Origin of the sequence: Xenorhabdus vietnamensis, from assembly GCF_002127535.1 — a bacterium.
Lineage (GTDB): Bacteria > Pseudomonadota > Gammaproteobacteria > Enterobacterales > Enterobacteriaceae > Xenorhabdus > Xenorhabdus vietnamensis.
Genome location: NZ_MUBJ01000016.1, coordinates 1 through 57671 on the forward strand (window position 1 = coordinate 1; position 57671 = coordinate 57671).

A 57671-nucleotide genomic window follows, 5' to 3' on the forward strand; every position below is an offset into this window, starting at 1 on the left:
TCTTGTTCCCAGATTTTGGCAGGGGATGGCATGTGACACCGCCTTTTATTTAAGGAAGAAGAGCCCCATCATGGCACAATAGGGATTACGGCTGTAGTATTAGAGAATGTGACCATGCGAGCGACTGTACGTCATTTATTGATTTTATGCTGGAAAAATGAGTCACAGCACTTAAGGAAAGTATTCATACGGAAAAGCCGAATACTACTGCGATGTCGGTAGAAATGTCGGTGCAAATGTCGGAAGAAAATTCACAGCCACTTAATGCGACTTCGCAAAAAATCTTATCTCTTATTGCCAATCAGCCATCTATAACAATATCTCAATTAGCCGATGATTTGAGCGTTAATCCTCGAACCATAGAACGCAATATCAAAGTATTGCAGGAAAATGGACTCTTAATTCAGGTTGGTGCGAAAAAAGGGGGATATTGGCGGATTAGATAATATGTTGAGAAAATCTAAGATTGGGAATATAGCGGCTTAGCTGTCTCTCACTGTGATACTCCCCCCACATAAATGCAAATGGTTGCCCCTGCAAATAAAAAATAATATGACAGGTTGAATAAGGCACTTATCTGATTAAAAAGCATTTTTGCGGGAGGGTTAATATGGAAAACCATTATGATATTTTGATCATAGGCGCTGGCGTTGCCGGCATTGGTATGGCGTGTCATTTGGAAAGAGAATGCCCTAACAAGAAAGTGGGGATCTTAGAACGCCGTCAGGCAATAGGTGGAACTTGGGATTTATTTCGCTATCCGGGTATTCGTACAGATTCAGATATGATGAGCTACGGCTATAAATTTCGTCCTTGGACAGATACCAGCATTTTTGCTGATGGCCTTTCAATTAGACATTATCTTCATTCAGCGGCGGAAGAGTATGGCGTTGATAAGAAAATACAGTTTGGATTGAAGATCACTCAAACTGATTGGTCAAATAAAACACATCAATGGACTGTTACTGCAATTGATGAAACCAGTGGAGAAATACGGCAATTTACCTGTAATTTTCTTGTTTCTGCGACAGGTTACTACAACTATGATCAACCATATTTACCTCAATTTCCCGGCCTAAAAGATTTCAAAGGCTCAATAGTTCATCCACAACATTGGCCTGAAACATTGGATTACAAAGGAAAGCGAGTTGTTGTGATTGGAAGTGGTGCAACAGCAGTGACTTTACTTCCAGCTATGGCCAATGATACTGAGCACATTACTATGTTACAGCGCTCCCCTAGCTATATTTTTTCGATACCAGGTAGGGATAAGATCGCTGAGTTTTTAAAAGGCATTATTCCGCAACGTTGGATTTATGCATTGAGCAGAAGTCGTAATATTTTCTTTTTTAGCTTGTTGTATAAAACAAGCCGATATTTTCCTAACCTATTGAAATCATTCTTACTGGGGTTAGCTCGCAGAAAGGTTGGCCCTACTTTTGAAATGAAACACCTTACGCCAAAGTACATGCCATGGGATGAACGGTTGTGCTTTGTCCCCGACAGCAATCTATTTAAGGCATTGAGAGAAGGCAAAGCGTCTATCGTTACGGATCAGATTGAACGTATTACTGAAAACAGTATCTTGTTGCAGTCTGGTAAGGAATTACCTGCGGATATCATAGTGACAGCGACAGGGTTGCAATTACAACTTATGGGGGGAATTAAGCTCTCTATTGATGGACAGCCACTAAAAAGTAATAACCTAATGTTTTATAAGGGGACATTGTTACAAGGGGTTCCTAATTTTGCCTATTTGTTTGGTTATATTAATAATGCCTGGACATTAAAAGTTGATCTATCAGCAGACTATATTTGTCGTTTGTTAAATGAGATGGATCGTCGTCATGCCACAATGGTAACACCACATGCTCCATCGGATGAGATAGTCGCTGATGAACATATTTTTGGTGCCTTGCGCTCGGGTTATGTGAAGCGTGGTGATAGAGGTCTTCCCCGTCAGGGGAGAAGTCCAAATTGGCATGTTCCACATGATTATAAAAAAGATAAAGAAGTATTGGGACAGCCAGTAGATGATGTGGCACTGAAGTGGAAATAATTATTTAATTTCCATATGAATATTTAAAATATACGGCTAAAAACCGTATATTTTAAATTAACGATTCGTGATGATCCATTTCTTGGTCAGCCAAGAAAAAACCAGCCCTGCGATGGCACCAAAAATATGTCCTTCTGTTGAAATATATTCTTGTAATGGTAATAGACCGAAAGCAATTCCACCGTAGTAAATAAACACCAGAATGGCAAAGAATAAATCCTTGGCTCTTCTCAGGAAGTAGGCATTAGCCAACAATAATCCCCATAAACCAAAAATCCAGCCGCTGGCACCGACATGAATGGCGGTACGGCCAAATAACCAGACCAGAGTTCCTTCCATAAAGATAATAAACAGACTGGCGAATACATAATAACGAATAGAGTGAGTCATCAGTAATGCACTCAATACTAATAATGCAGGAAGATTACTGAATAAGTGCTCCCAGCTACTGTGCAGGAAAGGGGATAAAGGGATTCCGATCAACCCGCTGGCATGGCGGGGAATAATACCCAGATAGCTTAATGCGCCACTTGTTAAGGTATCAAGCAATTGGATAATAATAAAAATTGATGCTAACCCTATTAGAATATGAAGACGTTGCCTAAACCATATTGCCATCATTATCTTCCTGTTAAAAATAACAAATCTATTAGAAATGAGAATGCCAGGATATTTTTTGTTCTATCATAACAGGGAATATTTTTATTAGCTGGCATATCTTGTCCCACGTGGCGAGGGATTGATATTACTTTTGTCGTTGTAAAGAAATTGATTAATTCTTCTATTTAGTTCAATTGACAGCCAGAAATATAGTTATAGACTCGATTTGCTGAAAAAATCTTTATCTAAAGATTATGCATAACTTCTGGGGAATAAACCGATAGGAGGAATGTGTGAAATCAGTGAATTTGTATATGTCTTAAGCAAGCTCGTAACTATTCGATAGGAGAAGGTAATATGGCTGTAACTGAGAGTCTCATAACCACCTATACCGAGTCGGATGCGCTGGGTTTAGCTAAGCTAGTGCATCAGGGTGAGGTTACCCCTTTGGAATTGGTAGAAGCGGCTATTACATGTATTGAACGGCTTAATCCTGAACTTAACGCTGTAGTTCACAAACTCTATGATATTGGTCGAGAGGCAGCGGCTTCTGTTGATCATAGTGCCCCCTTTGCTGGCGTACCGTTTTTGCTTAAAGAACTTATCTCTCAATGGAAAGGTGCGCCTCTCACCAATAGCTCCCGTTATCTGAAAGATATGATTGCGCCGATTGACTCAGAGATGACAAAACGTATTAAACGTGCGGGATTAATATTGGTCGGGAAGTCAAATTCGCCAGAGAATGGCTGGTCGATCAGCACTGAGCCGAAGCTCTATGGCATCACGAAAAACCCCTGGAAAGAAGGGATTAGCGCCGGAGGTTCAAGTGGTGGCACAGCAGCGGCAGTGGCTGCACGCATTGTACCCATCGGCGAAGCCAGTGATGGCGCCGGTTCTATCCGTATTCCTGCGTCCTGCTGCGGCATCGTAGGGCTGAAACCATCGAGAGGACGTGTGACGCTAGCGCCTGTCGGTGATTATTGGTATGGCGGTACTTATTTTCTCTGTTGTTCACGCACCATAAGAGACACTGCCGCTTATCTGGACGCTGTGGCCGGCGCACTTCCGGGCGATCTCTATACGCCTCCAGCCCCGGATTTACCTTGGTTGGAACTGTTGGCACAGGAACCCAGAAAATTACTTGTCGGATTTACTGTTACTCCCCCCAATGGCACTCCAATTGATGCTCAGGTGAAAAGGGCAGTTCTGGCAACGGTACGTACGCTGGAAGGACTTGGACACATAGTGGAAGAGCACGACATGGTGTTTGACACCACTGTTGCCTGGAGGACTTACACAGACATGATTTTCGTACAGGCGGCGTCAGGTTTAAATGATCTATCTAGTATCGTTGGACGGCCAGTGACACCGGATGATGTCGAGCCAATTACTTGGGCAATTATCGAACGTGGTCGTTCAATCGGTGGTATAACGCATGCCAGAGACATAGAGCAGATCCGCTTGCTTGGACGAGAGCTAACTAATGACCTTTTACCTTACGATATTTTCATTACGCCAACGTTGACACAATTACCACGCCCCATTGGTTACTATGATATGTCGGAGACTGACATTAACCGTTATCATGACAAATGGACAGATTCAGTATTCGCCTTTCCTTTCAATATTACTGGTCAACCGGCGATTTCACTGCCGCTTGGTTGGAGCGATGATGGTATTCCCATCGGTGTACAACTTGTCGGTCGCTATGGCGACGAAACTACTGTGCTCCAGGTTTCCGCTCAACTAGAGCAAGCGATGGCCTGGAAAGACCGTCGGCCATTGATAACAATCTGAAGAATGGTGCTGAAGGATGGCGTAGCAGCAACGTAATAAAATATGTACAGGGCAAGTGTATGAGATACGTCTGAAATTGGGATAGGGTTTGATCTCGTGACCAACCTCCATTCGTACATTGCTCGTACATTTCTCTTACATTGTATGCTGGATAATTATCTTTAGCAGGACAGGAACAGAAGGATGTTCGGATTATCCTTCTGGCCTGAATTATATTTAAAAAAACCTGTAACTATCAGTTCTTCAATGCCTGAACACTTTCAACCAAGTCAGCCAGCTGAGCAACCACGCGATCACCCACATCGGCATTATCACCACCCAGAGCTTTATTCCGTATAAAGTCACGTTTGATTTGCGGCCAGCGTTGCGCCTCTTCCGGCGTCATTGTGCCGCGAATCTCTGCCAGTTTGAGTAGGTTCTCTTCGGCACCGCTTGTCAGTAATTGGGCTTCACCTAAATAGTGATCATCTATAATGCGGCGTATTTCTTCAGCATTCATAACCGCTGAAACTTTTTCGCTGAGTTTATTCATGTTGCGATAGCTGCCCTGCAACTTGAACGGTGGCTCTGTCCGGTATTTGTCGGATTGCGCGGCACTGGCAATGTATTGTTGGTTTACCTTGAAGACGATATCCCGCATCATCAGCAGACGCTCAATAATGGCGACGATTTCGGTGATCTCTGCTTCGCTGTAGGGGTAACTCAGATTATTGTTGGAGAACGGTTTGCCCATTGCTTTATCGATAAACAGATAGAGATCATTCATATCGCGCAATGCCAGCGGAGCCAGTACCGGATTTGATGTCAGGCTGTTTTCGATATAGCTCAGCGTAAATGATTCTTCCATACCCCCCAATACTTCACCGAGGTTATAAATATCGGCACGGTTTGCCAGCATATCCGGAACTTTGAACAGCTCGCCGGATTCGGTATAAGGGTTACCTGACATAACAACACAGAATTTTTTGCCGCGCATGTCATAGGTTTTGGTCTGGTTTTTCCAAACCCCTTCGATACGCCGTGTGCCGTCACACAAGGAAATAAATTTTTGCAGGAATTCAGGGTTGGTGTGCTGGATATCATCTATATACAACATCACATTATTGCCCATTTCCAGCGCCAGATTCAGCTTTTCCAATTCCTGACGGGCAGTGGCATTCGGTGCCTGAGCGGGATCGAGTGACAAAACACTGTGCCCCAATGCGGGTGCGTTGATCTTCATGAAGATCAATCCAAGACGATTGGCGATATATTCCATCAAGGTCGTTTTGCCATAACCCGGCGGGGAAATCATCAATAGCATCCCCATCAAATCGGTGCGCTTGCCTTCCCCAATGGCTCCGATCTGTTTGGCAAGGTTATCGCCAATGAGTGGCAGATAAACGTCGTTGATTAATTTGTTACGTACAAATGAACTGAGTGGCCGAGCCTTGAATTCATGTAGCCGCAGTGCTTTTCTCTGCTGGTTCAGTACGTTTTGGCGCAATTCCTGATAATGATGATAGGCAGGAATAAAGACCTTACGCTGGTTGCGCATCCGGCAGAAATAATCATCAAGGCTCAGAGTCAGTGTTTGATTGACGATAGAAGGGTGCTCGCCGATCAAATCCGTGACGGTGAAATGCAGATCTACTTCACTGAAACGGGCATTAAGCGCTTTTTCCAATAAAATCAGTGCTACAGCCTCTGAAATATAGCCTTTCAGTGGGGCAAATTTTTGCAGGGAACAGAGACCATTCAGCCAGTTTTCCACCAACATCCAGCGTTGGGCGAAGCGTTGGCTGAGATTTTGTTGTGAGTGGTTGAAATCTCCCCACATATGGGCTTTTTCCAGTTCAGATTGCAGCCCTTCCAGTAGAGTGCGGGCATATTTACTGAAATTGAATTCCACGGTTGTCCGGCTTAATGCCAAACTCAAGTATTCTGCGGCCTGTGTTTGTTGGTAAGGTTCACATTTGATTGGATGACGCTCAAGGAACAGACTGATTTCTGCTTCAATTTCTGCCTGTAGATCCCGCAAACCGGCATCATTCCGGAAAAGTTGATAAATATTGGTGCAGGTACGGGCACGCTCAGGCCACAATGCTGGCTGTTCTTCGTGTTGGATCTGTTCCCAAAACAGAACGGCAATCGCTCTGGCATGAGGGTTGAATCGTAAAAGATCGGCACTTTCCCCGACAGGGATTAATTTGCGCAGGATCGCGACGGCATCATGATCATGAATACCTTTTTCATAACCTTCTTTATAGCGAGGCGCCGCAAATTCACGTACGTTTTTTGCCAGCATATCAGACTGGTTTAACAGGGATTTCAGTTCGTCCAGTGTTAAGCCATTGTATTCTTTACTTGCTGCGTAGATCAGTGAATAAGCCAAATACTCTGCGCGATAAACTTGTGGTGATTCTGATTCAAGCGCAATCTGCCAATAAGGTTTCAGGGATTCGAGTTCTGGGCTGTCAATTGGCTCCTGATAATCCGTTCCTGTCAGATGTAGGTGGAGACGATCACCCCGTGGCAAAATAGTGAGATCCAGCTCTTGGGTATTAACGCTGAAACGGTGGCGCGGGCCAAGTTTGATAATGTTACCGCCATCTTCATAGATTTCGGTTTTATCCCGTAAGCTGCGAATGGCTTGATCTCGCGCTGCCTTGAATTTGGCATCAATATCATCCGCTTTTACGCTGTCTTTCAGTTCTCGTAAACGTTCAATGATTTCGCGGGTTTTCAGCGATAGGGTATCGGAAGCAAAGAAGGCATTCAGTTCATCAAGTGAGGAAAATTTTGCAGTCCGGCGGCTAATGCTGTCCAGAAGGCGCTCTGCGGCAACCTGCAAATTCTGGGTTTTTCGCTGGCGCTCATCCAGCAGTGACTGTTTGTGAGTTTCAAATGTTTCCAGCAACTCTTCACGTTTGTCCAGAATGTCATTCAAGAACTCATCGTGATCACTGAATTGGGTTTCCAGCTCTTCGAGTTGTACCAGCAGGCGGGAGAGTTGTTCGTCACAACGCTCTGGATTGGTAGAAAGCGCCAGCGCGTTAGTAATTCCCTGACTGAACAGTTTAAATTGTGCTCCGAACTGAGCAACAGACTCAACAGAACCTTGTTCTTTGCGGCGTTGTTGCAGTCTGGCACGAGCTTGATTCAGCAGAGCATAAATTTCAGAAACTGACTCAATGATATGGGTTTGCTGAGTGGTGTCTTCGAATTTCAGCGAAGCCATCAAGTTTGACAGCATATCCAAATCGGCGGACATTTTCTCCATGTTCGCCAGTGGCTCGTTAAGCTGGGCGTTGTTAGCGGCGGACTGAACCTGTTTTTCCAGTTCTTGTAATTGCTGGGTAAATGGCTGTAATGCCTTTTCGCCGGCAAGGAATTCGGCTGTTGCCAGCGAAATGCGTTGCTGGCTATCAGACAGTTGAGCTTCCATTTCATCAAGGCGGGACAGATCGATATAACGGTGATCGCGCAAAGTGATCAAGTGACCACGCTGGATGCCCAATTTGTTTAAGGCTTCAATGAATTGTTGAGTCTCTGTCCAGCTTTCTGGCAGCATCGCAGACAATAAATCTTTCTGATACGACGTCGCTTCATTCATATACCGAACAGACTGGCGGCGGATGCTTTCTACTTTTTCGTATTCATCCAATACCTTTTCACCTGTATTGGCGATCTCTTTCAGCAACCCAGAGATATTCAGGCTCTGTTCACCATTAAACCAATAGTAGATATCCGCCAGACGGCGGGTGTCCTGACAAAGTTTTTCGTAGAGCAGGGAAGACACCTGCTGTTGTTCTATTTCTTTGGCGATATGATAAAGATCTGAAATACCACGTACCAGTTCAGCATTACCGATTCTGCCTAAAAAACTGTTTCTGGCTGGCTGGCGAGCGGCATATTCATCAGAATAAAATGGGGTTTGCCAGATTTGCATCGGGTGGATACGGGTCGGCTCTTCTGATTGCCCTTCAAACAGCACCATCTGACCATCTTCCAACATGGCATAACCGTGACCAAACAACGGGTTTTGTAGCTTGCGTTCGATCAGGTTGTAATTGAACAGTGCCAGACGACCAAGCTTTGGTTCGTAGAAGATGTACATGACATCTTCCCCATTTGGAGAACGGCGGACACGGCGGAAACGCATTCCATCCATCGATTGATCGAAAGTTTTGTATTCCCCACTTTGCAGGTAATAACCGCCGGGGAAAATAACACCGTGATCTTCCGGTAACTGAATGCAGGCTAAGCCGATGGCATCAATGCGCTGTACACTTTGGGTCAGGGTGTTGTAGACCAGATAACGCCAAGATTCTTCACGATAAGGCAGGATTTTCAGCAGGATCAGGCTACCTGTCTGAGCATATTCAATTTGTGCATCATCCAGTGACTGGGTTTTATCCAGCACGGCTTCTCGGTAGATCCCCAGGCCATCTTCGGTGTTGTTTTCACATTTTATGGTCAGATCGCCACCAATGGTTTCGACAAACACCGTATCCAGAATGTTCATATGTGGATAACGACCATTAACGGCATTTTCCCGCGTGGTTCTCTGCCATTCAAAGTCATAGGCGGGGGGCAGGGCGATATCCCGTTCACCGCGATTATCAATATAGGTTATTTCAGTTTTGTCGCTGGAAATAGCCCAGCGAAATACGCGAATATCCGTGATTCGTTCACCAATCTGGAAACTGGCGAGAAGTTTGCCATCGCGCTCGACCAGTCCCAGCAATTGGGTGTTTTTATAGTAAGTGTAGAGTTCACTGAAATCCTGTACAAAACTGGTGATATTGAGAAATGTGCCTGTCAGTGGAACGGATTCCACATCATATTCGTCATTTTCTTTCTTGAGCTTATACAGGGAGAAGACATCTTCAATTCGTGTTTCTTTTTTCAAGCCGAGGAATACGTTATAGCCAAACAGTAGCCAATCACCGACCCGGACGATATCGCGGGCAACGCAGTTGTTTTCTGTGCGAATGCGGATACGCCCGATAATATCAGTCTGGTTTTTGCCGAACTCTTCCAGACGGCGGGTGTTCAACAAGCTGGCTTTTTCATGTAGCTGCTGGCCTTGTTCAGACAGACGATTGCGTAAGATATCGTAGGCTCCGCCTTCCGCGACAGCGTTATCCAATAATTCCTGTTCACGATTATTCAATTGGCTATCTGACATGGCGTATCACGTTTCCTTGCTCAAGATTGATTTTAATGATGTTAATTCTGGTTTGGGGCTTGTATTGATATGCATGGTTTAGTGCAGGAAAAAATCCGTCACAGTTGCCTGTGACGGATGAATATTATTGATTATTCTTCAGTATTATCTTTGTTCGGACGCTTTTTACTTGAGCTGAACATGTTAACCAAAGACTGCACTTCAGGGTTTTGCAGGAGTGAATCAAGGTCCAGCTTTTGCTCCCCGTTGATTTTTTCACCTTTGCCTGTCAGCAATTTCTGTACGGCCTCTTTTACCAGAGGACTTTTGTCTACTACACCATTGATGGCTTTGCCCACACTGAGTGCTTTGGAGAAGGTATTGAAAAAACTGCCATCACCACCCACGATATCAATGTTGGTTTTGCTGAGTGCCGCAGCCAGCACTTCTGCTTGCTCTTTGGCGATCTCTTTGTTGGCGGCGATAGAAGCCATTGCCTGTTCGAAGTTCTTCTCAAGCTGCATACGGAACTCTTCGTGATCGCGAGCCGTATCGTTGAGATTGCCCATGGCGGTGAATTTGTCGGTCAGGCCGTCTGCTTCTGCTTTCAGGCGTTGGCGGATAACTTCAGCTTGAGCTGTCCCCAATTGGCCTTCACCACGGGCTTGTGCCACCAGTTTTTCTTCCAGCACTTTGGCATCTGCCAGACCCAATTTTTCTTTGGCATTGGCTTGCTGTTCATCACCACGTGCCTGAGCAGCCAATTTCTCTTGCAGTACTTTCGCTTCGGCAAGGCCCTGTTTTTCAGATGCATTGGCTTGGGCTTCCATAACCCGTGCTTCCGCCAAACCTTTTTCTTGTGTACCGCGGGCTTCTGCCAGCAGTTTTTCTGCAATCACATTCGCCTGTACCAGACCTTCTTTCTCTTCGGCTTCGGCTTTAGCTTGGCGGATACGGGCTTCGGCCAGACCTAATGCGGCTTCTTCTGCCTCGATACCTTCGGCCATGCGTTTTTTCGCTTCTGACTGTTTGGAGGCTGCTTCCAGCTCAGCTTGTGCCATGGTACTGATTTCCAGTGCCTTGAATTTGGAGCTGTTTTCATCCGCTTCGGCTTGTTTCACCTGACGAACCAATTCTTGTTCTGCTTTAGCCTGAGCATCAATAATTGTGATTTGCTTCTTGCGGTCAGCTTCAGAAATCATGCGCACTTCTTTGATTCGTTCTTCTTCCTGCGCAACGGTTTTTTCTACTGCAACACGTTCGCGAATCACGTTGGAGATGTTTTTACGTTCTTCTTCCAGTGCTTTTTCTTTCTCTATGCGTTGTAGTTCTACTTCACGCTCACGAGAAACAATTTCTAATTCTTGTGCACGAATGACTTTTTCCATCTCAATGGTGACGGCACGGGAGCGGTTTTGTTGTGCTACTTCCACTTCACGTAGGCGATTTTCTTCGCGAATTTCAATTTCCTGCTGGGTCTGGATTCGGGCCTGTTCTGCTTTCAGACGTTCTTCCTCTTGTACACGCAGAGTTTCAGCAGATTCACGGGCGCGGATACTTTCTATTTCACGCTTTTGCCGGGCTTCCGCATCCGCTTGCTGGCGCTCCAAGGCCAGACTGGCTTCACGGGTTTCGACGTTTTTCTTTTGGATAGCCAATTCTTGGTCGCGTTCTTTCTGGTTGGTTTCAATATTGTGGATCGCGGTAATTTCGGTAATTTTACGGATACCTTCCGCATCAAAGATATTGTTTGGGTCCAGCGAGTTTTTCGGTGTTTGTTCCAGATAGTCGATGGCGACATCTTCCAGTGCATAGCCGTTCAGATCTTTACCGATGACATCAACAATGCGATCACGGAAGTTTTGGCGATCTTCAAACAGTTTTGACAGTTCGAATTGCTTACCTACGGTTTTCAGGGCTTCTGAGAATTTGGCGCTGAACAGGGCATTGACGGCATTATGGTCAGAAGCGCGTTCTACACCGATGGATTTTGCCACTTTCAGCACGTCTTCGGTGGTTTCATTGACCCGCAGGTAGAATGCAACGGTAATATCCGCGCGCAGGTTGTCTTTACAGATCAGACCATCTTTACCACGGCGATCGACTTCCAGTGTCAGCAAGGAGATGCGCATGAATTCCTTTTTGTAAATAACCGGATAGACCAGCGCACCAGTAAAATGTACTTTCGGCTGGGCAGACATATCGTTGACTATCAGCGCCGTCCCCTGTGGGACTTTGATATAAAACGCTTTAAAAAGCCCAAAGAAACCCAGAATGACGATAATTATCGTCGCAACGATGACCAGAAAAGGCATGAAATCTGCCAAGGCAATATCTGACATGTATTTCTCCATTTTATTTTGGGGCTAACGGGAAAGGCATCAGTGACCCATAATTTAAGCAGCTATTCATCCATGACCGAAATGTTGAGTGAGACATGTCAGATAGCAAGGTTTAGATAGTGATTTAATGTTAAGTGGCGGCAAGCCAGCCGTTACCGCTTAAATTCGTCTTCGCTGACCACGGTGTAACTGTGGGTTTCGGTTTCGTAACTGATTAGTACAACACTGTCACCGCGGGTAATACCGTCACTTTCTGGAGCCCGTACTTGTAAAATAAGGCTGGCTCCGTGGTTTTCCATCAGGGCTTCACCACGCTGTTCTGTGACAATGGGAGAACGAACTTCAGCAACTTTTCCTATCAGATTATCGACGCTGTTGGAGCGGCTGAGTTTGGCCAGTTTCGGTTGTAATGGGCGCAATAACATTGCTGTCAGTAATAAGGCAATGAAACTCACAGCAAAAAAAGTGATGGTTCCGAGCAAATAACGGAGTACATCGGTTTCAATGAAGCGAAGCATTAAATGCATGCTGAAATAACTTAAAGGCCAGCCCACCAATGTAATCAGCGTAATAATGATAGTGACAGGAATTCCTGTGAGCCCGAGTTTTGTTAACCAACCCGCCAGAGAGGATGCATCGAAACCATCTACATCCATATTCAGGATATCAATATCAAGTAAACCAAAAGCAGCACAGATCCAATAAAACAAAATAATGAATAATAATCCGCTGAAAATAACAACCGGAAAAGCCAAACAATTTTGTAGGAAAAGATCCATCAGAATGGTGTCTCAAGACGATAATACTTATTAAGTAATACTTAATTAAAACAGTTTTCAAAATAACTTAATAGGGGAAAAGGGGGCTTTTTTGAGTCTTATCGCAATAATTAGATAAGACTGATTTATTGATGCTGCTCATAGATATTGAGTTTTCAATATATCAATGTTGGGGTTTTATTTTGGAAGGAAATGGTGATAGCTAAAATGACCGAGAAATATAAATTAATTTTCTCATCAAGTGAAAATTATTAGATGAAAAATCTAAATACGCCATTTAAGTAAGGAATAAGAATAAAACAGTTTATTAACTATGATCTGATAAATTGTTCATAAATAGTATTATTTAATTGTAAATATTATTTATTGTTAATATTTGGCCGTTTTTTGAATATTAAATAAGGGAAAGTGTTTATGCAGGTATTAAGTTCGCTGAAAACAGCAAAGCAACGACATTCTGATTGCAAGGTCGTTCGTCGTCGTGGTCGGTTGTATGTCATCTGTAAATCTAACCCGCGTTTTAAGGCTGTTCAGGGCAAGAAAAAGAAACGCTGATTTTTCTAAATGGCAGGCGCATCCATGCAGAAATACTAGTGCTGTAGCTTATAAATATACTTGCACCTTTCGCTATATTTTGTCAGCTTTAATGGAATCAGTATGTCTGATTAACTTCTCTCAAGACAGGGTATCCATGATGAAAAGTGTAGGTTTTATCGGCTGGCGTGGTATGGTCGGCTCAGTATTGATGCAGCGGATGTTGGAAGAGCGGGATTTTGATGAGATCAATCCAGTTTTTTTCACTACTTCCCAGCATGGGCTTCCTGCCCCACAGTTTGCAATAAATAGCGCAGGCAAATCAGGTGTATTACAAGATGCTTTTGATATCGAGGCCTTGCATGCACTGGATATCATCATTAGTTGTCAGGGTGGGGATTATACCAATGAAATTTATCCCAAACTGAAGGCAACAGGCTGGCAGGGATATTGGATCGATGCCGCTTCTGCGCTGCGCATGAATGATGATGCAGTCATTATTCTTGATCCTGTTAACCATCAGCATATTCAGAATAGCCTGAATAAAGGTATCAAAACCTTTGTTGGTGGTAACTGTACTGTTAGTTTGATGTTGATGTCGTTGGGCGGATTGTTTGCCAATGATTTGATTGAATGGGCATCGGTATCGACCTATCAGGCAGCTTCTGGTGGGGGTGCTCGTCATATGCGTGAGTTGTTGGTGCAAATGGGGATGCTGCATAATCAGGTTTCTGGGGAGTTACAGAACCCTGCTTCTGCGATTTTGGATATTGAAAAGCGTGTAACGGATTTTACCCGCAGCAGTGCATTGCCGATGGATCAATTTGGTGTTCCTTTGGCGGGAAGTTTGATCCCGTGGATTGATAAGCAACTGGATAATGGGCAGAGCCGTGAGGAGTGGAAAGGTCAGGCAGAAACCAACAAGATCTTGAACACGGGCAGTAATGTTATTCCGATTGATGGCCTGTGTGTCCGTATTGGGGCATTGCGCTGCCATAGTCAGGCATTTACTCTGAAATTGAAAAAAGACATTCCGATTCATGAAATTGAAACGTTGTTGGCTTCCCATAATGATTGGGTTCGCGTTATCCCTAATGATCGTGAATTGACGATGCGTGAGTTAACACCGGCAGCGGTTACCGGAACATTGAATACACCAGTTGGTCGCCTGCGTAAGCTGAATATGGGGCCGGAATATCTATCCGCCTTTACTGTTGGTGATCAGCTATTGTGGGGAGCGGCTGAGCCATTGCGCCGGATGTTGCGTATTTTGCTGTAGTAAAGCATTTAATAGACCGCCATTATTGAATAAATATTGGCGGTTTTCATTTTTTTATATTATTTTTTCTAATTATGGTAAGAATTAGGTGATATTGTCATTCGTGATATAAAACTGTTAGAAAGAATATTTCAAATTAATATGTGATCTGACATGAGCGTATAAAAATCTAAAATAGAAAACTTTGCAGGATTTTATCCATACAGAATGATAAAAATAATTTATTTTTTTATTATCAATATCCTTTATATTTCAAGTTTTTTTTGTTGGTTTCGCTAACTTACCCCTGTCATATCATGACCTAATGATTCTGAGGATTTGATTTCTTGCCATTGCGATGTAATTGGAAATCTATTAAGTATGTCTTATCTTGCCAAATAGTTTATTATTAGGGATGTTCACTAACATTTTTTCATAAATTTGATTTTATTTTTTGATGGATTTTAAATTTTGATATATGATCACAAATCTTATTTTTTCAATGGGTTGATTGGGTTAAATTTAGTTCACTAGTTTAAAGTGATTAACCATTTTTATGTCACTTATTGCAATATTATCTATTGGAGAAGATATGCAAAGTGAGAGTCTTTTTACCGCTTGTCCATCTTGTGGGAAGTCTGTCAGTAAATCAGCTAAAGTTTGTCTGAATTGTGGACACAAAGTGAAGAAGAATCGTTTAATTAAACTTATTATTGTTTTGGTAGTGATTTTTTTACTTTTCATTTTCATTGGAAGTAGTGGGAAAGAAATGTCATCTTCACCGGCTAAAGCTGACAGTAGTCCGAAAACAAGCAGTACTCCGAAAGCAGCAGCATTGCCAGAATTCCAAGCTCAGTTTATTCAGGTTGTTTCATCGTTTTTCGATCGGTATGTTCAGGCAAGCAATGAGTTACAGAAATCTTCACTTAGAGTTGAAAGAAAAGAACAGATTTCAAAGATCTTTCCGGGATATTCGGTAACTTCCTGGGTTGGCAAGATAAAAGAGTTGGATACTAACAGCGATGGAAAAGCTATTTTGTCTGTTCAGATTGCGTCTAATATTACGATACAAACTTGGAATAATGAACTCTCCGATATTGGAAATAATACATTAATTGAAAAAGGTACATCTGTTTACAAGAGCCTTTTTCCTTTAAAAGTTGGACAGAAAATTGAGTTTTCTGGATCTTTCTTTCCATCACCTGAAGATTCTTTCAAAGAAACAAGCCTGACGAGTGATGGTTCTATGAAAGAACCGGAGTTTTTGTTTAAATTTTTATCAGTAAAACCTATTGACTAAGGATGATATATGGCACTTATTAATTGCCCAGAATGTTCTAACAGTGTAAGCGATAACTCACTGAAATGCCCAAGTTGTGGTGTTCAATTGAGAAAACCTAAGAGAAGTTTTTTTGGGAAAATTATCAAATGGGGATTTATTCTATTTAATGTCATTATGGCCTTCTGGTTGATTGGTGGAATGAATGTTGCCTCTGAAGCTGTAAACACAGGAACAACAGCAGAACAGATAGGGGGAGCGATTGGCTCAGGTTTGGGAATAGCGATGATTCTGTCAATGTGGGTCATTGGCGATATTATTTTAGGTCTGTTTGTTCTGCTAACTCGCCCTAAATCTTAATATCATATTGAGTAAGTAACCCAGATAACAACCGTTATCTGGGTTACTGAATGAATATCAGATATCAATATTCGCTGCTTTCAGTGCATTCTCTTCAATAAAGGCACGGCGAGGTTCAACGGCATCCCCCATCAACGTTGTGAACAGTTGGTCAGTTGCAATCGCATCTTTTACTGTTACACGCATCATACGACGCGTGTCTGGGTTCATGGTGGTTTCCCACAACTGGTCAGGGTTCATTTCTCCCAGACCTTTATAACGTTGGATGGAAAGACCACGGCGCGACTCTTTGGTCAGCCATTCCAGAGCCTGTTCAAAGCTGCTTACCGTCTGACGACGCTCACCCCGTTCGATATATGCATCTTCTTCGATCAAGTTTGCGAGCAATTCACCCAGTTTGGTGATACGACGATATTCGCCGCCGTGGATGAAGTCGAAATCCAGATTGTAGTTGGTATCAACGCCATGTGTACGAATGCATAAAACCGGTTCGAAAATCTGGCGTTCGCGGTTCTCATGGATTTGATAGCTGTAAGTGCTGCCATGCTGCTCTTTGTCATTCAGACGAATAACCAGAGCACTTACCCATTCTTCCACTTTTGCCTGATTGTTCAGGGCATCTTCAGTCAGTTTTGGATGGTAAATCAGGCTGTTCAGCAGAGCCAGCGGATACATACGCTCCATGCGACGGATGATTTTCTGGGTAGCATTGAATTCAGTTACCAAGTTTTCCAGTGCTTCACCTTTCAGGGCTGGTGCATGTGGGTTGGTATACAATGCAGCACCATCCAACGCGATGGACATCTGGTAGGCTTCCATTGCATCGTCATCTTTGATGTATTGCTCTTGTTTGCCTTTCTTCACTTTATACAGTGGTGGCTGGGCAATGTAGACATAACCACGCTCAATGATTTCCGGCATCTGGCGATAGAAGAATGTCAGCAACAGGGTGCGGATGTGTGAACCATCAACGTCGGCGTCGGTCATGATGATTATGCTGTGATAACGCAGTTTATCCGGGTTATATTCATCACGGCCAATCCCGCAGCCCAGAGCGGTGATCAAAGTTGCGACTTCCTGTGAAGAGAGCATTTTATCAAAGCGTGCTTTTTCAACGTTCAGGATCTTACCTTTCAATGGCAGGATAGCCTGATTTTTGCGGTTGCGTCCCTGTTTTGCTGAACCACCCGCAGAATCACCCTCCACCAAGTAGAGTTCGGACAGAGCTGGGTCACGTTCCTGACAGTCTGCCAGCTTGCCCGGCAATCCAGCCAGATCCAGTGCACCTTTACGGCGGGTCATTTCACGGGCTTTACGTGCTGCTTCACGGGCACGGGCTGCATCAATGATTTTGCCGACGACGGTTTTGGCATCGTTCGGGTTTTCCAGCAGGTATTCCACCAGTTTCTCATTCATCAGAGTTTCGACTGCGGTCTTCACTTCGGAAGAAACCAGCTTGTCTTTGGTCTGGGAAGAGAATTTAGGATCAGGTACTTTAACGGAGATCACTGCAATCAGGCCTTCACGGGCATCGTCACCAGTGGCGCTGACTTTTGATTTTTTGTTGTAACCCTCTTTATCCATATAGCTATTGAGGGTACGGGTCATCGCGGTACGGAAACCAACTAAGTGGGTTCCTCCATCGCGCTGAGGAATGTTGTTGGTGAAGCAGTAAATATTTTCCTGAAAACCATCGTTCCATTGCATGGAAATTTCAACGCCAATACCGTCTTTTTCTGTGGAGAAATAGAAGACATTTGGGTGAATTGGGTTTTTATTGCGGCTCAGGAACTCAACAAACGCTTTGATCCCGCCTTTATAGTGGAAAATATCTTCTGCATTTGTACGTTTGTCGACTAAACGAATGGAAACACCGGAATTCAGAAATGACAATTCACGCAGGCGCTTTGCCAGAATATCGTATTCGAATTCAGTGTTAATCTTGAACGTATCCATACTTGGCCAGAAACGGACAGTGGTTCCTGTATGTTCGGTATCGCCAACGATGTTCAGCGGAGACTGTGGAACACCATGGTGGTAGGTCTGTTCGTGGACTTTCCCGTCACGACGGATAGTCAGTTCCAGTTTTTCCGATAAGGCGTTAACAACAGAAACCCCTACGCCATGCAGACCGCCGGAAACTTTATAGGAGTTGTCATCGAATTTACCCCCCGCATGCAGCACGGTCATGATAACTTCTGCTGCTGAAACACCTTCTTCTTCGTGTATGCCGGTAGGAATACCGCGGCCATCATCCTGCACAGAAACCGAGTTATCTGCATGGATAGTGACAAGTATCTTGTCACAATGGCCTGCGAGGGCTTCGTCGATAGCGTTGTCAACAACCTCGAAGACCATGTGGTGCAGGCCAGTACCGTCATCGGTATCACCGATATACATGCCTGGACGTTTACGGACAGCATCCAGCCCTTTTAATACCTTGATACTTGAGGAGTCATATGTATTCGACATCAACGTTTCTCGCTCATCTTAATCCTGTGGTTGAACCTCGATTTTGCCATGTTCTACGCGAAACATCCTGCTATTTACATCAATCATGTCTGTAACTTGCCCAGGTGTGATTGCACTGACAAACACTTGGGCTTGCGTAGATTTTAGACGCTCGGCTAATAGCTGACGACGGCCGGCATCCAGTTCTGAAGCAAAATCATCAAGCAGATACAGGCATTTTTGCCCGCTCTGTCGGGTGAAATATTCACCCTGTGCTAACCTCAACGCGCACATCAGTAACTTCAACTGACCACGGGACAGCATATCTTCTACTGGTGTACCATCTGCCCTAATCCGCAGATCGGCTTTATGCGGGCCAGAAGCCGTGTAGGTTAGCGATCTGTCGCGCTCAAATTGCCGCGCGAGCAGCTCCGCATATTCACTCTCTTTGTCCCAGCCTTGTTGAAAACTGATACTAAGGGTGAATTCAGGTAAAAATTGTTTGCAGGTTTTTTCCATATCCTCGGAAATTCCTGCAATATATTCAGCCCGCCATTGACTGATTTCGGTTGCCAGCGGAGCAAGTTCCCGATCCCAATGCTGAATTTGGTTGTAGCGGGTGACTTGTCGCAACGCCGCATTCCGCTGTTTGAGCAGCCTTTTCAGGTTGGCCCAAGCAGTAAAAAAGCGTGGTTCATTGTGAAAGCATCCCCAATCAATAAAGGCCCGACGATATTTCGGGCCACCATTTAACAAAGTGAAACCTTCTGGTGTGATGAGTTGCATGGGCAGCATTTTTGCCAATTCCGCAATTTTATGCCCATCACTGCCATCTATCCTGACTTTGCTATCGCCTTGACGGTTTTTGCTTAAGCCCACCGACAAGATACGCTCATGGAATTGTTGATCAAGTCGCCCATGAAGAATGAACTCTTCGCAATCATGGCGAATTACTCTTCCTGCCTGAATACTGCGAAAAGCCCGACCATGGCCTAATGTATAAATGGCTTCCAGTATACTTGTTTTGCCACTACCGTTTGGCCCAACCAGAAAATTAAAACCGGTTGCCAATGACAGATCAGCATCCGCGATATTACGGAAATCGCGGATTAACAAACGCGAGAGAATCATATTTATGAGTTAATTCTGTTACAGGCGCATTCTTTACAGACGCATCGGCATTACGACATAAGTCGCTGCTTGACTGGCTGAATTCTCAATTTTTACGCTGGATGTGGCATCTGTTAGCAGGAGGCTCACCTGCTCGCATTTCAATGCGTTGAGAACATCCAATACGTAGCTGACATTGAAGCCAATTTCCATCTCAGTACCCTGATAACTGACATCAACTATCTCTTCTGCTTCTTCCTGCTCCGGATTATTGGCGGTAATTCTAAGCTGGTTCTCACTCAAATAGATGCGAACGCCACGGAATTTTTCGTTGGACAAAATTGCTGCCCGTGAAAATGCCTGCTTAAGCATGTCACAATTAGCTTCCAACGTTTTGTCAGGATTTTTTGGCAGTACGCGGCGGTAATCAGGAAAGCGACCATCAACCAACTTCGATGTGAAGATAAAATCACCAACATGAGCACGGATGTTGTTGCTGCCAATCTGTAATTGCAGTAGGTTGTCACCGCCATCCAGCAGACGCATTAATTCAATGACTCCTTTGCGAGGCACTATCACTGAATGGGACGGCAGGTTTTGCCCGATGTGCATGGAACAAACCGCCAAACGGTGACCATCGGTGGCAACGGTACGCAGTTCTTCTCCCTCAGTTTCAAACAACATACCATTCAAGTAATAGCGAACATCCTGATGCGCCATGGAAAATTGAGTAGATTCAATCAGACGTTTCAGTGTGGCCTGAGGTAAAGAGAATTCGACTTCGCTCTGCCAGTCATCAAGATTGGGAAAATCTGAAGCGGGTAGAGTAGAGAGCGAAAAACGGCTGCGGCCAGAACGGACGAGAATGCGGTCGCCATCCAGTTCTACGCTGATTTCCGCTCCGTCAGGCAACCCGCGCCAGATATCAAAAAATTTACGCGCGGGGACAGTCGTTGCACCTTGTTCATGTGGCTGGGTAAGCGTAACCCTAGCCTTCATTTCCATTTCCAAATCGGTGCCCGTCAGCAGCAGGGAACCTGCTGTTACCTGCAATAATAAGTTGCCTAAAATGGGCAGAGTAGGGCGGCCTCCCAAGGGGCTGCTCACCTGCTGCAAAGGTTTTAATAATTGCTCACGTTCAATGATGAATTTCATAGCGCTAGGAAGATAATGTTCTGATTAAGTTAGAGAAATCTTCTTTGATGTCATGACTCTCTTCTCGCAGTTGTTCGATTTTTCGACAGGCATGAAGTACAGTTGTATGGTCACGTCCACCAAAGACATTCCCGATTTCAGGCAAGCTGTGATTCGTCAGCTCTTTTGCCAGCGCCATTGCCATTTGCCTCGGGCGGGCAACGGAGCGAGAACGGCGCTTGGAAAGTAGATCCGAAACCTTGATTTTGTAATATTCAGCCACTGTTTTCTGAATATTATCAATGGTTACCAGCTTTTCCTGTAGAGCTAATAAGTCACGTAATGCTTCGCGTACAAAATCAATAGTAATCGCACGACCGGTAAAATTGGAGTTGGCGATGACTCGATTCAAAGCGCCTTCGAGTTCACGAACGTTAGATCGCAGGCGCTTGGCAATAAAGAAAGCCACTTCCCCCGGCAATTGGATTTGATTCTCGTCAGCTTTCTTCATCAGAATGGCAACGCGAGTCTCCAGCTCCGGTGGTTCGATGGAAACGGTTAATCCCCAGCCAAAACGGGATTTTAACCGATCTTCGACACCATTGATCTCTTTCGGATAGCGGTCGGAAGTCAGAATAATCTGTTGATTACCTTCCAACAGGGCATTGAACGTATGAAAGAATTCTTCTTGGGATCGCTCTTTATTTGCAAAAAACTGAATATCATCGATCAATAGGGCATCCACTGAACGATAATAACGTTTAAATTCTTCTATAGCATTGTTCTGTAATGCTTTTACCATGTCCTGAACGAAACGTTCAGAGTGCATGTAAACTACTTTTGCATTGGCCTTGCGTGCCATGATGCTATTACCGACAGCATGCAAAAGGTGGGTTTTGCCCAATCCGGTTCCGCCATAGAGGAACAGGGGATTATATGCGCCCCCCGGATTATCAGCTACTTGTCTGGCAGCAGCTCTGGCGAGCTGGTTGGATTTACCTTCAACAAAGTTATCGAATGTATGCTTGGGGTTAACATTGGAACGATAGGATAATTCTGGCTGAGCTTTTACGTTGTCCCAGCTTGGGCGAACTGAGGAACTGGATGGCACAGCAGCTACCGGCATATTGGTAATGATTTTCTGAGCTGCAGACTGGTTTGGTGAAACAGGCTTATTCCCTACTTCAAAACGCAGTAACGGTACTTCAGGACCACAGAAATCATTTAATAACAAATTGATATTATTGATATATTTCTCCCTTACCCAATCCAGCACAAAACGGTTGGGGGCATAGAGAGCCAAAGTGTTATCATTCAGTTCTGCCTGAAGGGGTCGTATCCACATACTGAATTCTGTGGCAGGTAACTCATCCTGCAATCGGGCAAGACATTGCTGCCAAAGCGAAAGTGACACGGCGAACTCCCCTAAAACAAGACTAATAAAAGAAACCGAAATAAAAGATTCGTTATACAGGGCACAAGGCATCATTCCTCGGTGGAGAGGAAGGTAGCATGTAGCATGTACCTTGTGGCGATTTTTAACATCATCGCTCCCCCAACGATCCACATAATCCGTATATCCATATATTAAGAGAAATCGGGATCGTAATTCACGATCATAACGCAAAAGACGACATAAATCCTCATTCTTTTACACAGCTTTGACGCTTTTTATCCACAGGGAGATCACCACGCTTTGGCACTTGCAGAATATAAAGGCCCGCAAAAGATACTGTAGTGGAATCATGGCATATAGCAAACATCATTTAGCTACCGTTTAAAATTCAATGTGAAAACAATGCTGTGATCACTCATTTTAGATGCAGTGATCTATGCATGATCCTTGCGATTTATTGCACAGTCCGTATAATCTTGCACCCTGCGTGTTATACCAACGATTTTTTCCGGTTATGTCTGGTGAGGATTTGGGGTAAGCACTTCGGGTAGCAAAAAGTCTGACCATGTCTGGTAAACGTCTGATTAAAAAAATCCGACAGGAAGATGGTTAGGCTCGCGTCATCTTGGATTGACTAAGGGTAGTACATTTTATTACAATCCTGCCTCTTTCTATATATTGATGTTGCGACTGAGGCATTGGTGTCTACTTATTTCTCACTGGTCGCCAACGCATTTGCTGAATCAGTAACAAATTTTAAGCTAGGTAGAAATCGCTATGAAACGCACTTTTCAACCGTCCGTACTGAAGCGTAACCGTACTCACGGCTTTCGTTCTCGTATGGCCACTAAAAATGGTCGTCAGGTTCTGGCTCGCCGTCGTGCGAAAGGCCGTACTCGTTTGACCGTTTCTAAGTAATAAAGCTAACCATACCAAGTGGTTAAGCTCGCTTTTCCGAGGGAGTTACGTTTGTTAACTCCCGAGCATTTCACATATGTTTTCCAGCAGCCACAACGGGCAAGCTCCGCAGAAATAACTGTTCTCGGGCGCTTGAATGAGCTGGGGCATCCCCGCATCGGTCTAACCGTCGCCAAAAAAAATGTTAAACGCGCCCATGAGCGTAATCGTATCAAGCGACTGGCTCGTGAAAGTTTTCGTTTAAACCAGCATAAATTGCCTTCAATGGATTTTGTGATTTTGGTGAGGAAAGGGATCGCTGAGCTTGATAACCGTCAGCTAACGGAAGCTTTGGGCAAATTATGGCGTCGTCACTGTCGCTTGGCTCGCGGCTCTTGATTGCTTTGATCCGGGGCTACCAGTTAGTGATTAGTCCACTGCTGGGGCCTCGTTGTCGTTTCAATCCTACCTGTTCCCACTATGGTATAGAGGCATTGCGCAGGTTTGGAATGATAAAAGGCAGTTGGTTAACAGTGAAACGCATATTAAAATGCCACCCTTTACACGAAGGTGGTGATGATCCTGTCCCACCTAAAAGAAACGACGATAACAGAGAACATTAACGATGGATTCGCAACGCAATCTTCTTCTCATCGCTTTGCTGTTTGTTTCGTTCTTGGTCTGGCAGGCGTGGGAAAATGACAAGAACCCACAACCAACGGCCCAGATCACGCAGCAAGCAAATACTACGCTGAGTAGCGAAATAAGCAGTGGGCAAGGTAAACTTATCACCGTCAAAACGGATGTGCTTTCATTGCATATCAATATCCGTGGTGGTGATATCGAGGAGGCTGATCTGCTGGCCTATCCTGATACCCTGGGTTCCAAAGCACCATTCAAACTGCTGGAAACAATGCCTGAGTTCACTTATCAGGCTCAAAGTGGGCTGACTGGTATCAACGGTCTGGATAATCAAGCTGAACGCCCACTTTATCAAGTCAGTCAGAATAGCTTTGTTCTGGCTGATGGTCAGAATGAATTACGCATTCCGATGACTTATACTGCATTGGATGGCGTTGTTTATGTCAAGACCTTCGTTTTAAAACGCGGAGACTATACTGTTTCTGTTGATTACAGCATTGATAACGTTACTGACAAACCATTGCAAATGGCGTTTTTCGGTCAGTTGAAGCAAAGCGTTAATCTGCCAAAACATCGTGATACTGGCAGCAGCAACTTTGCTCTGCATACTTATCGTGGTGCTGCTTACTCTTCTGATGATACAAAATACGAAAAATATAAATTTGATGATATTGAAAGCAAAGCGCTTTCCGTCACTACGAAAGGTGGCTGGGTAGCGATGCTCCAGCAATATTTCGCCACAGCTTGGGTTCCGGGAGAAAGTAAAACCAGTACTTTCTATACCATTGACCGGAAAGACCAGAAAATGGCGATCATCGGGTACAAGGGTGAAAATGTCACTATAGCCCCTAACAGCAAGCAGAATATTTCTTCTACCCTGTGGGTTGGCCCTGAAATTCAGGACAAAATGGCGGCAGTTGCACCACATCTGGATCTGACCGTAGATTACGGCTGGTTGTGGTTTATTTCCCAGCCGTTATTCAAGTTATTGAAATTCCTGCATGAATACATCGGTAACTGGGGTTTTTCCATTATTGCGATCACCTTTATCGTGCGCGGTATCATGTATCCGCTGACTAAAGCGCAATACACTTCAATGGCGAAAATGCGCCTGTTGCAGCCGAAAATCACGGCGATGCGTGAGCGCTTTGGTGATGATCGTCAGCGCATGAGCCAAGAAATGATGGCGCTGTACAAAACAGAGAAAGTAAACCCGCTGGGCGGATGTTTGCCTCTGGTGATTCAGATGCCAATCTTCCTTGCGTTATACTACATGCTGATGGGTTCTGTTGAGCTGCGTCATGCACCGTTCATTGGTTGGATTAAGGATTTGTCTGCACAAGATCCTTACTACATCCTGCCATTGCTGATGGGTGTGACCATGTTTGTTATCCAGAAACTGTCACCAACTACTGTGACTGACCCAATGCAGCAGAAGATCATGACTTACATGCCTGTCGTGTTCACAGTCTTCTTCTTGTGGTTCCCATCTGGTCTGGTTCTGTACTATATCGTCAGTAACTTGGTTACCATTATCCAGCAGCAGGTTATTTTCCGCAGTCTGGAGAAACGCGGCTTGCATACCCGCGAAAAAAAGTAGAGCTTTTTAAAAGCTAGTTTTTAAAATACTGGCTTTAAAATATAAATAGAAGGCGGTCATTGGCCGCCTTTATTATTGCAGTTCATATGCCCAATAGATTTCAGCTTACAGTCAACAAAGCAGTAGTTTGCTTGAAAGATGACGGATATAGGTTAAGAGAGAGAATTTCATGAATACCACCGATACAATAGTCGCTCAGGCCACTCCTCCGGGACGAGGCGGTGTAGGCATCCTGCGTATTTCTGGCCGTAAGGCAGCGGAAGTCGCTCAGGTGGTATTGGGGAAACTCCCAAAACCCCGTTATGCTGACTACCTGCCCTTCCGTGATGTAGATGGTTCTGTGCTTGATCAGGGGATAGCACTTTACTTTCCCGGCCCGAACTCATTTACGGGAGAAGATGTGCTGGAGCTTCAAGGGCACGGCGGACCAGTTATTCTGGATTTGCTGTTAAAGCGTATTCTGGCTATTTCCGGCGTGCGTATTGCGAATCCGGGAGAGTTTTCTGAACGGGCTTTTTTGAACGATAAACTCGATTTGGCACAAGCAGAAGCCATTGCGGATTTGATCGACGCCAGTTCCGAACAAGCGGCACGCTCCGCGATGAACTCTCTACAAGGAACGTTCTCTAACCAAGTTCACCAAATGGTAGAAGCACTGACTAACTTGCGGATCTACGTTGAAGCAGCGATTGATTTTCCTGATGAAGAGATTGATTTCCTTTCCGATGGCAAGATAGAAGCCAAGCTGGATGAAGTGATCACAGAATTGGATCAGGTCTGTTCACAGGCGCGTCAGGGCAGCTTGTTGCGAGAAGGCATGAAAGTCGTGATTGCAGGGCGTCCGAATGCAGGTAAATCCAGTCTGCTGAATGCGCTGGCAGGACGTGAAGCAGCGATTGTGACTGATATTGCAGGTACAACGCGTGATGTTTTGCGTGAACACATTCATATTGATGGAATGCCGCTGCATGTGATTGATACGGCGGGACTGCGCGAAGCGAGCGATGAAGTGGAACGTATCGGCATCGAGCGGGCATGGCAGGAAATCGAGCAGGCCGATCGGGTGCTGTTTATGGTAGATAGTACGACTACGGATGCTGTTGAGCCGGCACAAATCTGGCCTGAATTTATGACTAAGCTGCCTGAATCTCTGCCTATTACGGTCATTCGTAATAAGACAGATATGACCGGGGAAGAAATCGGCGTTTCAGAAATCAACGGTTATACATTCATTCGCCTCTCTGCCCGTGATGGGGAAGGTGTTGATTTGCTGCGGGATCACTTAAAAGAGACAATGGGTTTCAACAGTAATACTGAGGGCGGTTTCCTTGCCCGTCGTCGTCACTTGCAGGCATTGAATACGGCGGCAGAACATTTGCAGGAAGGTCATCAGCAACTGGTTTTTGCCCGTTCAGGGGAACTACTGGCAGAAGAACTACGTTTGGCGCAGCAAGCATTGAGTGAAATCACCGGCGAATTTACTTCCGATGACTTGTTGGGGCGGATTTTCTCAAGCTTTTGTATTGGTAAGTGAAAACGGGGGTTAACTCGTTTTATCCAACATAAAGTCGAGTTCCAGTGTGACCACTGGCGCCATATCAGCCGGTTTAGGGCCAACTGAACTGGCGCGATTGACGGCATCAAGTGCGGCATTATCCAATGTAGTGTTGCCTGAGGAATTAACCACTTTGACAGCGGTTAATGTACCGTCGCCCTGCAGGGTAAAGTTAACGATGACCGAGCCTTCTTGTTTCATCCTTTTTGCCTTGCGGGGATAGCGTTTATGGCGCTCAATTTCCTGTCGCAATCTGGCGTGGTAATTATCCATCTCACTATTTCCCTGTCCTACCAAAGGCTGTGACGTTACAGCCCGGCTCATACTGCTTTCTGAATTAATCTGAGCACTACCGCTGGTTGCCTGCTCTGCATTACTGTTTTCTTGCACCTGCGGTGATGGAGCGGTTTTTTTTTCCGTTACTTCTTGTGGTTTTTCTTTCTGCTGTTTTTTAAGTTTCTTTGGTTTGTTGGTGTCTAGCGGTTTTGCCACTTTGTTTTCGGTTTGGATCGCTTTATCCAACACAATTTCAGGCTTTGTCGGTGATTCCGGTGCAGTTAAAAGCGGGGATGGCGGAGAAATAGGTTCCGGTTTATCCTTCCACGATGAGGCGGCAACCATCGTAATCGATAGCCCCGTAGTAGAAGAATTGTTGTTGATATGATGGGCTGTGTCATCATATGAAGCATGTCGATTGAACAGCCATATCAGACTGATATGCAATAAAATGGCAATCAGGATACCAACCAGCAATCCCTTTCTGGGCATCAATGGAGAATAAGTGGCTGGATTATCTAATATGGCTGCACTGGTCATACTATCCTCTAATAAAACAAGCCTCTAATAAAACAAGCCTCTAATATAAAGAAGCCTCTAAAACTGGCTGGTCAAACTGAGCTTAAAGGTTCTGCCCGGTGCCGGTATCATTGAACGGGTCAAAGGATCAAGATAATAGCGATTGGTCAGGTTTGCGCCTGTCAGTTCTACCGATATGGCTGGGGTGACTTGATAGCTGATATAGGCATCAACCGTAAACACCGGATTCCAGCGCATAGGGTTGTTGGACTGCCCTTGATAGATATCTGGTAGTGTACCCATCAGCCATTTTTCATCTTTGTTTTCCGCTTTGCTGTGGTAGAGCATTCGGCTGCCCAGTTCCAGTTTTTCATCAAGCAGGCGTCCGCCGACGGTCAGGTTAGCTGAGTATTTAGGTTGGATAGAGGTGCGTAAATAACCACCGGGGAAGCCGCCATCAATACATTCTGGGATGCCATAGCGATTTTGAGAGTCCGTTCTCATGACAGAGTTATGGTCACACACCTTGTTTTTCATGTTATAGACCAACCCCATATCGGCAAAGAAACTGCCATTATCGTAACGCGCCTGTAATTCCAGACCTGCCAGTTTCTGTTTGTCTAATTGGGAAAATTTATAGGTATTATCCCTATCAAATACATTTTCGATCACAGTATTGTAATAAGAGAGTTTGATATCGGCATGACGTTCAGCATCAACCAACTGGCTGAAATCATAGACGAAACCCACTTCTGCGGTTTTGGCGCGTTCAGGTTTGAACTGTTGGCCTACGCGGTTAGTTTTGGCGCCTGAAAAACCGACGGTATCTTCAAAAATACTGGGCATTCTGACCGCTTCGGCATAACGGGTATAGATACGGAAATCGTCGGTGACATAAGCGGTAGCAGAGAAGGTCGGAGCCCAAGCGTGATCCTTACGTTTTGCAGGTGTTTCCCAAGGATCGTCAACTTCAGGGCTTTGTATACCATTTGCATCAACGCTTGTGCCGTATTCATATTTATAGACTTCTTTACCGCTCATTGGGTCGATAACCTTTTCATTCATATTCAGTTGACCATTGAAATAGGGGTTATCGTTTTTATTGAGCTGGCCGTTGTTGGGAGCGTAATTCCAAGTGAATTCTTCCTTAGCCATATAGCGTTCTTGCCCACTACGTTCTGGTTTAAGGGATATGTCCTTGACTTTATTACGTACTTCTCTTTTTTCTTGCCTGCTGAGTTTGGAATAGTAGTCGTCATCCCACCATTTCTTGAGATAATCAGCTTCTTCTGTTGTCAGTGTTCGCAAGTAACTCATTTTATGTCCAATGATTTCCTTCTGTTTTTCGTAACGTCCATCTCTTGCGGCGCGTCGTTCAGTGAGAAAATCATCTTTAGACCAATAGGAAACGCGTTTGGCTCCAGCGCTCAATGCCAGCCATGAAGTAGGACGCCAGTCAAAATTAAAGGCAAGATTGATTTCCTGACGTTGCCCTTTTCTAGCAGGTGACTGGAAGAAATACATATTATAGGGATTGTAGCCATCACTAGAGTTAAGGCGCTCACGTTGGAAATTCCCCATTAAAGTCAAATCCAGATTACGGGTGAGTTCAAATTTATTTGAGATATCCAGCCCCCAACGATTATTTTGAGAATTGGTGGCAGAGGTATTTATTAATGTGCCATCAATATTGAGGTTCCTGCCTTCGGTGCCTCGTTCCCATTGATAATCTCTGTCAATCGGGCTACGGGGATATCCACCTGCGGTGTTGGTGTTGCTTGTAGTGCGGGTTGTCCATAAATTCATATCGAAATCGATATAGGGATTATTGGCAGGATGCCATTTATAGGTCAGGTTGGCAGCTTGTTGATGGACATTGGCGAGTGGCCATTGGGGAACCACATTGTCTTCAGCAAGTACCATTGCCAGCCTAGAAGGCATAATATCGCCGAACTCCATACGCGTATTGCGAAAACCCAGTTGCAGGGCTTGGTCATCGGTAAAGTGCCAGGTATTTTTTATTAATATTGAGCGCATTTCACTGGAAGTATTGGGAACTTCATTGCCGGGGCGATAAATACGGGCGGCAAATGGCAGATAAGGATCTAAACTGTTTAATGCGCCTGTCATGAGTTTTTCATCAGCGTCTGTGATTGGTTCATCATAACGATGAGCACCTCCCTTGCCGGCAAAATAGTTACCCTGACGGCGGTAAGCATAAGCCATCATCAAATCAAAATATTCCTGCCGTGTACCGACTGCGATGCGGAACGCATTATCTTTGAAGCCAAACAACTTATTGTCTTTTGACGAATGTGGGGTGATTTTTAATGCAGGATCGGTTTCAACATCGTTTTGGATAAAGTCGGGAATATCACGGTAGTCCTGCCCCAATGACAGGGCAGGCATACGTTCTCTCACGGAGTTGCTGCTGGTTTCCAGTTTGGTATTGATGCCGAAAGTTTCCCCTTCCGGAACGACATCATCTATGGTCAATGTCTTGATGGATACTGCGCCGCCAATTGAACCTTTAGTTCTACGGTTCAGAGAAGGGCCTTTTTCGATTTCGATGCTACTGATCAGGTTTGGATCGATGTAGTTGCGGTTATTGGCCCCATGATAACCACGCCCAACGGTAATGGCCTGTTCTGTGCCATCAATAGTGACGGGAATACGCCCCTGTCCCTGAATTCCACGGATGTTGATATCCAGAGCGCCACCATTACGGGCATCGCCGCTGTATACGCCAACCGCGCCTTTAATTAAATCGGCAGGAGAAGTCCCCTTATAGCGTTCTATTTCCTTTTTGCCGATATAAATATTGGCGATATCTTTGTCATAGACTGCGTCATAACCCGCTTTATCTTTATCACTGTTATCTTTGACACGGATCTTGCCCAGATCCGTCTTGCCGCTTGACGCTGTGACAGCAGGCTTGGATTCGGCAAACAGGGGTGGTGCAGCCAGTGAAAATGCCAGTGACAATGCAATTGTGATGGGGGTGAACTGTGTTTTAACTCGGTATGCCATTGATGTCCCTGCCTCAATTTATCGATTATCATCACGCAAATAAAAAACATAAGGTTTTGATTAAAAATATTTTTCCAGCTTTACCAGCACTTCATTTTTGTTATAGCTGTACAGCCAATTGACATTGCTGTGATTGCGTCGGTGGCGGAAAGTAACAGAAGGTGTCATTCCCCATATTTCAGCGGCAGGGACTTTAATGACTGCGGTATAAATCTGCTCATTATCTTGGCGTCTGGCATTTATCATTGGGCTGTAAGCACCAAAATGGCGCTTTTTCAACATAGCAAACAGTGAGCCATTAATACCGGGATAGATCTGTCCGGCAATCCCTGCCCGAATTCCCCATTGCTGATAACGATCGATGGGATGCTGTTCGTTATCCCGATATAGCCAATCGCCACCGCCAAACAGGACAAAATCTTTGCTGATGGCATGGGAGAGAGTGAGATAAGTTGAGGAAAGAGCACCATCTTTCCGACGGAGATTCTGCTGATGGCGTAGTTTTTTATGTTCAAGTTCAACATTCAGAGCGGTTTGGGGAGTGAATATCCATCGCCATTCTGTTTTGGCACCGGTGGCGTGGTAGTAGGTATCACCTGCGCGTTGTTTATATTCAAACAGAGGGCCAAAGGAGAAATCGTGACTTCTGCTTTTATAGCTGTATCCGCCGACCATCAGGAACGTATTTTCGTTCTCATCATGGTGATCACGATAATTTTCGCCATAAATCAGGCTGCGGCCAAAAATGCCATGATGACCAACAAGCTGGTAGCGTCGGCTTAATGTTGCATCATAAGACATGCCCCATGCTTTTATGGCTTTGGGTACGTTCCGGGACTCGAAGCATTTTTCCCCTATGTATTTCTGACAACTGGGCTCCTGATTGGGAGACATATTCACATTATCGTTATAGGCATAACCCGCCGAAAAAGAGCCGCGCCAACCATTTCTCAGTTCTATCGCTTCCAGGTAGCTGTTAATGTTTCTCAAAACGGCTTCGGGTAACTGCTTTTCTTCATTCAATCCAGCAAAGAGTTGCTTAGCTTCCCGATTCTTATGATCCTCAAAATAAACACGGGCCAGTTCCAATTTAATACGGGGAAAATCGGATTGTTGATTCAGAATCTGTTGATAATGATAGGCAGCGAGATCTAAGTCTCCCTCAAGACGTGCCAATCCGCCTTGGGCAAAATTGACCAACATAACATCATGCCCCGGCAGTTTCTGGTAAGCCGCCAGAAAGCGTTTGACGTCCGGCCACTGCTGGTGGTTAATGGCAAGGAATAAAGCCTGACCGATATCATCAATATTATTTTCAACCTGAAATGTTTGCCCATTAATCACAATCAGTGAAGCGTCATTTCCAATGAAAACAGGATCTGGTGTAATCAGATTGGTTTCATTTTCCTGTTGGTTATGTTGTGCTTCCTGCCAGATTTTTCGTGGAGTATCTTCATCGGCATAAACGGGCAGAGAGAGGCTTAGAGCCATCAGTGCCGCTGATAATATTGGCGTTGTTCTATTGTCAGACATCGGGAAACCAGATCAAAAAGCTCACGTTATTGGAAATAAATAAAAAACAGAGAACAGTGCCAAAAATGGCACTGTTCTCTGAAAAATTAATGATTACTGTTTAGAACCACCAAAAGCGGTATCTTTGGAGTGGTCACCATCAAATGTGGCATATCCAGCCAGACTGGCGGCACTATCACCAAAGAAATGACCTTGAGTTGCCCCCTTAAGATCACCGATCTTGGCGTCTCCCTCAAACTTGGCATCAGAATAGATATCAGCATCAATATTTATCGTCATCGCCGCATTTGCCAGTGAACCAACCAGCGTTTTCTCACCAAAATCTGCGGTAAATGTACCGGACAGCGCATTGTCACCGCTGTATTGGTTAATACCTGCCACCGTATAAGTTGCTGTACCGTCGGTTGGAATATTGGTGGTAACATCCTTGCCTGCATAATAAGCGGTGTGAGTGCTATCCGATGCTTTACCCGTTTGAGACCATTCACCAAAGTAAACATCTGCATTGGCAACTTTGCTGAAATGGAATACCCCCATACCGCCGTGAGAGCCTGGTGCACCTGCCATTGAGATATTATGGATGCCATTACCATCAGCAGGAGCCATACGGGTCAGGCCAGCAAAGCCAGTGATTTGACCGCCGTAAACGGAGCTGACTCCAATACCGGGTTCGCCACCTTTGCCACCGTGTGGGCCTGATCCGGGTTGGGTTGCACCAACTGTTATATGTGGTGTAGTTTCTTGCTGGCTTTGACCAAAACCTACTGCTGCCTGAGCTTGTGCCATAAATCCCAATGTGCCTAAAGCGGCGACTAATACCTTAATCTTTTTCATCATTATCCTCGTTTGGAATGGGGGATCCCTCGTTACCCAATCATAAAAACGGCCTGATTTATTGCGCGTGGAAAACGTACACCGATCAAATGATAATGTAAATGATAATTATTTCTATTTGTTTCTATTTTTGTAGGGTTTCTCAGATATTATTTTTGTTTAATTTATTGAATTTTATTTATTTTTTTGTTTTTTAGGGAAATCTGAGTTATCTGCTTTTTTGTTGGAAATGTGAGGTAAGTCGATTTAATTTACAGAAGTTATTTTGTTATTAATAATATAATTATTTCCAAAATAGTTTTGTATGTAATTAAGTTTATCGGGTTATAAATGCCTTTTCATAATAGTGATACATTTAGGGCTTGAAGCTCCCTTACTCCTCGCGGTGCTAGGAGTAAGAAAGTGATCTGGCATTTTGGGAACTTATTTATAACCATTTATATTATTAATCAAAACTAATCCCATATATTTTATAGGTAAAAATATTTATTCCCTATTGTGGAAAATGTTCAGCTATGATGCTATTCGCCAACGGAATAAACGTTTACTCATATCTTGATCTTTTGCGTTGTAGGTAATAAATGTGCAAGATAAAGGGGATATTACAAAGTTCTAATCTTTAAATTATTAGCAAGTTAAATTTATTGATTTTATATCCAATTATTTTCAGGTTGCAGCCAATAAATCTGCTACCTGAAAGAATGAAGGGTATATCAGTTTTCATATATCTATTTTTTATCTATCTGGCTGAAAAAAGGCTTAATGGGAGATGAATTATGAAAGCAGAAATCATTATTCAATCTGCTGAAGAAAGGACAGATCTTGATGATGCAATAGGAGAGCTTATTGGTAACAATTGGCCTCTGTTTATGAATTATGATGCTGTAGCTGAAAAACATTGGGACAAATTATACGAGCCTGGTTTCAGCCATTTTCAAAAATTCGCCATCTTGAAACAAGGTAAAGAAGAACGTCTTATTGGCCTGTTTAACTCAATTCCTTTTCCTTGGGAAAATCATTCATTAGATCAGTTACCTGATGAAGGATGGGATGCAGTATTAGAGGCCGGTGGAGCAGCGAAAGGAAAAGTACACGCCAATATGGTGTCTGCTCTGGGGATGACGGTTGATCCTGAGTTCAGGGGGCAAAATATTCCTGCTTTATTGATCAACAGCTTGAAACAAACAGCCCGGGATGAAGGATTACAGGGGCTTGTGGTTCCTGTCAGGCCGAGTCTGAAAAGCAAATATCCTCTACAAGATTTTATCGAATATTGTGGTTGGAAAAATGACAAAGGCGAGCCATTTGACCCGTGGATCCGCATACATTGCCGTTTGGGCGCAAAAATTATCAAGCCAGCCCTTCGATCCATGGATATTTACGGTACATTGGAACAATGGCAGGAATGGACTGGCCTGAAATTTCCACAAAGCGGTGAATATATCATTCCGGGGGGTTTAGTGCCGTTGGTAGTGGATATTGAAAAACAGATGGCTTATTACATTGAACCAAATCTGTGGATGTATCACGGCCTTGATTAATCCAAAATTCGCTGCGGATGGGTATACACGGTTGCCCGTCCTGGCTTACAAAATCCGACTAATGTTAAATTGCATTTCTGCGCGACTTCAATGGCGAGCGAGGTTGCAGCAGAAACGGCAAATAAAATTTCCGTGCCACAATTGGCTGATTTTTGCACCATTTCATAACTGGCACGGCTGGAAATCAATATAGCACCTTGTTGCCATCCGGTTTTTGCCCGCATTCCCAGTAACTTATCCAGTGCAACATGGCGGCCGACATCTTCACAGCCACCAAGCAGTTTTCCCTCTGGATCAATCCAGCCTGCCGCATGGGTACAGCCAGTCAGTGAGCCGATGTCTTGAACACGCGGTAATTGGGCAAGTGCAGTGTCAAGGCGAGAAAGAGAAAACGTTTGGGTGAAAGGTAAAGGCGTAATTGGGCGAAAGATCTCTGTCAGTTGTTCCGTACCGCAGATACCGCAGCCGGTTCGCCCCGCCATACTGCGTCGGCGTTCTTTTAATCCGGCAAAACGGCGGCTGGAAAGTTCAATATGCAATTCAATGCCACCATGACAGCTAACCACCGAATCAATACCCCGAATTTCTTGCGGAGACGTGATAATCCCTTCCGATAATGAAAAACCGATGGCGAAATAATCGAGATCCTTTGGGCTGGCCATCATCACGACATGAGAAATACCGTTATAGATCAATGCAACAGGGACTTCCTCTGCTACCCAATCCAGCCTTGAACTGCTCAATTGATCACTTTGTTTCGCATTTTTTTGTTGCACATTGAGGCGAAAAGCACCGTTGATTCCTTCCATGGTTAACCCATTTTCTGACCTTGCATCATTCATTAGTGAATTCCCCAGTAGATTGATTCATAATACTGTTTGTGTGGATTTATAGCAGACAGTGTCCAGAATCAAAAATGATTCATCAAATTATTACCAAATGTTGTTTTATCACCCAAGAATATTTTGATAAGAAGCAAGTGTTAATAAGCAATGTGAGTGAGGAGATCCCCCATGCAAGTCAGCAGAAGGCAGTTCTTTAAGATCTGTGCTGGTGGTATGGTGGGTACGACGGCAGCAGCATTGGGGTTTGCCCCAACCGCAGCGATTGCACAAACACGTAACTACAAATTGCTGCGTGCACGTGAAACCCGAAATACCTGCACATACTGCTCTGTCGGTTGTGGATTATTGATGTACAGCCTCGGTGATGGCGCCAAAAATGCCAAATCTACTATTTTTCATATCGAAGGGGACCCGGACCATCCCGTAAACCGTGGTGCTCTATGCCCTAAAGGTGCCGGATTGGTGGATTTTGTTCACAGCAAAAATCGCCTGCACTATCCGGAATATCGTGCTCCTGGCTCCAATCAATGGCAGCGAATAAGCTGGAATGAAGCTTTTGATCGTATCGCGAGATTGATGAAACAAGACCGCGATGCCAATTTCGTTAAAACCAATCAAGATGGTGTGACGGTTAACCGTTGGCTGACCACGGGCATGTTGTGTGCCTCTGCGGCCAGCAATGAAACTGGTTTTTTATCGCAGAAATTTAGTCGCGCTCTCGGCATGCTTGCCGTAGACAACCAGGCGCGTGTCTGACACGGACCAACGGTAGCAAGTCTTGCTCCAACATTTGGTCGCGGTGCGATGACCAACCACTGGGTGGACATTAAGAATGCGAATTTAATTGTCGTGATGGGCGGGAATGCTGCTGAAGCACATCCTGTCGGTTTCCGTTGGGCGATGGAAGCCAAAATTCACAACAAGGCCAAATTGATTGTTATTGATCCCCGCTTTACTCGTACGGCATCTGTGGCGGATTTCTACACGCCTATCCGTTCCGGTACAGATATTACCTTTCTGTCAGGTGTGATTTTATACCTGATGACCAATGAAAAGATTAATCGTGAATATGTTGAGGCTTACACCAATGCCAGTCTGATTGTGCGGGAAGATTTCTCGTTCAATGATGGCCTGTTCAGCGGCTATGATGCTGAAAATCGTAAGTACGATAAAACGACATGGAACTATGAGCTGGATGAAAATGGTTTCGCCAAACGTGATAAAACTCTGACCCATCCGCGTTGTGTCTGGAATCTGTTGAAGACCCATGTCAGCCGTTATACACCGGATGTCGTGACTGATATCTGTGGTACGCCAAAGGAAGATTTTCTCAAGGTATGTGAGTATCTGGCTGAAACCAGTGTGAAAGACAAAACGACTTCTTTCCTGTATGCACTGGGCTGGACGCAACATTCTATCGGCGCGCAGAATATCCGCACGATGGCTATTATCCAATTGTTGCTCGGCAATATGGGCATGGCAGGCGGCGGCATTAATGCACTGCGCGGCCACTCCAATATTCAGGGACTGACAGATTTGGGGTTACTGTCCCAGAGCCTGCCGGGTTATCTCTCCCTGCCATCGGAAAAACAGGCCGATTTGCAAACCTATTTGCAGGCTAATACCCCAAAAGCCACAGTTTCAGGACAGGTTAACTATTGGTCAAATTATCCGAAGTTTTTTGTCAGCCTGATGAAGAGTTTCTATGGTGACAATGCCCGTAAAGAGAATGATTGGGGCTTTGATCTGTTGCCGAAGTGGGATAAACCTTACGATGTTCTGCAATATTTTGAAATGATGTCGAAAGGGGAAGTCAATGGCTATATCTGTCAGGGCTTCAATCCAATAGCATCATTCCCGAACAAGAACAAAGTTGTTGCTGCGTTATCGAAGCTGAAATTCTTGGTCACGGTTGATCCACTCAGTACTGAAACGTCATCATTCTGGCAAAATCATGGTGAATTCAATGATGTTGATTCTGCTGCCATTCAGACCGAAGTCTTCCGTCTGCCATGCTGCTGTTTTGCGGAAGAAAACGGCTCGATAGTCAATTCAGCCCGCTGGCTGCAATGGCACTGGAAAGGCGCGGATGCACCAGGGGAGGCGATTGGGGATGGCGAAATTCTGTCGGGCATCTTCAAGCGTTTGCGTGATCTGTATCGCGAGGAAGGTGGTGCGGCACCAGAACAAGTGTTGAGCATGACATGGGATTACTTTGATCCGGATGCCCCAACACCGGAAGAGGTGGCTCAGGAAAATAATGGTCACGCTTTGGCTGACTTACTGGATGCCGATGGCAATCTGTTGGTGAAAAAAGGTCAGAAATTATCCTCTTTCGCACAACTGCGCGATGATGGCACAACCGCCAGCGGTTGCTGGATTTTTGCCGGAAGCTGGACACCGGAAGGTAACCAAATGGCACGCCGCGATAATGCTGATCCATCCGGCATGGGTAATACACTGGGTTGGGCATGGGCATGGCCTCTGAACCGCCGCATTCTATATAACCGTGCATCTGCCGACCCACAGGGTAATCCGTGGGACCCTAAACGCCAATTGATTGCATGGGATGGCGATAAATGGAGTGGGGTGGATATTCCAGATTACAGCAATGCGGCTCCTGGAATGGATGTAGGGCCATTTATTATGCAGCCAGAAGGCATGGGACGTCTGTTCGCCATCGACAAAATGGCAGAAGGGCCGTTCCCTGAGCATTACGAACCATTTGAAACACCATTGGGAACTAACCCGTTGCATCCGAATGTGGTTTCCAATCCGGCCGCTCGTGTGTTCAAGAGCGATTTTGAGACAATGGGCAAGGCCGATAAATTCCCTTACGTGGGAACCACTTACCGTCTTACTGAACATTTCCATTTCTGGACAAAACATGCGTTGCTGAACGCCATTGCCCAACCAGAGCAGTTTGTGGAAATTGGTGAACGGTTGGCGGCAGAGAAAGGCATCAAACAGGGTGATACCGTCAAAGTCAGCTCTAATCGTGGCTATATCAAGGCCAAAGCGGTGGTGACTAAACGTATTCGTACCTTGAATGTTCACGGCCGAGAAGTGGATACCATCGGTATTCCGATTCACTGGGGTTTTGAGGGAGCGGCGAAGAAAGGGTTCCTTGCGAATACCCTGACGCCGTTTGTCGGTGATGCCAATACGCACACACCGGAATTCAAAGCGTTTCTGGTTAATGTGGAAAAGGTGTAGAGGCGAAAAATCATGTCATTGCAATCTCAAGACATTATTCGTCGATCCGCCACCAATTCACTGACTCCCGCGCCTCGTGTGCGGGATTACCAGCAAGAAGTGGCAAAGTTGATCGATGTGACGACCTGTATCGGCTGTAAAGCGTGTCAGGTGGCTTGTTCAGAATGGAACGACATTCGTGATGAAATCGGGCACAACGTTGGTGTTTATGACAATCCGGCCGATCTGACGGCGAAGTCATGGACTGTGATGCGATTTTCCGAAGTGGAGGAAAATGGCAAACTGGAATGGCTGATCCGTAAGGATGGCTGTATGCACTGTGCTGATCCGGGATGCCTGAAAGCCTGCCCGGCGGAAGGGGCGATTATTCAGTATGCCAATGGCATTGTTGATTTTCAGTCAGAGCACTGCATTGGCTGCGGCTATTGCATTGCGGGCTGTCCATTCAATGTGCCGCGTATCAACAAAGAAGATAATCGCGCCTACAAATGTACTCTGTGCGTTGACCGTGTTGGTGTGGGACAGGAACCGGCTTGTGTGAAAACTTGCCCAACGGGGGCGATTCATTTTGGCAGTAAACAGGATATGAAAGCACTGGCGGCAGAGCGGGTTGAGGAACTTAACGGGCGTGGCTATGAAAATGCGGGTTTGTACGATCCCGAAGGCGTAGGTGGAACCCATGTCATGTACGTGCTGCACCATGCCAACAAGCCGCAGCTCTATCATGGGTTACCGGATAATCCCAGTATCAGCCCGACCATCACATTCTGGAAAGGTATCTGGAAGCCATTGGCCGCGATTGGTTTTGCCGCTACTTTTGCTGCTTCTCTTTTCCATTATGTGGGTATTGGCCCGAACCGGGTTTCCAAAGAAGAGGAAGAGAGCGCTCTTAAAGATATTGATTCGAATAGGGCAAACAATGAGGGGGTGAAGAAATGAAAAAGCGTGACGATATCATTATCCGCCATTCTCCGGTTGAACGAATCAATCATTGGGCGGTTGTTGTTTGTTTCCTGTTTACCGCCATTAGCGGATTGGGATTTTTCTTTCCTTCTCTGAACTGGATGATGAATATCTTTGGTACACCACAGCTTTCACGGGTACTGCACCCATTTGTGGGTTCGGTGATGTTCTTCCTGTTTGTCTTTATGTTTTTCAGATATTTCAAACATAACCTGATCGACAGGGATGATCTCGAATGGGCGAAAAATATTCACAAAGTATTGCGTAATGAGGAAGCGGGGGATATAGGGCAGTACAACCTCGGTCAGAAAGGGATTTACTGGTCAGTGAGTGCCTGCCTGTTTCTGTTGTTGATCAGCGGAATTATTATCTGGCGTCCTTACTTTGCGGAGTATTTCCCCATTCCATTGATCCGAATTGCTTTACTGGTTCACTCACTGGCAGCGATTGGCCTGATCCTGACTATTATCGTTCATGCTTATGCGGCGTTTTGGGTGAAGGGATCAGTGCGGGCAATGGTAGAAGGTTGGGTTACACGGGGCTGGGCGAAAAAACATCATCCACGTTGGTATCGTGAAATTGTGAAACAAGAACGGCAAAAAAAGAAAGAATAAATTTGAGGTAGGGTATTTTGTGTACCCTACCTTGTTTCTACTGTTCTTGTTTCCGTTACAACAACTGAATGTTAATTATGGGTAGGCCACGCGGACAGCCCGAAATCTGCGATGATTCAAGAGTGGTAGATATATTTTGATTAATAATTGTCAGAGCAAAAGATTGCAATTTGCGACAAATTGTCGTATATTGCTGAATGTAATTTGTTTATTTCAGTAAAATAAAAGGGGCTCAACATGGCCATTAGCATCAGATTAGATGATGAATTTGTAGATGATGTTAGGATTCATGCAGAAGCATCGAGTAGAAGCGTTCCAAAGCAGATAGAGCACTGGGCTAAAATCGGTCGAATTGCAGAAGAGAATCCTGATCTGACTTATTCATTCATCCATGAAATTTTACTAGCTCAAAAAGAAGTAGAATATGGGAGAATAAGCAAATATGTTAGAAGAACAAAAAAATAGTATTGAAGTTTATGAGACAAGACGATTTTCTAAGGCACTAAATAAACTACCAGAACAAATGTTGTATCTGGTAGAAAATGAAATTGAAAATATTATTAATAATCCCCAAATAGGTGAAAAGAAAAAAGGTGACCTTGATTTTCTTAGGGTACATAAATTTTCACTAAATAACCAATTAACGATGATTGGGTATCATTGGAAGGAAAATAAATTGGAACTATGTCTACTTGATATAGGTGCTCATGAGAATTTCTACCCAGAACAAAAACGACACAGAAAATTAGACCTTAAACTTATTAAGTGATTTGCAATTACCGATAAAAAAGTAGGTGGGATTGCAGTCCCATCTAAAAAATCATCCCGAAGCAGATAAGATTGGTAAGGTGAACGAGATCATGCTGATAATTGTTTACCAGAGTTGGCTTAAAAAGTGTGTCAACAATAAAAAAGCGCAAGGGATTATTTTCGAAACTCTTGCGCTTTTACATATTGACTGAGATTTTTATTGATTGAATAGTGCCTTTAACCGCTTATTAGCCTGCTGTTTATCAAAAGGCTCTAATGATTCACTTGGGGATAACCCCGCAAACTCCAATTGTTCAGCTTCATCTTCCGTCAGGACTTTCTGTTTTCTCAGTTTGAGCAAATAATTCCAACTCCAAATGCCACCAGAATCTTCAGCCGGACAAATACCATTGCCTGCGGTCACTTCGGGCTGGAAAATGTCTTTTGGAAGCACTTTCTCGACTGTTATCTGGTGGAGCCAATCATCACCAAAGTCGTATTGGTAGCAGAGTTCGTCCCCAATATCATTCAGAAATTCGCCGATGCACACTTGGTCATAATATTCTTCCGGGATGTCGGCACCTGCAATATTAAAACTGAATAGATGGGCGTTTTCCCAGCCCATGGTATTTTGTATCACGTCATGAAATTCGTTTAATGTCAGCTGATTGCTGACACGGACTCGGCGCCATACGGCCGGGCTGGCATCGAATAAATTCACTTTGAGAACCAATCCTTGCGGTAGGATCTCCTCATCTTGTTCCATATAAAAATATTCAAAACTGATCTCAGCCAAAGTGTCAAATAAAGCAAATTTCTTACGATTTAGTGTGGGATCTCTGAGGGTATAAGCCAAATCTAAATATTGATCCACCAAATGAGGTTCTTGTGGTGGCAGTCTATATTGCTCAATTGTAGCGGAATAAGCCAAGCGTTCAGAAAACAGCTCCCGGTTTGCGTAGTAATAGGACTTTAATAAATCTTTGGGTTTTTTCGCCTTTAACAAACATTCTTCCGGTGCCAGCCAACTCAGTATTAATGGTGAACCCATAGTGAGGCCGAGGCGGTTCTGCGTTTGTCGTTGCGGATTAACTTGATAGCCCAGTTTTTGGCTCCAGTGTTCAAGTTTAAATTCTTCTGGCTGTGTCCATTCGAAGGGAAGTTGTGACAACCAATAAAGTGAGTAAAGCTCAATAGGCGTTTTTTTGTTTAGCTGGACTGAAAGTATCCACGGTAAAATCTGTTGCAGCCAGTCAGAAGAAACGGGGGTAAAGTCAATACTCGCGTCATGAGAGCGCACTTCTTCAATCAATTCGGGGATTGTTCGGTCAGGAGCAAGATTCAGTAAGCTCTCGCGGATACCAGATTTAAAATCCAGCATCATATTCATTTGGTATTCCTGCCCGTCCAGTGTGATTGTCATCATCATGCTGGCACAGTCATTTCCATCAACATGGGTGACATATAATTCATGTATCACAGCGGGTTCCCGAACTGCATGAATTGTATGGTGTGCCATTGCCCTTTTTTTCCAGCGTTTAAAACAAGAATGAATGGAAGGATGGCGATTGAATCGGGCACACAGATTGATAAGTTGTATATAGGATAGGTTTGCCCATGCAGAAGAAGGACAATCGTCCAATGCTTGTGCACTGGCGAGGGCAACCGGTTCCTCAAAGTATTGGGTCAGTAGAAGCAGGGCATCTATACCCCACGGATATCGGGCTATTTCTGAAAATAGGTGGATTAAGCCATCATGGGGAACCACGGAAAAACCGTTTTCAAAAAATTCGAGAAACTCAAGGCCGGACTGAATTTGAATATTTTCAAATAATTGTCTTAAATCTGGGGGAGTTGAAGGAAATGGGGTGATGTTGGTGTTATCAGCATATTTGGGAGCGCCCAGCAGTTGGGAGATGTCAGTATTGATATGAAACTGATGTTTTTTCAAGCTCGATATACATAACAGTACACCTTCATTGTTGAGTTCGAAATTTTCGTTGGCATAAACCAGAATTTGTTCAATGCTCTCTTCAAGCTGTTGTTTGTCTTCAGCAGACAATTTGTTTGCTGTTAATGCAAGTTCCGCTGTGGCAATGTTAACCCAGTTGTTAATGCTGTCTCCCATCTCGGTCATCATTTCTTCAGGTAGGGTCAGCACCAAGCTTATCAATAAGAATACGTTCTCAGTATCGGAAAACCACCCCATTTGTGTTTGGGATAAGATGCGTTTTTTCTCAGGGGTATGGGCGTATTTTTCTATTGCAGACAGCAATTTTTCGGGTGTTAGTTTCATCATCAATCTCTTCAGTTATAGATATTTCAACCAAGAAGAGCGCTCATTACTATGCAGTCAAATACACCCTTCTCCTCTTGTGATCACTAATAGTCTAACTTGAATCTTTGTAAGGTTAGTAAACTTGTGCTGAATTTTATATAAGTTACTTTCCCATTCACTGTTTTCCAGGCTGCAACTTGGAATCTATTGGATATACTGCAATGCCCACTCCACTGTCCGGCAAGGTAAGATGGCTGGAGACTTATGCATCAATATAGCAGGCGTATAAACATAACAGGAAAGGTTAAGAGAATGAGTATTCGCATTGTTCCTAAAGAGCAGCTAGTCAAAGAGCGAGTGAATGAAAGATCTGCTGGTTTTATTCCTCCGTTGTTGTTTGCCAACCTGAAAAACTTGTATCAGCAGCGTGCTGAACGTTTGAAAACGTTGGCAACAGAAAGCAATCCATTTTCAAGTTACCTGAATTTTGCGGCAGAAATTGCGCAGGCACAGCAAAAGGCGTTGTATGACAACCCGCTGGATATGGAATTGGATGAGCTTCTTCGTCATTATTCCCAACAAGAGAATCTTGTCCCGCTGGATTGTAAAACATTGCGTCGTACTCAGCACTGGCAAAATATCCTGCATTCCCTGATTGCGGAATTACTGCCAGCCGTACCCGAACATGTGAAACCTGCCCTCGAAAATCTGGCAAAGAATTCAGCACAAGAATTGGAAGAGATGGCGAGTGCGTTGCTCAATAACGAATTCAGCAGGGTTAGTGCTGATCAGGCGGTGTTTGTCTGGGCGGCGTTATCCGTGTATTGGGCACAAATGGCCAGTTTGATCCCCGGAAAAGCACGGGCAGAATATGGCGAACACCGCCAGTTTTGCCCAGTGTGTGGCAGCATGCCTGTTGCCAGTGTGGTGCAAATCGGCACCAGTCAGGGGCTGCGTTACTTGCATTGTAATCTGTGTGAAAGCGAATGGCATGTTGTTCGAATCAAATGCAGTAACTGCGAGCAGACCCGGGATTTGAATTATTGGTCTTTGGAGAGTGAGCAAGCGGCAATTAAGGCAGAAAGCTGTGGTGATTGTGGCAGTTATCTCAAAATTCTGTATCAGGAAAAAGATCCGAATGTAGATGCTGTGGCAGATGATCTGGCGTCATTGATTCTGGATGCCAAGATGGAAGAAGAAGGTTTTGCCCGCAGTAGCCTGAATCCTTTTCTGTTTCCCAACGAATAAAAAGTAACGGGGGACGCGATGACACAAGTAATAAACTCGCTGTACCGTCAGCTACCATCTATTGACCGATTGTTGCGGGAGCCAGAAATCACCTCGCTGATTGTGTCTCATGGGCAGACGCAAGTGGTAGATATATTGCGGGAAATGCAGGAACAGGCGCGGCTCAATATTCGTGAGCATCAAGCCTTGCCAGAGTGGAGTGATGATTGGGCAGCATCATTGCACCGAAGATTGGAGAGGGGGCAAACGTCAGCATTGCAGCCAGTATTTAACCTGAGCGGAACAGTACTTCATACCAATCTGGGACGCGCATTGTTGGCTGAAACGGCAATTGATGCGGTGACACAGGCAATGCGTTCACCGGTTACGTTGGAATATTCCCTTGAAGGTGCCAGTCGCGGGCATCGTGATCGCGCACTGGCTGGTTTACTCTGTATGTTGACTGGTGCAGAAGATGCCTGCATCGTTAACAATAATGCTGCCGCGGTTTTACTGGTGCTGGCAGCAGTAGCGCAAGGAAAAGAGGTTGTTGTTTCCCGCGGTGAATTGGTTGAGATTGGCGGAGCGTTCCGTATTCCTGACGTTATGGTGCAAGCGGGCTGCCGTCTGGTGGAAGTGGGGACAACGAACCGAACACATTTGAAAGATTACCAGCGGGCAATCAATGCTGACACCGGCATGCTGATGAAGGTGCATACCAGTAATTACAGTATTGAGGGCTTCACGGCTGAAGTATCGGGAGCAGAGTTGGCGAAGCTGGGCATGATATCCAAAATCCCGACAGTTATCGATCTTGGCAGTGGTTCCATGATAGACATGACGCAATATGGCTTGCCCGCAGAGCCAATGCCCCAGGATTACCTGAACCATGGCATCGATTTGGTGACCTTCTCTGGCGATAAATTACTGGGTGGCCCACAAGCCGGCATTATTGTTGGCAAAAAACAGTGGATAGAGGCTATCCAGCATCACCCCCTGAAGCGTGCATTGCGGGCAGATAAAATGACGCTGGCTGCGTTGGAAGCGACGTTGCGTCTCTATCAACATCCTGAGCAGCTTAGTCAGAAATTACCCACTTTACGTTTGCTGACCCGCACGCAAGGTGAAATCCGTGATATGGCGCAACAGTTACGTCTCAGAATTCGGGCATATTACAGCGACAAATTCATTGTTCGTGATGAACCTTGCTATTCCCAAATTGGTAGTGGCTCTTTGCCTGTGGATCGTTTGCCCAGTTGGGCGCTGACTTTTACTGCCATTGATGGACGTGGCAGCACTTTGGAAAAATTGGCTCACCAATGGCGCAATTTGAAAAAACCGGTGATTGGGCGTCTGTATGATGGTCGGTTATGGCTGGATCTACGCTGCCTGGAAGATGAAAATGAATTATCGCTGGCGCTGTTTTTATAAACATGGCTGCCATCAAAATTGCGGTTATAAGAAATAGGTTCGATAACTATGATTTTTGCCACAGCGGGACATATTGATCACGGTAAAACGACCCTGATTCAAGCAATCACGGGTGTTGACACAACCCATTTACCGGAAGAGAAAAAACGCGGGATGACTATTGATCTCGGTTATGCCTACTGGCCGCAGCCAGATGGATCTTCGGTGGGGTTTGTTGATGTGCCGGGGCATGAAAAATTCCTCTCCAATATGTTGGCGGGGATTGGTGGCATAGATCATATTCTGCTGGTTGTCGCCTGTGATGATGGTGTGATGGCTCAGACGCGGGAACACCTGGCAATTTTACGTTTAATCGGGCGGCCTGCCATTACAGTTGTGCTGACCAAAGCGGATAGTGTCGAACAAGCACGGATTGTGGAAGTCCGGCAACAGGCTGTGCAATTATTGGCATCACAAGGTTGGCAATCAGTACCTTTGTTTGTAACATCTGCAACCACAGAGAATGGAATCATCCCTCTGAGGGAACATTTGTTATCTATTCATCAGATAAATTCTGTCCATCAATTTTGCCACGCTTTGACTTTGCAAGATCCTCAATATGAAAGATTAAAACAACGTTTCCGTTTGGCTATCGATCGTGTTTTTATCGTTAAAGGTGCTGGGTTGGTTGTTACCGGGACAGCGTTAGCGGGAAATATCGATGTCGGTGAAACGTTATGGCTGACTGGCAGTGATCAAGCCGTGAGAGTACGCGGTTTGCATGCACAGAATCAACCCGCTCAGAGTGCTGGAGCGGGGCAGCGTGTAGCATTGAATATCGTCGGGGATATCAGCAAAGAGCAAATTTTCCGTGGTGACTGGTTATTGTCACAGCAACCAATAATACAGAAACCGCTATCACAAAACCTATTGCTTGCGGCTGAGAAAGTGCTGGTAGAAATTGAAGCTGATTCACCACTGCAAAACTGGCAATCTCTCCATATCCATCATGCCGCCAGTCATATAACCGGACGAATTTCTATACTGAACTCGTTGGCTGATGCGCCAATATTGGCTGAACTGACGTTGGATCGCCCGTTGTGGCTGGTGGAAAATGATCGTTTGATATTGCGTGATATCAGTGCCAAGAAAACGCTGGCAGGAGCGAGGGTCATTAGCTTAAATTCACCACGTAGAGGTAAGCGTCGGCCTGAGTTTCTTGATTGGCTATCCCAACTGTCCCGAACACACAGCCATGCGGAAAGTCTCATCTTATATTTAACCCGCGGTGCATTGTCACTCAGCCATTTTGTCTGGTCACGTCAGTTGACAGAAAGTCAGCTCAATAGTTTGCTAAGCGAGGTGAAGGTAGTTTTTGCTGGTGATTGGGCATTATCACAACATCACGCAGAGTTGGCAGAACAAAAACTATTGCAGTCCATGGCGGGATACCACGAAAAACACCCCGATCAACTGGGAGTAGGCAAAGCACGCTTGAAACGAATGGCTCTGCCGACACTGGATGATATGCTGGCTTATAAACTTATCAACCGGTTATTGGAACAAGATGCGCTAAAACAAACCAATGGCTGGCTGCATTTGCCTGAGCATGGATTAATGTTTACCGCAGAGCAGGCGAGTTTGTGGTCAAAAGTAGAACCACATTTTAAAGCCGAAGCATGGTGGGTACGCGATTTGGCAACTGAAATGGGAGAAGATGAAGAAACCATGCGCAGCCTTTTGCGAAAAGCAGCGCAACTAGGGCTCATCATCGCTATTGTGTCTGATCGTTATTACCACCATCATTGCATTCAGCGGTTTGCTAATTTAATCCGCAGTTATTCTCAGGATAAGGGAGGAATAACGGCAATAGAGTTTCGGGATAAGTTGGGTATTGGCCGGAAATTAGCGATACAAATACTGGAGTACTTTGATCGCACGGGGTTTACCCGTAGGAAAGCGGATTTGCACGTTTTGCGGGATGAAGGCATTTTCTAGCGCTTTGTTTTAAAAACAGATCGCTTTAAAAACAGATTACTTTAAAGCAGATAGCGTGTTTGATGCCTGTTTTCACTATCATTAGTTGAACTCCTTTGAATTCATGCTGTCTCCATTGAACTAACCCGCTGCATTTTATTTGCGGTATATTTGATAACTTGTGCTATTTTTCATCAAATTATCAAGCTGAACTCATGTGTGGAATTCAATAAAGTATGAAAAGAAAGATAATCTCGAGGGTTTATCTGGGATTGCTGTTGATTGCTTCCTTGATATTAGTGTTTGAAAAGGGCGGAGATATTTATCCTGCATTGGTGTCTGTCGGCGTATTTGGCGTCATCTTTGGTCTGGCTTTTTTAGTTTCAGCGCGCTGGTTATTTTCGGCGGTGTTAACCGGAACCTTGTTTATCATCCTTAAATTCCTCAACCAGATAAAAGTTCATTATTACAAAGATCAATTACTGTTTTCTGATTTGAATGTCATGTTAGACCCTTCAAATCAGGAGACCTTGCGCCATTATTGGCTGGCAGGTGTCGCTGTAGTGGCAATGTTTATCTGGTTGATATTCAATATGATATTGAGTTGGAAATCGCTGCCTTATGAACGTGGGATCAAATGGCGACTAGCCAGTATTGCTTTGATGGTAGTGAGTGTATGGGGAATCAACCAGACGGTTAATGCTTACCATACTGAATGGCAAAGTGAATTACCGAAGGGACGGGGAACAATGACCAATATGGTGATGTCTGCCTCGGATTCGCGATATCAGCTTCCTAAATTCGGTTCATCTGCTGATTATTTTTTACAACAGGCGAAAAAAGTGACGTTGCCTGAACCTCAGTCAGACGTTAAACCTGATGTTGTTGTATTATTGCAAGAGTCCACCGTTAATCCTCATATTTACCAGTTACCCACCAATGTACACTTACCTGACCTTTACATGTTCCAGCGTGATGCGGGTGTCAGTGCCCAAAGCCCACTCAGGGTACAGACCTTTGGCGGCGGGACATGGTTATCTGAATTCTCCGTTTTAACCGGATTGAATACAGAGGACTTTGAACCCAATAAAAATTCGGTGTTTTACATTGTTGTTGATCATCTTAAAAACAGCCTGTTCCGTGTAATGAAAGACAATGGCTATTACACGGTTGTTCTGACACCATTTAATAAATCTGCTTATCATGCGGGACATGCTTACAAAACTCTGGGCGTTGATCGGATTATCCAACCACAGGAGCTTGGCTATCCGGCAGACATGGAAGAAAATTTATGGAAAATCTCGACACAAGATATGTTGTCTTACGTGAAAACTATCTTGGCGAAGGAAACAGACAAGCCGATTTTTATTTTTTCTCTGACAATGTATGAACATGGCCCTTATGAAGAGAGCCATCATGATGATTATGGTTTGGCTGGAAAAATTGAGCCTTCAACGACGGCGGGCAAATTTAGCCATTATATGGAAAAAATCATAGCGTCAGATCCTGCCATCAAGGATTTCAGTGAATTCGTTGCCCATCGCGAAAAACCGACTGTTTTCCTCTACTTTGGTGATCATCAACCGAGCATCCACTTTGAGCACTATAATTCTCCACTGCCTGATCCAGCACATGTGACTCAATTTACTCTGCGGGATAACCTGAAACAGGGAGCATCAATAACAACGGGCAAGCTGACCGATATCTCTTTTCTCGGCGGCATGATTCTGGAACGTGCTCGTTTGCCAGCTTCTGAGTTCTACCAAGCCAATATGATCATGCGTCATTTGTGTGATGGTGCCTTGAATGATTGTCAGGACAATGCGCTGGTAGAGAGTTATAAGCATTATATTTACCAGCAGTTAAAAGTAGCGAGTAAGGAATAAATTTCGCTGTTTTCCCTTGCTTTCATTGTTACTTCTCTTTGTGTCCCCTTCTGTCGATGATGTTATTTGGCAGAAGGGATGTATTGAAAAGATGTGTTACTCCGTAAATGTCTGGCTGACCCGGCCATTAATTCTAAAACGATTATTTCATGAGATGCAGTTTCATAAGATGCTAATTCACTAATATCTTTCATAAATAATCCCCTTAGTAAAAGATGATATATCACTTATCTTTAAGTTGGCTGTTTTTATTTTGTCCTAATGAATTGAAAACCCTGAAGTATTGATAGCTGACTTATGTAACTAATTGTTTTTCATTATGTTTAATGAATCTATAAATCATTCTTGCGTCAGAGCTATATCCTATAGAAATTAAAGTGACGTTTTTAGTGAATAACAATGATCCGGTCTTTTATTGAACTAAAAATGTTGTTTTCTGTGCAGGGTGGTCATTTTTTTAATGACAGAATGTCGGTAATTAACCAGATATAGTAAGAAAATTTCAAGCTGAATTCCCCTCTTCAAAAGAAGAGGAGTGAGTGATTCATAAATGACCAGATATATTAATTATTTTGCGGTTTGTAATTGATGTCGATATTTTGAGGAGAATTGAAATCCAGCCCATAAATGTCACCACGACATAAAATTTCACTGAACTCAATGATATCATTTTGGTTATTCAGGCTTATTTGGTGAATTTGTAGCAATGGTGAGCTTTCAGCGACATTGAGCAATATGGCCAGATCTGTAGGGCAGGAAATGGCTTTGATTTTGTGATGCACATTGGTTAAGTGGATATTTTGTCCCTCCCAATGCGCATACAGGGAACCTTCCAACAGCTCAGGATGAGGCAGATAGAGCCGGGGAATATAGGTATTCTCAAGGGAAACCGGCATGCCATTGGCAAGGCGAATACGGCGCAGTTCAGCGATGGGTTCACCTGTGTTAATCGACAATTTTTTTGCAATCTCTTCCGGTGCGGGAATAATATTTCTCGATAGCCAATAATTGGATACCGTTCCTCCCTCTTTAATAATCTGGGAGGTAAAGCCGACAGCCTGATTGAGTGAAGAGCACCCCGGTTTGGCAACCTGAGTGCCAATGCCTTGCTGGCGTATGATTACCCCTTTTTCTTCCAGAATCTGCATTGCCTTACTGACTGTTACGCGGGATATATTGAGAAGTTCAGCTAATCGGCGTTCTGGTGGCAAAAACTCACCGACATTCAATAACTGCTTTTCAATTGCCATTTCAATAGCTTTTTGCAGTTGTATATAACGAGGGCTATTGCTTTTCTTTTCAAGTTGTTCGCATACCCAGTCAACAAAGTGATCCAGCATTTTTTTAACCCCAGTTATTTAATGGCCTAAGTGTACATTAGCCTGTACAGCAAGGTATAGAGTGTATTGGAATTAGATTGGTATCACATAATGACAAAATTGGACTTTCATTGGCCTTAATGGATGGATAAAGTATAAATCCTGCTTATATAAGAAATCGGGAGTCTGGGAACTTTTTTCTGAAACTACCTGATCTATTTGCAGGAGCTGTATATCTGATATGTTTCGAGCTACATCCAACAGAATTGTCGCTCGAAAGATGAAAGGTATACAGAAACGTTATATGTTCTTCAATCTTAGGGCTGATGTCTGACATCAGCCCTAGTGTGGCGTGGCAGATCAGGCGTCCTGTTGCCAGTTGTGCTTGAAGAAACATCGGCTTAATTGACTTTCTTTTGCAGGGTTAATCAAGCCGGAACGTAGTGCTCTGGTCATGACGTCATTTTTTTGGTACTCCGGTAGAGTGTGTGATTCGCGCCAACCTAGGGAAAGAGAACCATTGTAGCCATGACCAGAGCCATTTTTCAGGACGTTATCCGATATCTTCATATTCCCTGCTGAGGTAAATGGTATAAGTTAGTGCAGTTCACTCAGATAGGGTTTTTCGCCTTGTGTCTTAAGCTTGGCCTTAAGACAGTGATGGAAAACATAATGGGTACACAACAAAATCGTCATCGGTTCTGGAAGGTAGAACGTACAGGTATAGATATTATCCCTTCTTCAGAACGCACAGGTACACCTCTGGATCTATTCTGGGTCTGGTCAGCCGCCAATATTGGCATTCTCGGCATTGTTTATGGTGCCATCATCGTTTCCTTTAAACTCTCTTTCCTGCAATCGGTACTCGCGGCATTAATTGGCCTCTCCAGCTTCGCGTTGGTCGGCTATATCAGTTTCAGTGGCAAATTGGGAAGAACCACAACTCTCACTCTCTCCCGGACTATCTTTGGTATTAAGGGCAATATTGCGCCGACAGTGATTTTTTGGTTCATCTCCATGGGGTGGGAATCCATCAATATTGTTACTGGTACTTTGACACTTTCTGCGCTATTTCAGGCTTGCGGACTCAGTGAAAGTACATTTTTGACTGTAGTTAGCATGGTATTGTTTGCCGGGTTGTCAATTGGTGTCACTTTACTGGGAAAAGAGATGGTCATCACCATGCAACGGTGGGTTACCAAAATTTTCGGCGTAATGACACTCGTTGTCGTGTTCTATATTCTGTTCACGACAGAATGGAAGGCTGTATTAGCCATGCCATCAGGCAGTTGGTTAACGGGCTTCCTGCCCGCTGTTTCGGTGGTTGCTGCCGGGAGTGGTATCGCATGGGCAGCCACGGGCGCTGATTATAGCCGCTATCAGAATGAAAACTCCCCCAAAGGAAAAATATTTGCGGCAGTAACCGCAGGCGGAATGATCCCTCTTGTATTGCTATTGTTTGCCGGGATCCTGCTCTCCGTGCAATTACCTGACCTTCCTAAATCAGAGAATCCGATTGCCCATATTGGCTCTATCTTGCCGGATTGGATGGTGATTCCTTATTTAATGACGGCAATCGCGGGGATAGTCACAATGGCCGTCATGAGTCTCTATTCTGCTAGTTTGAACTTGTTGACATTGGGAATAAAAGTTAAACGAGTCCATGCTGTTACCATTGATTCCATTATTGTACTGACTGTGGCGGTTTATACTCTTTTTGTTACCGGTGACTTCATGGGGCCATTTGTCGCATTTTTGATATTCTGTGGCGTATTTTTGGCATCATGGGAAGCAGTCTTCTTACTTGATTACATCGTTATCCGCCGCAAGCAGGGATATTGTGCGGATAAGTTATTTAATTATATTGGCCCAAATGGCGGCATCCAATGGATCCCTATCTTGTGCTGGCTACTGGGAGCATTGGCCGGTTTTCTGGTGACGCAAAATGACTTTATGAGTGGCCCTTGGGCTGTGGGAATTTTTGCGAATTCCAGCCTTGGGTTATTCCTGTCATTTATCGTCAGTTTTATCTGTTATGGTCTGTATTTGATGCTGAATAGGTACAAAAAATGAAGGAGCCTCGACTGCCTGTTGTTGTTTTGGGGTCGGCGACAGGGGATATAGTTCTCAGGTTGCCAGAATTATTTCATGATGGTGAATATTGGGAAGCTGAGGAAATTGATCGGCAAGTTGGTGGCTGCGCATTTAATGTGGCACGTGCGCTGTGTCGTCTTCAAACGCCGGTTATCAATGGCATATTTGTAGGTAATGGCGCTTGGGGCAAATGTGTCGCAACAGAAATGGAAGAACTTGGGTTGACGGTGACCCTGCGTCATCCCACAAAAGATAATAGCTGGTGTTTTGCCATGGTGCAGCCCGATGGCAAGCGCGTTTATGTCTCCGTTCCTGGTTGTGACGACTCTTGGCATAAAGATATATTAGCGACGATTCCTCTCCCTGAGCAGGGGTATCTCTATTCCAGCGGCTATGAACTGGCCAATCTAAAAGCAGGCGATTTGCGTGAATGGATGCTGGCCTCCCCGGCAGGGCTGACTTTGGTATTGGATTTTGGCCCTCGTTTAATTGATATAGATCCTGAATTTATTCGGGCATTACCCGTGGAAAGAACAATACTCAGCTTAAATAAAGATGAGATTGCCTTACTGTGTGGTGTGGGGGATTCAATGACACAGGCCAGCCGTTATGCCGATGAACATGGTTTCACGATGATTGCCAGAGTGGGCATTGAAGGGGCGTGGATATGCCAACCCAATCTAGAACCAGAATATGTACCTGCTTATACGGTCAAGTCTGAGGATCGCATTGGCGCAGGTGATGCACATTGTGGTGGAATGTTGGCGGGATTATCGCAGGGCATGTCTTTACGCGATGCCGTAGATCTCGGAAACCGCGTTGCAGCAGTTGTTGTCAGCCGCTCTGGTGCTAATGGTGCGCCGAACAAGGATGAACTGGCAGATTTTATCTTTGGTTAAATGACCTGAAAATTTATCAGGGAAAAAATACGTCAACAAAAAACCTACACAATTGAAATATTGCGTAGGTTTTTTTCGAGGTTTATACCGAGCGGGTCTTTATCAAGAATGTGCGGCAGTAATGCGATAAGCACAGCGTCGATGCCCACTGAGGATATATTCGGTTCTTTCCACATTGGCTTGTAGAATCTCCCGAAACAGTTTCAATTCTGTCCGACAAAAACCCTGACATATTCTGGCAGCGGCACAAATTGGACAATGGTTTTCAAAAAACATAATAGCGCCATTTTCCTCAACAGAATAATGAGCCATATAGCCTTCTCGGCAGCGAATTGTGACCAAACGATCAACCTTGTCCTTTAACTCTGTAACACCCTCCATCGCTTTTTTATAGTTGGAAAAAGCCTCTTGTTCACGGGTGCTGATAATCAAATCCATGGCAGTTTCCCCCAATTGACTACGAATAATCGAAATCAGTTGGGTTGTTAGTTCTGCATGGGTATCAGGAAATTTGGCATGGCCTTTATCTGTGATATGCCAAAGCTGTATTGGACGCCCAACCCCCCTTGTTTCCGATTTTGCTTCAACCAATCCCTCTTTAGCCAGTTTCACAAATTGTTGACGAGCTGCTTCTCCTGTTGTTCCCAATAATTTGCCGGCATCAGAGGCTTGTAAGGCACCTTGCGTTTTCAGCAGCATTAATAGCTTCTCACTCACTGTTTGCCCTACGTTTACATTATTTTCCAAGTAAGTGCTTGACATATTATTGATTCCGACATTAATTTATTCCAAGTTTTATCTTGTTTAATTTAGCGCAAGATTTTTCGCAACTCAACCTATGTTCAGGATAACAATCATGATGATAAATGGGGAAAGTCGCTGGAGGGATCTATTTTCCAGCAAAAATGCGCCGAGTGCGATAGCACTTTCATTGGGCGTGGGATTGATGGCAGCCAATACCTTAATTGCGATTACTATTCTGCCTTCTGTTGTAAATGATATCGGGGGATTGAACCTCTACGCCTGGAATACAACATTATTTATCGTGGCATCAATTATTGGTTCAGTTCTTTCTGCGAGATTGTTGAGTACATCCGGGGCAAGGAATGCTTATTTGGTTGCGGCACTGATCTTTTTCATCGGTAGTTTAATTTGTACCCTTGCACCGACGATGGCCGTTATGTTGGTTGGCAGAACCGTTCAAGGGCTTGGCGGCGGGTTTCTGTTTGCACTTTCCTATGCGATGGTTAATCTCGTGTTTCCCCAATCACTTTGGCCTCGGGCCATCGCGCTGATCTCGGGAATGTGGGGAATAGCGACTTTGATCGGGCCGGCTATTGGCGGGATTTTTGCTGAAATGAACGCATGGCGTTACGCTTTTGGCATTATGCTCCCAATTACTTTGGGTTATGCCGTATTCACCTACCTGATTTTACCTAAAACACCAATGCAGAATAAAACCAAAACAGCATTGCCCATTGTGCAATTGATCCTGTTATCAACTGCAGTGCTGGCGGTTTCCTCAGGCAGTTTGTCACAGGATATTCGGTTTAACATTATCGGCATTGTTGCTGCTGTTCTATTGATCGCTTTGTTGGTCATTCATGAACGTCGGGCTTCAGCAAGATTATTGCCTGAACATGCCCTGAGTTTGAGTTCTCCCCATCTGATTCTATTCACTACCATTTCTCTATTGGTGATTGGTTTGGCGGGAGATGTTTTTATTCCCTATTTTCTGCAAACTCTGCATGGGCAATCTCCCTTAGTTTCTGGCTATATGGTTGCTTCCGCTGCAGCAGGTTGGACGATAGGAGAAATGCTCAGTGCCAGCTGGCAAGGGGCAAAAATGCGGTTTGCGATTATAAGCGGCCCGATTTTTATGTTAGCCGGTATGTTAATGCTACTTGTATTGCTGCCATCTCAATCGGCAGGTGAGTGGCAGATAATGCTACCGATAATTCTGGGATTGGGGCTGTTTGGCTTCGGAATTGGCTTCGGCTGGCCTCATCTTTTGACCCGCATTTTGCAGACAGCCAGTGATGAGGATAAAAACATTGCCGGTTCCTCCATTACTACTGTGCAGTTATTTGCCTCTGCATTTGGTTCTGCACTGGGGGGTATGGTCGTTAATTTATTTGGGTTTTATCAGCCTGGTGGAGTCGAGGGAGCTGCGTCCTCCTCTTATTGGTTATTTTTACTCTTCTCCATTGCACCAATATTGGCATTATTAACAGCATACAAATCAGCTCAAATTAAAGTGAATAAATAATCTCTCGCAAAGACTAATGCGTAGTTGTGATTTCTAATACAACTTGGATTCGACTATCAATGGCATTATTGTAAAAATAATGCCGTTTTCTTGATTACGCATAATGGGATATATCCATATAATAGTGATAATTGATCTCATAAATAAGCACTAAGGATATTTGATGTTAGTAATTTCCCATATGCCAAAGGATGGTTGTAGTACCCGAATGACACCATCGAGAATAAGCCAGTCATTTATAATAAAACACCTTTTTATATTGTTTTTGTTGCTTATTGGAATGAGCAATGTATCGGCTGGAGAGCTAAAACAAGAAACCACAGTTGTTGATGTTCCTGTATTAAGCAAACGTGTAACAGATATCTCTAAAGTTCTTACGAAAGAAGAGAATCGGGGCCTGACCCGTCAACTGAAAAAGCTGCAATCTGAAAGAAAGACACAGATGGCAGTTCTGATTATCCCGACTACTGGCAGCGATACTGTTGAGGCTTTTTCTTCCCGTGTATTTGATCAATGGAAATTGGGCAGTAAAGAGCGCAATGATGGAATTTTGTTTTTGATCGCTTCTGATGACCATAAAATGCGTATTGCAGTCGGTTCCGGTTTAGAACGTAAATTAACTGATGGACAGGTTGAATTCATTTTATTTAAAGATGTGAAACCGGCTTTCAAAGAAGAGGCTTATTATAAGGGAATTAGTGATGCAATTGATTCAATTGGCACATTGCTGAAAAAGCCCGAACAAACGGAAACGAAGAAAGACGCGGCGAAGATTGCTAAGGTTTTTGAAGAGGACGGTGGTGTATTCAATAAGATATCCGGTAAGGACATCTTTATGCTATTAGGATTTTGGTTGGTGAGTATGTTCCTTTTACCACTGAAAGTTTTTCGTACAGGGCACTGGTTTAAGCGTTTCCTTAAATCTGCCCTGACGATAGCTGTAGGAACTTATGTACTGAACCTTGTTGGATTATTCTCTTCCATTCCGGCAGAGTTTTACCTGCTCATCATAATGTTGCCTGTGATTCTGGTATTTTTTGTGATTTCTTCGGTATTTTCATTATTGAAAAACCTATTTGGCAGCCTTTTTGGTGGCTTATTTGGTGGTTGTAGTTCTGATCGTAACGATGATGATAGCTTTTCTGGTGGTGGCGGCAGTAGTAGTGGTGGTGGCGCTTCAAGCGATTGGTAATTGGTTTTTGGTATATTGGTGGGGATTTTATCCCCCACCTATAGTTTAGCTATT

The 57671-nt window shown here is 44.4% G+C and carries 43 protein-coding genes; 26 read left to right on the forward strand and 17 right to left on the reverse strand.

Annotated elements, in window-relative coordinates; translation table 11 throughout:
* Nucleotides 1–236: 236 nt before the first annotated feature.
* Nucleotides 237–446: an HTH domain-containing protein gene (locus tag Xvie_RS13815; RefSeq protein ID WP_244175653.1), complete on the forward strand. Its 210-nt coding sequence runs from the start codon at nt 237–239 to the stop codon at nt 444–446.
* 164 nt (nt 447–610) lie between these two features.
* Nucleotides 611–2059: a flavin-containing monooxygenase gene (locus Xvie_RS13820; protein WP_086109889.1), complete on the forward strand. Its 1449-nt coding sequence runs from the start codon at nt 611–613 to the stop codon at nt 2057–2059.
* A 57-nt stretch (nt 2060–2116) separates the two neighbouring features.
* Here Xvie_RS13820 and Xvie_RS13825 read toward each other — a convergent pair whose 3' ends face one another.
* On the reverse strand, nt 2117–2677 hold the full coding sequence (locus Xvie_RS13825) for a rhomboid family intramembrane serine protease (RefSeq protein WP_422645937.1): 561 nt from the start codon (nt 2675–2677) through the stop codon (nt 2117–2119).
* A gap of 339 nt (nt 2678–3016) precedes the next feature.
* On the opposite strand from Xvie_RS13825, the gene Xvie_RS13830 reads away from it, so the two are divergent.
* Complete coding sequence (locus Xvie_RS13830) at nt 3017–4456, forward strand: amidase (RefSeq protein ID WP_086109891.1); 1440 nt, start codon at nt 3017–3019, stop codon at nt 4454–4456.
* A 235-nt stretch (nt 4457–4691) separates the two neighbouring features.
* Here the strand turns inward: Xvie_RS13830 and Xvie_RS13835 are convergent, their stop codons facing one another.
* The 3 genes from Xvie_RS13835 to Xvie_RS13845 all read right to left on the reverse strand — a co-directional run bounded on the left by Xvie_RS13835 (nt 4692) and on the right by Xvie_RS13845 (nt 12729).
* Nucleotides 4692–9629, reverse strand: a complete 4938-nt coding sequence (locus Xvie_RS13835; protein ID WP_086109892.1) for a DNA repair ATPase — start codon at nt 9627–9629, stop codon at nt 4692–4694.
* 131 nt (nt 9630–9760) lie between these two features.
* The gene (locus Xvie_RS13840) at nt 9761–11941 is read right to left on the reverse strand and encodes a flotillin family protein (RefSeq protein WP_086109973.1); all 2181 of its coding nucleotides are present in this window, start codon (nt 11939–11941) and stop codon (nt 9761–9763) included.
* Between the two features lie 161 nt (nt 11942–12102).
* Nucleotides 12103–12729 carry an NfeD family protein gene (locus Xvie_RS13845; RefSeq protein ID WP_086109893.1) on the reverse strand — a complete coding sequence of 209 codons (627 nt, stop codon included), beginning with the start codon at nt 12727–12729 and terminating at the stop codon, nt 12103–12105.
* A gap of 414 nt (nt 12730–13143) precedes the next feature.
* Between Xvie_RS13845 and ykgO the strand changes: the two genes are divergently transcribed.
* The 4 genes from ykgO to Xvie_RS13865 all read left to right on the forward strand — a co-directional run bounded on the left by ykgO (nt 13144) and on the right by Xvie_RS13865 (nt 16160).
* Nucleotides 13144–13284, forward strand: a complete 141-nt coding sequence (ykgO, locus tag Xvie_RS13850; RefSeq protein WP_086109894.1) for a type B 50S ribosomal protein L36 — start codon at nt 13144–13146, stop codon at nt 13282–13284.
* Nucleotides 13285–13423: 139 nt separating this feature from the next.
* A complete protein-coding gene (asd, locus tag Xvie_RS13855) occupies nt 13424–14542 on the forward strand; it encodes an aspartate-semialdehyde dehydrogenase (protein WP_086109895.1) in 1119 nt (372 codons plus the stop codon).
* Between the two features lie 571 nt (nt 14543–15113).
* Nucleotides 15114–15821, forward strand: coding sequence for a zinc ribbon domain-containing protein (locus tag Xvie_RS13860; protein ID WP_086109896.1), 708 nt, complete (start codon nt 15114–15116; stop codon nt 15819–15821).
* Nucleotides 15822–15830: 9 nt separating this feature from the next.
* Nucleotides 15831–16160 carry a hypothetical protein gene (locus Xvie_RS13865; protein ID WP_086109897.1) on the forward strand — a complete coding sequence of 110 codons (330 nt, stop codon included), beginning with the start codon at nt 15831–15833 and terminating at the stop codon, nt 16158–16160.
* 57 nt (nt 16161–16217) lie between these two features.
* On the opposite strand, the gene gyrB is transcribed toward Xvie_RS13865, so the two are convergent.
* The 4 genes from gyrB to dnaA are packed head-to-tail and all read right to left on the reverse strand — an operon-like array spanning nt 16218 to nt 22269.
* The gene (gene gyrB / locus Xvie_RS13870; RefSeq protein ID WP_086109898.1) at nt 16218–18632 is read right to left on the reverse strand and encodes a DNA topoisomerase (ATP-hydrolyzing) subunit B; all 2415 of its coding nucleotides are present in this window, start codon (nt 18630–18632) and stop codon (nt 16218–16220) included.
* 18 nt (nt 18633–18650) lie between these two features.
* Entirely contained in the window at nt 18651–19742 is a 1092-nt protein-coding gene (gene recF / locus Xvie_RS13875) for a DNA replication/repair protein RecF (protein ID WP_086109899.1), read from the reverse strand.
* 33 nt (nt 19743–19775) lie between these two features.
* Nucleotides 19776–20876, reverse strand: coding sequence for a DNA polymerase III subunit beta (gene dnaN, locus Xvie_RS13880; protein WP_086109900.1), 1101 nt, complete (start codon nt 20874–20876; stop codon nt 19776–19778).
* 4 nt (nt 20877–20880) lie between these two features.
* Complete coding sequence (gene dnaA / locus Xvie_RS13885) at nt 20881–22269, reverse strand: chromosomal replication initiator protein DnaA (protein WP_086109974.1); 1389 nt, start codon at nt 22267–22269, stop codon at nt 20881–20883.
* A 759-nt stretch (nt 22270–23028) separates the two neighbouring features.
* On the opposite strand from dnaA, the gene rpmH reads away from it, so the two are divergent.
* From rpmH to mnmE, 5 genes are all read left to right on the forward strand, one after another.
* Complete coding sequence (gene rpmH / locus Xvie_RS13890; protein ID WP_012990648.1) at nt 23029–23169, forward strand: 50S ribosomal protein L34; 141 nt, start codon at nt 23029–23031, stop codon at nt 23167–23169.
* 18 nt (nt 23170–23187) lie between these two features.
* Nucleotides 23188–23547, forward strand: a complete 360-nt coding sequence (rnpA, locus tag Xvie_RS13895) for a ribonuclease P protein component (protein WP_086109901.1) — start codon at nt 23188–23190, stop codon at nt 23545–23547.
* Nucleotides 23511–23771, forward strand: coding sequence for a membrane protein insertion efficiency factor YidD (gene yidD, locus Xvie_RS13900; protein ID WP_086109902.1), 261 nt, complete (start codon nt 23511–23513; stop codon nt 23769–23771). Before rnpA ends, yidD begins: the two co-directional genes overlap by 37 nt.
* Before the next feature lie 2 nt (nt 23772–23773).
* Complete coding sequence (gene yidC / locus Xvie_RS13905; RefSeq protein WP_086109903.1) at nt 23774–25390, forward strand: membrane protein insertase YidC; 1617 nt, start codon at nt 23774–23776, stop codon at nt 25388–25390.
* A 169-nt stretch (nt 25391–25559) separates the two neighbouring features.
* Nucleotides 25560–26924, forward strand: coding sequence for a tRNA uridine-5-carboxymethylaminomethyl(34) synthesis GTPase MnmE (gene mnmE, locus Xvie_RS13910; RefSeq protein WP_086109904.1), 1365 nt, complete (start codon nt 25560–25562; stop codon nt 26922–26924).
* A gap of 9 nt (nt 26925–26933) precedes the next feature.
* Here mnmE and Xvie_RS13915 read toward each other — a convergent pair whose 3' ends face one another.
* From Xvie_RS13915 to Xvie_RS13930, 4 genes are all read right to left on the reverse strand, one after another.
* On the reverse strand, nt 26934–27761 hold the full coding sequence (locus Xvie_RS13915) for an energy transducer TonB (protein WP_086109905.1): 828 nt from the start codon (nt 27759–27761) through the stop codon (nt 26934–26936).
* 57 nt (nt 27762–27818) lie between these two features.
* The gene (locus tag Xvie_RS13920; protein WP_086109906.1) at nt 27819–30770 is read right to left on the reverse strand and encodes a TonB-dependent receptor domain-containing protein; all 2952 of its coding nucleotides are present in this window, start codon (nt 30768–30770) and stop codon (nt 27819–27821) included.
* Nucleotides 30771–30830: 60 nt separating this feature from the next.
* Nucleotides 30831–32303, reverse strand: coding sequence for a porin family protein (locus tag Xvie_RS13925; protein ID WP_086109907.1), 1473 nt, complete (start codon nt 32301–32303; stop codon nt 30831–30833).
* Nucleotides 32304–32396: 93 nt separating this feature from the next.
* On the reverse strand, nt 32397–33137 hold the full coding sequence (locus Xvie_RS13930) for a Slam-dependent surface lipoprotein (RefSeq protein WP_086109908.1): 741 nt from the start codon (nt 33135–33137) through the stop codon (nt 32397–32399).
* Nucleotides 33138–33913: 776 nt separating this feature from the next.
* Between Xvie_RS13930 and Xvie_RS13935 the strand changes: the two genes are divergently transcribed.
* Entirely contained in the window at nt 33914–34678 is a 765-nt protein-coding gene (locus Xvie_RS13935; RefSeq protein ID WP_086109909.1) for a GNAT family N-acetyltransferase, read from the forward strand.
* On the opposite strand, the gene fdhD is transcribed toward Xvie_RS13935, so the two are convergent.
* Entirely contained in the window at nt 34675–35520 is an 846-nt protein-coding gene (gene fdhD, locus Xvie_RS13940; RefSeq protein ID WP_086109910.1) for a formate dehydrogenase accessory sulfurtransferase FdhD, read from the reverse strand. The genes Xvie_RS13935 and fdhD overlap by 4 nt on opposite strands.
* 171 nt (nt 35521–35691) lie before the next feature.
* On the opposite strand from fdhD, the gene fdnG reads away from it, so the two are divergent.
* From fdnG to Xvie_RS13970, 5 genes are all read left to right on the forward strand, one after another.
* A complete protein-coding gene (gene fdnG, locus Xvie_RS13950; protein WP_139838862.1) occupies nt 35692–38739 on the forward strand; it encodes a formate dehydrogenase-N subunit alpha in 3048 nt (1015 codons plus the stop codon).
* A 12-nt stretch (nt 38740–38751) separates the two neighbouring features.
* Nucleotides 38752–39678 carry a formate dehydrogenase subunit beta gene (gene fdxH / locus Xvie_RS13955; RefSeq protein WP_086109913.1) on the forward strand — a complete coding sequence of 309 codons (927 nt, stop codon included), beginning with the start codon at nt 38752–38754 and terminating at the stop codon, nt 39676–39678.
* Nucleotides 39675–40316 carry a formate dehydrogenase cytochrome b556 subunit gene (gene fdoI, locus Xvie_RS13960; RefSeq protein WP_086109914.1) on the forward strand — a complete coding sequence of 214 codons (642 nt, stop codon included), beginning with the start codon at nt 39675–39677 and terminating at the stop codon, nt 40314–40316. Before fdxH ends, fdoI begins: the two co-directional genes overlap by 4 nt.
* A gap of 237 nt (nt 40317–40553) precedes the next feature.
* The gene (locus Xvie_RS13965; protein ID WP_086109915.1) at nt 40554–40781 is read left to right on the forward strand and encodes a TA system antitoxin ParD family protein; all 228 of its coding nucleotides are present in this window, start codon (nt 40554–40556) and stop codon (nt 40779–40781) included.
* Entirely contained in the window at nt 40759–41085 is a 327-nt protein-coding gene (locus Xvie_RS13970; protein WP_086109916.1) for a type II toxin-antitoxin system RelE/ParE family toxin, read from the forward strand. Before Xvie_RS13965 ends, Xvie_RS13970 begins: the two co-directional genes overlap by 23 nt.
* Before the next feature lie 198 nt (nt 41086–41283).
* Here the strand turns inward: Xvie_RS13970 and Xvie_RS13975 are convergent, their stop codons facing one another.
* The gene (locus tag Xvie_RS13975) at nt 41284–43365 is read right to left on the reverse strand and encodes a plasmid pRiA4b ORF-3 family protein (RefSeq protein WP_244175655.1); all 2082 of its coding nucleotides are present in this window, start codon (nt 43363–43365) and stop codon (nt 41284–41286) included.
* A 291-nt stretch (nt 43366–43656) separates the two neighbouring features.
* Between Xvie_RS13975 and fdhE the strand changes: the two genes are divergently transcribed.
* The 4 genes from fdhE (at nt 43657) to Xvie_RS13995 (ending at nt 49844) form a co-directional block, all read left to right on the forward strand.
* A complete protein-coding gene (gene fdhE, locus Xvie_RS13980; protein WP_086109918.1) occupies nt 43657–44592 on the forward strand; it encodes a formate dehydrogenase accessory protein FdhE in 936 nt (311 codons plus the stop codon).
* An 18-nt stretch (nt 44593–44610) separates the two neighbouring features.
* Nucleotides 44611–46002 carry an L-seryl-tRNA(Sec) selenium transferase gene (selA, locus tag Xvie_RS13985; RefSeq protein WP_086109919.1) on the forward strand — a complete coding sequence of 464 codons (1392 nt, stop codon included), beginning with the start codon at nt 44611–44613 and terminating at the stop codon, nt 46000–46002.
* Between the two features lie 48 nt (nt 46003–46050).
* On the forward strand, nt 46051–47979 hold the full coding sequence (selB, locus tag Xvie_RS13990) for a selenocysteine-specific translation elongation factor (RefSeq protein ID WP_086109920.1): 1929 nt from the start codon (nt 46051–46053) through the stop codon (nt 47977–47979).
* 215 nt (nt 47980–48194) lie between these two features.
* Nucleotides 48195–49844 (forward strand): sulfatase-like hydrolase/transferase, encoded by a 1650-nt coding sequence (locus tag Xvie_RS13995; RefSeq protein ID WP_086109921.1) that lies wholly within the window; start codon nt 48195–48197, stop codon nt 49842–49844.
* 563 nt (nt 49845–50407) lie between these two features.
* Here the strand turns inward: Xvie_RS13995 and Xvie_RS14000 are convergent.
* The gene (locus tag Xvie_RS14000) at nt 50408–51184 is read right to left on the reverse strand and encodes a GntR family transcriptional regulator (RefSeq protein WP_086109922.1); all 777 of its coding nucleotides are present in this window, start codon (nt 51182–51184) and stop codon (nt 50408–50410) included.
* A 339-nt stretch (nt 51185–51523) separates the two neighbouring features.
* Nucleotides 51524–51733: a hypothetical protein gene (locus Xvie_RS14005; protein WP_086109923.1), complete on the reverse strand. Its 210-nt coding sequence runs from the start codon at nt 51731–51733 to the stop codon at nt 51524–51526.
* Between the two features lie 102 nt (nt 51734–51835).
* Here Xvie_RS14005 and Xvie_RS14010 point away from each other — a divergent pair, with 102 nt between their 5' ends.
* Nucleotides 51836–53236, forward strand: a complete 1401-nt coding sequence (locus Xvie_RS14010) for a purine-cytosine permease family protein (RefSeq protein WP_086109924.1) — start codon at nt 51836–51838, stop codon at nt 53234–53236.
* Nucleotides 53233–54156: a PfkB family carbohydrate kinase gene (locus Xvie_RS14015; protein ID WP_086109925.1), complete on the forward strand. Its 924-nt coding sequence runs from the start codon at nt 53233–53235 to the stop codon at nt 54154–54156. The genes Xvie_RS14010 and Xvie_RS14015 overlap by 4 nt, the downstream gene beginning before the upstream one ends.
* A 102-nt stretch (nt 54157–54258) precedes the next feature.
* Here Xvie_RS14015 and Xvie_RS14020 read toward each other — a convergent pair whose 3' ends face one another.
* Nucleotides 54259–54918 (reverse strand): helix-turn-helix transcriptional regulator, encoded by a 660-nt coding sequence (locus tag Xvie_RS14020; RefSeq protein ID WP_086109926.1) that lies wholly within the window; start codon nt 54916–54918, stop codon nt 54259–54261.
* Nucleotides 54919–55012: 94 nt separating this feature from the next.
* Between Xvie_RS14020 and Xvie_RS14025 the strand changes: the two genes are divergently transcribed.
* Both Xvie_RS14025 and Xvie_RS14030 read left to right on the forward strand, forming a co-directional pair.
* On the forward strand, nt 55013–56425 hold the full coding sequence (locus Xvie_RS14025) for an MFS transporter (protein WP_086109927.1): 1413 nt from the start codon (nt 55013–55015) through the stop codon (nt 56423–56425).
* Nucleotides 56426–56588: 163 nt separating this feature from the next.
* Complete coding sequence (locus Xvie_RS14030) at nt 56589–57617, forward strand: TPM domain-containing protein (RefSeq protein WP_086109928.1); 1029 nt, start codon at nt 56589–56591, stop codon at nt 57615–57617.
* The last annotated feature ends 54 nt before the right edge of the window (nt 57618–57671 follow it).

Coding starts and splice junctions, on each gene's coding strand:
- Xvie_RS13815 (WP_244175653.1), top strand. CDS start 237: ATGTCGGAAGAAAATTCACAGCCACTTAATGCGACTTCGCAAAAAATC.
- Xvie_RS13820 (WP_086109889.1), top strand. CDS start 611: ATGGAAAACCATTATGATATTTTGATCATAGGCGCTGGCGTTGCCGGC.
- Xvie_RS13825 (WP_422645937.1), bottom strand. CDS start 2,677: ATGGCAATATGGTTTAGGCAACGTCTTCATATTCTAATAGGGTTAGCA.
- Xvie_RS13830 (WP_086109891.1), top strand. CDS start 3,017: ATGGCTGTAACTGAGAGTCTCATAACCACCTATACCGAGTCGGATGCG.
- Xvie_RS13835 (WP_086109892.1), bottom strand. CDS start 9,629: ATGTCAGATAGCCAATTGAATAATCGTGAACAGGAATTATTGGATAAC.
- Xvie_RS13845 (WP_086109893.1), bottom strand. CDS start 12,729: ATGGATCTTTTCCTACAAAATTGTTTGGCTTTTCCGGTTGTTATTTTC.
- ykgO (WP_086109894.1), top strand. CDS start 13,144: ATGCAGGTATTAAGTTCGCTGAAAACAGCAAAGCAACGACATTCTGAT.
- asd (WP_086109895.1), top strand. CDS start 13,424: ATGAAAAGTGTAGGTTTTATCGGCTGGCGTGGTATGGTCGGCTCAGTA.
- Xvie_RS13860 (WP_086109896.1), top strand. CDS start 15,114: ATGCAAAGTGAGAGTCTTTTTACCGCTTGTCCATCTTGTGGGAAGTCT.
- Xvie_RS13865 (WP_086109897.1), top strand. CDS start 15,831: ATGGCACTTATTAATTGCCCAGAATGTTCTAACAGTGTAAGCGATAAC.
- gyrB (WP_086109898.1), bottom strand. CDS start 18,632: ATGTCGAATACATATGACTCCTCAAGTATCAAGGTATTAAAAGGGCTG.
- recF (WP_086109899.1), bottom strand. CDS start 19,742: ATGATTCTCTCGCGTTTGTTAATCCGCGATTTCCGTAATATCGCGGAT.
- dnaN (WP_086109900.1), bottom strand. CDS start 20,876: ATGAAATTCATCATTGAACGTGAGCAATTATTAAAACCTTTGCAGCAG.
- rpmH (WP_012990648.1), top strand. CDS start 23,029: ATGAAACGCACTTTTCAACCGTCCGTACTGAAGCGTAACCGTACTCAC.
- yidD (WP_086109902.1), top strand. CDS start 23,511: ATGGCGTCGTCACTGTCGCTTGGCTCGCGGCTCTTGATTGCTTTGATC.
- yidC (WP_086109903.1), top strand. CDS start 23,774: ATGGATTCGCAACGCAATCTTCTTCTCATCGCTTTGCTGTTTGTTTCG.
- mnmE (WP_086109904.1), top strand. CDS start 25,560: ATGAATACCACCGATACAATAGTCGCTCAGGCCACTCCTCCGGGACGA.
- Xvie_RS13915 (WP_086109905.1), bottom strand. CDS start 27,761: ATGACCAGTGCAGCCATATTAGATAATCCAGCCACTTATTCTCCATTG.
- Xvie_RS13920 (WP_086109906.1), bottom strand. CDS start 30,770: ATGGCATACCGAGTTAAAACACAGTTCACCCCCATCACAATTGCATTG.
- Xvie_RS13925 (WP_086109907.1), bottom strand. CDS start 32,303: ATGTCTGACAATAGAACAACGCCAATATTATCAGCGGCACTGATGGCT.
- Xvie_RS13930 (WP_086109908.1), bottom strand. CDS start 33,137: ATGAAAAAGATTAAGGTATTAGTCGCCGCTTTAGGCACATTGGGATTT.
- Xvie_RS13935 (WP_086109909.1), top strand. CDS start 33,914: ATGAAAGCAGAAATCATTATTCAATCTGCTGAAGAAAGGACAGATCTT.
- fdhD (WP_086109910.1), bottom strand. CDS start 35,520: ATGAATGATGCAAGGTCAGAAAATGGGTTAACCATGGAAGGAATCAAC.
- fdxH (WP_086109913.1), top strand. CDS start 38,752: ATGTCATTGCAATCTCAAGACATTATTCGTCGATCCGCCACCAATTCA.
- fdoI (WP_086109914.1), top strand. CDS start 39,675: ATGAAAAAGCGTGACGATATCATTATCCGCCATTCTCCGGTTGAACGA.
- Xvie_RS13965 (WP_086109915.1), top strand. CDS start 40,554: ATGGCCATTAGCATCAGATTAGATGATGAATTTGTAGATGATGTTAGG.
- Xvie_RS13970 (WP_086109916.1), top strand. CDS start 40,759: ATGTTAGAAGAACAAAAAAATAGTATTGAAGTTTATGAGACAAGACGA.
- Xvie_RS13975 (WP_244175655.1), bottom strand. CDS start 43,365: ATGATGAAACTAACACCCGAAAAATTGCTGTCTGCAATAGAAAAATAC.
- fdhE (WP_086109918.1), top strand. CDS start 43,657: ATGAGTATTCGCATTGTTCCTAAAGAGCAGCTAGTCAAAGAGCGAGTG.
- selA (WP_086109919.1), top strand. CDS start 44,611: ATGACACAAGTAATAAACTCGCTGTACCGTCAGCTACCATCTATTGAC.
- selB (WP_086109920.1), top strand. CDS start 46,051: ATGATTTTTGCCACAGCGGGACATATTGATCACGGTAAAACGACCCTG.
- Xvie_RS13995 (WP_086109921.1), top strand. CDS start 48,195: ATGAAAAGAAAGATAATCTCGAGGGTTTATCTGGGATTGCTGTTGATT.
- Xvie_RS14000 (WP_086109922.1), bottom strand. CDS start 51,184: ATGCTGGATCACTTTGTTGACTGGGTATGCGAACAACTTGAAAAGAAA.
- Xvie_RS14005 (WP_086109923.1), bottom strand. CDS start 51,733: ATGAAGATATCGGATAACGTCCTGAAAAATGGCTCTGGTCATGGCTAC.
- Xvie_RS14010 (WP_086109924.1), top strand. CDS start 51,836: ATGGGTACACAACAAAATCGTCATCGGTTCTGGAAGGTAGAACGTACA.
- Xvie_RS14015 (WP_086109925.1), top strand. CDS start 53,233: ATGAAGGAGCCTCGACTGCCTGTTGTTGTTTTGGGGTCGGCGACAGGG.
- Xvie_RS14020 (WP_086109926.1), bottom strand. CDS start 54,918: ATGTCAAGCACTTACTTGGAAAATAATGTAAACGTAGGGCAAACAGTG.
- Xvie_RS14025 (WP_086109927.1), top strand. CDS start 55,013: ATGATGATAAATGGGGAAAGTCGCTGGAGGGATCTATTTTCCAGCAAA.
- Xvie_RS14030 (WP_086109928.1), top strand. CDS start 56,589: ATGTTAGTAATTTCCCATATGCCAAAGGATGGTTGTAGTACCCGAATG.